We start from the raw sequence: 49,587 nt of genomic DNA on the forward strand, positions 1-49,587 counted from the left end.
CGCTGGCGCAGAAGGCCTGCACCGAAATGCGCGGCGCCGGCGCGATGTAATCGTCGATATGAACTGGTTCGTCTTGTTGTTGGGCGGTCATTTGCCTTAGTCGCTCAGCTTGGCCTTCTCGGTTTCAGGATAGGAGGTCGCGGTCGCCACGCCCTTGCGGTACTTGTCGAATGCGATCGAGCGGCGCGGCGTATAGGCAGCGGTCTCGGTGCGCGGCTGTACGAGGTCGGACGGATTTGCAACCATCGCCGCCAGGTTGCGCTGACTGGCGCAGCCGAAATTGTAGTACTCTTTGTTCTGGATGTAAGCGGGGTTGTCGAGCGATGGACCGAGATCGGCCGGCCACACCCCGCAAGGGCCGGCCACCGCCGCCATCTTGGGATAGCTCAGGCGGATGGTCGGGAGCGCGCGCGGATCATCGACGTGATAGGTCCGCTTGGTGATGGCGTGGCCGGGCACGCCCATCGATGCGAGCAGGCCGCGGATCTCCTGATAGACTCCCTCGGCCGCACGGGCATTCGGCGTATCGGCCGGGACATCGACGGCGATCGCACCGGTGCCCTCGCGGCGCCAATTGCGGGCCAGCCCCACGACGTCGTCGCGCTGCGTCTCGGTCAGGTTGCCGCGGGAATGACCGACGAACACGACGAGCGATTGCTCACCTTCGGTCACGGCGATCGGGTGGCGCTGCCGGTAGTCGTCCGGAACGGTCCCGGTCACGACTTCGGTGGTCGCCATGTTGCAGCCGCCGAGCGCGAAGGCCGTGACGACCAGGATGCCGCGCAGCGGCAGTGCCGCGGCGCGTCCGGTGAGTGCGTTGCGTGTCATCGTTCGATCCCCCAACCCTCAAGACCCGTGTCAGTCGATGATGAACCCGAAATTGGCCGGCGTGGCTCCGATCGGCTCGGCGCGGGCAGCAACGCCATAGATGCGATTGATGCGCGCCAGCAGTGCCGACTGGGAATCGGAGGCCGAGGCAAACCCGTCATCCGGACGCGACAGTTCCTTTTGCGCGACGGCGCGCACCACATACGGCGTCACGATGACCATGAGCTCGGTCTCGTTGTTGACGAAGTCCTGGCTTCTGAAGAGCTGGCCGAGGACCGGCAACTGATCCACGCCGGGCATACCGTTGATGGCCTGCTTGGTCTGCTCCTGGATCAAGCCGGCCATCGCGATTGAACCACCGGAGGGGACCTCCAGCGTGGTGTCCGCACGACGGGTCTTGATCGATGGAATTGTCGTTCCGCCCTGGCCGCCGGTCAGGGCGTTGTCCATCGAGACCTCGGATACCTCGGTCATCACCTTCAGGCTGATCCGTCCCTCGGACAGCACCACCGGCGTGAAGTTCAGCGAGATGCCGAACTTCTTGAAGCTGACCGTCTGCACGCAGTTTCCCATGGTGCCCGATGTCGTCGTCTGGCAGGTCACGCCGGTCGGAATTGGAAATTCGCCGCCCGACACGAAGGTCGCGGATTCACCGGAGATCGCCGTGAGATTTGGCTCCGCCAGGGTCCGCACCACGCCCGCGGTCTCCATCGCGCGCAACGTCGCGGTGACTGATGGCACACCGGCCTTGTTCAGGGCCGCGGCGGTCAGCGAGTTGCCGGAGACCAGCGGTCCGTTGTTGGCGGTGAACGGATTGCTGTTGTTGAAGACGACCGCGGCGGTGCCGTAGTTCATGCTGGCGCCGAGATCGATGCCGAGCTGCTTGACGATATTCCGCTGCACTTCGGCGACGGTCACTTTCAGCATGACCTGGTCACGGCCGCGCACCACGATCGAGTTGACGACCTTGTCGGCGCCGCCGACCAGCTTCGCGGCGACGTCGCCGGCCTGCTGGGCTTCGACCGGGCTAGACACCGATCCGGTCAGCACGACGCTGTCGCCGACACCCTCGATATTGACGCCCGGCAGCATCTGCTTGAGCGCGGCGCGCAGGCCGTTGAGGTCACGTTTGATCGCAATGTCGTAGGAGGCGACCTGCGCCCCGTCGGCATCGAAGAACACCACGTTGGTCTGACCGACCGCAGCGCCGATGATGTAGGCTCGCTGCGCCGAGCGGATCACTGCATTGGCGATCTTGGGGTCCGCAACGAGCACGTCTTTGGCTTCGCGGGGCAGGTCGACCACGACCGACTTGCCGACACCGAGCGAGACGAAGTGCGTCTTGACCGGGATGCTGTTGGTTACCAACACGTCCGCCGTCTTGTCGGGATCTGCCGCAATGGCCGGGGACAGGACAGGGATGACGATCAGCGCGGCGACCGCGGAGGATGATACTGAGCGGACCAGTGCGGTCCGCGCTCTTGATTGTCTTGCACCCGATATCATCTCGAAGCCCCCATCACTTCTGTGCCGTCTGAGAGCTGAGGACGCCGAAGCGAACCACACTGATGCTCTCGCCCCGCTTCGGGGCATGCTCGTTGGTCGAGGTCTCGACCGTATTGTCATTGGCGTCGGCGATGCTACGCAGCGCGAGCGACAGCGTGCCGCTTTGCCGGGCGCGGGCGAGCGTCTCGGCTTGCTCCGGCTTGAGCTCGAGGGTCGCGGTCTTGCCGACGAGGGAGTTGCTGCCGTCTTTCTCTTTCGGCGCCTGGTCGATCGCCAGCACGCGGACGTTGGACAGCAGGGTCTCGGTGACGACGACGTCAGCACCGAGACGATCGGGATTCTTGTCGCGCCTGGACAGGATCACGTCGACGCGGTCGCCCGGCAGGATGAAGCCGCCGGCGCCGGTCTCCGGCGTGATCTCGGTGGAGATCGCGCGCATGCCGGCCGGCAGGATCGCGGCCATGAAGCCGCTTCCGTTGGCCTTGACCAGCTTCTGCTCGCGGATCGGTTCGCCGTTGATGAAGGGAGCTCGTGCGATCGAGCCGATCACATCCTTCATCGCGTCAGCATTGGCGTCGCGGCGCATGAAGCCGTTGCTCGCGGTCTCTGCCGGCCAGCGCTGCCATTGCACGTCTTCGGGTTTGATCGACTGACCGAGGCCGATATCGGACTTGGCCACCAGCACCTCGACCGTCGGCATCTGCGCGACCGGAGCGACGGGCGCCGGCTTGTTATTGCCGCTGGTGCTCGCGAGATACGTGGCCGCGAGGCCTGCGACGCCGGCAATGGCCAGGACCACGATGCGTGCCGTCTTCATGTGATTAACTGAATGCCCTTACGCCAGGCGGTCGCGACCTTGCGGTGCTGACAGCCCTTCCCGGGAGCATGACTACGGCAGCAAAAGTGTAAGGGAACTTGCTAGCAGGCTTGGCTGATTAAGGGATTGGTGGGGATGGTGAACGGCTGGTTATCGGTACTGTCACACCCCCGCAAAAACCCGGAGCCGCTGGTGATCGACGCGCGCGATGTCGGTCACGATACGCGATGCCACGGCACGACAGCCGTGGTTAACATTGTCCTTGCGTTGCGCGTGTGCGGATCAGCGCGCGGCCCTCAGCGCTGCAAACCCGCGATCGAGATCGGCCTTGAGGTCATCGACATTCTCGAGGCCGATGTGCAGCCGCAACGTCGGTCCACCCGGCACCCATTTGGTCGCAGTGCGATACTCGCTGCAGTCGAACGGGATCGCGAGGCTCTCGAAGCCGCCCCATGAAAAGCCCATGCCGAACAGGGTCAGCGTGTTGAGCATCGTATCGACCGCCTGTTGCGGCACCGGCTTCAGGATGATGCTGAACAGGCCGGACGCGCCGGTGAAGTCGCGCTTCCAGATCGCATGGCCTGGATCGGTTTCGAGGGCAGGGTGCAGCACGCGTTCAACCTCGGGGCGTGCAGCAAGCCAGCGCGCCATATCGAGCCCGGAGCGGTGATGCTGTGCGAGCCGGACCGACAGCGTGCGCACGCCGCGCAGCGCGAGAAAGACATCGTCGGGTCCGGCGCAGACGCCGAGCAGGCGGATCGCCTCCGTGACCAGCGGCCAGGCCTTCGCATTCGCCGAGATGGTGCCGAACATGATATCGGAATGGCCGCCGATATATTTGGTGGCGGCCTGCATGCTGATGTCGGCGCCTTGCTCGAGCGAACGGTGATAGAGCGGGGTCGCCCAGGTGTTGTCGTCGATGACAAGCGCGCCGCGGGCATGGGCCACCGCTGCGATCGCAGGAAGGTCGGGCATCTCGAAGGATTGCGAGCCCGGCGCCTCGACCAGCACGGCACGGGTGTTGGGCTTGAACAACGCCTCGATACGGGCGCCGATCAACGGATCGAAATAAGTGGTCTCGACGCCGTAGCGCGCGAGCATACCGTTGCAGAAATTTCGCGTCGGCCGATAGGCATTGTCGCAGACCAGCAGATGATCGCCTGTCTTGAGCACCGCGAGCAAGGTGGTGGAGATCGCCGCCAATCCCGACGGCGCAAGCCCGACGCCGGCGCATTGCGGCCCCTCCAGCGCCATCAGCACGTCCTGCAACGCCTGCGTGGTCGGGGTGCCGTGACGGCCATAGGTGAATTCGGCGCGGTGGGCGTGGAGGTCCTCCGCGGTCGGGTAGAGCACGGTCGAACCATGGAAGACCGGCGGATTGACAAAGCCCTTTTGAGCCTTGGTGTCGCGGCCGGCCGTGACCAGGCGGGTTGCGGTGTGTTGCGGGTGGGCGGGCGTGGAGCCGTCGGAAGAGGTCATGGGATCGTCGCCGTAAGACTTTTTGCCGCAGCCGTACCGCGTCGGGACGACGGAGTTAGGCCGGGAGGTGTTACTAACAGGACGCGGAAGACATGCGTCAACCCCTTGACCCGGCTCGTCAGTCGCTATGTGATGCGGCGCAACTACCAGTCGCCGCACGTTGAGGGGCCTGCCGCGACCATCGATCCTGTTGCCTGACCGATTTGCACTCAAACTGCCGGTCGGATCAGCATTTTTTGCTGCAAAGGGATCATTGGGGTGGCCCGTGACGCCAAGCGATCAAAAAGCAACGTCCACCGGACGACCCTCTGAAAGGCCCCTGCCAATGAAACGCGTTCCCCTGGCTCTAACCCTTGCCGCTGCCGCCGCCCTGTCGGTCCAGGCCGCCTCGGCGCAAACCCTGAAGACGGTCACGGACCGGGGGATGCTGTCCTGCGGCGTCAGCGCGGGTCTGCCGGGCTTCTCGTCACCGGACGACAAGGGCAACTGGACCGGGATCGACGTCGACGTCTGCCGCGGGATCGCGGCCGCGATTTTCGATGACCCGACCAAGGTCAAGTTCGTGCCGCTGTCGGCCAAGGACCGCTTCACCGCGTTGCAGTCCGGCGAGATCGACGTGCTGTCGCGCAATACCACCTGGACGCTGTCGCGCGACACCTCGCTCGGCGCCAACTTCACCGGTGTGACCTATTATGACGGGCAGGGGTTCATGGTGAAGAAGTCGCTCAAGGTGAACTCGGCGCTCGAATTGAACAGTGCCTCGGTCTGCGTGCAGACCGGCACCACGACCGAGCAGAACCTCGCCGACTACTTCAAGGGCAACAACATGAAGTATGAGGTGATCGCGTTCGCCTCCGCCGACGAGACCGTGAAGGCCTATGAGAGCGGCCGCTGCGACGTGTTCACCTCGGACGTGTCCCAGCTCTATGCGATGCGGCTGAAGCTTGCCAACCCGGCTGATCACGTCGTGCTGCCCGAGATCATCTCCAAGGAGCCGCTCGGCCCGATGGTCCGTCACGGCGACGATCAGTGGTTCGATATCGTGAAGTGGGTGCTGTTCGCCCAGATCAACGCCGAGGAGATGGGCGTCACCCAGAAGAACGTCGACGAGATGGCCAAGTCGGACAAGCCCGACCTGAAGCGCGCCTTCGGCACGGACGGCAATCTCGGCGAACAACTCGGCCTGACCAAGGACTGGTTCGCCCGGATCATCAAGGCCGTCGGCAACTACGGCGAGATGTTCGATCGTAACGTCGGCGCGGGTTCGAAGCTGCAGATTGCGCGCGGTCTCAACCAGCTCTGGAATAAGGGCGGCATCCAGTACGCGCCTCCGATCCGCTGATCGCCGACGAAGCGGCCGTGGTGATGACCACCGAGCCCCGAAAACCACCGCCTCAATATGTCCTCCGCGTGAAGCGGGCGCTCGGCGGCCAGGCCGGCTGGACCGGTCTAGCCGTGCAAATCCTGTTTGCCGCGGTGCTGGCCTGGGTCACGTACGAAATCGTGGCCAACGCCCGGGCCAACCTCGAGACGCAGCGGATCGCCTCCGGTTTCGGATTCCTCAAGAACACGGCGGGCTTCGACGTCAGCCAGAACCTGATCTCGTACACGGGATCGGACACCTACACGCGGGTGTTTCTGGTCGGCCTCCTGAACACGTTGCTGGTCTCGGGGATCGGCATCGTGTTCGCCACCATCATCGGCTTCTCCATCGCGCTCTGCCGGCTGTCACCGAACTGGCTCGTGTCGCGGCTCGGCGAAATCTACGTCGAGATCGTGCGCAACCTGCCGCTGCTATTCCAGTTGCTGTTCTGGTACCTCGCCGTGCTGGCGGCGCTGCCGGGCCCGCGGCAGAGCATCAACCTGTTCAACGCCTTCTTCCTGTCCAATCGCGGTCTGGTGATTCCGCGGCCGATCGGCCAGGTGGGTCTCGATCCGTTTCTTGTGGCGGTCGCCATCGGTATCCTCGGGTCGCTGCTGCTGCGCGGCTACGCCCGGCGGGCGCTGTTCCAGCGCGGGCAGGCGATCCGGATCTGGCCTTATGTGCTTGGCCTGCTGATCGGGCTTCCGACCGTCACGATGCTGATCTTCGGCGTGCCGTTGACCTTCGAGCTGCCGCAACTGAAGGGCTTCAACTTCTCCGGCGGATCGCGTGTCATCCCTGAACTTGTTGCGCTCGTGGTCGCGCTGTCGACCTATACTGCGGCGTTCATCGCGGAGATCGTCCGAGCCGGCATCCTGTCGGTCCACAAGGGACAGATGGAAGCCGGCTCCTCGCTCGGCCTCTCGCGCGGCGACACCTTGCGGCTGATCGTGATGCCGCAGGCGATGCGCGTCATCGTTCCACCGCTGACCAATCAATACCTCAATCTGACCAAGAACTCGTCGCTCGCGGTCGCGATCGGCTATCCCGATCTGGTCTCGGTCTTCGCCGGCACGACTCTGAGCCAGACCGGCCAGGCGATCGAGATCATCGCCATCACGATGGGCGTCTATCTCGTGCTCTCGCTGATCACCAGCGCGGTCATGAGCGTGTATGGCTGGCGGATCAACCGGAGCCTCGGGGCATGACCGACATCACCGCGGCATCCTTCGTCCGGCAGGACCTCGTCCCCGAACGGCCGGCACCGGTGAAGACGACCGGCTCCATCGGCTTCGCACGCACGCGGCTGTTGAATTCGCCGACCAACATCCTGCTCACGATCCTGGCGGTGGCGCTGCTCTGGTACACGGTCATCCCCACGCTCAAATTCCTGCTGGTCGACGCGGTCTGGACCGGCAAGGGCCGCAATGCCTGCCTTGGGGAGAATGTCGGCGCCTGCTGGCCCTATATCCAGGCCAAGCTCACGCAGCTGATCTACGGCTTCTATCCGGCGGCCGAACGCTGGCGCGTCAACCTGACCTTCATCCTCGCGGCCGCATTGCTGCTGCCGCTGCTGGTTCCGCGCCTGCCGGCGAAGCGCGCGAATGCGGGCCTGTTCTTCTTCGCGTTCCCTGTGGTCGCGTTCTTCCTGCTGCGCGGCGGCGGCCTGACCGGCTTCGGCGTAAGCTGGATCGCCAGTCTTTTGCAGCTGTTCGACGACAGCATCGTCAATGCAGGGCAGGTCCTGGTCAATCTCAGCCAGAGCTCGGCGATCGGTCCATTGCTCTGGGGGATCGGCAAAGTCATTGTGCTGATCGGCGGCTTGATCGGCTGTGTGATCCTTCCGCTGAGCTGGCTGCGTGATCAGCTCCAGACGTCCGGCCAGCCGCTGTGGTTCGACTTCCTGGTCTGTGCGGCGATCGTGTCGCTGATCGTCTTTGTGCTCGGCGGCGGCATGCGGACTGGGCAGCGTGCGCTGGTCGCAAGCCTCCTGACCTTTGCCGGCATTGCCATCGTGATCAAGCTGATGGGGCTCGACCGCGGCGGACTTCCAATCGTCGACACGCGGCTGTGGGGCGGGCTGCTGGTGACGCTCGTGGTCTCGGTCACCGGCATCGTCACCTCGATGCCGATCGGGATTGCGCTCGCGCTCGGTCGCCGCTCGACCATTCCCCTGATCCGGATCTTCTCGATTGCCTTCATCGAATTCTGGCGCGGGGTACCGCTGATCACCGTCCTGTTCTTCGCGACATATATGCTGCCGCTGTTCCTGCCGGGCAATTTCAACGTCGACGGCCTGGTCCGCGCGCTGATCGGCATCGCGTTGTTCGCCGGTGCCTACCAGGCCGAGGTGGTGCGCGGAGGCCTGGCGGCGATCCCGCGCGGGCAAAGCGAGGCGGCGAGCGCGCTCGGCCTGTCCTGGTGGAAGACCACGTCGCTAATCGTGATGCCGCAGGCGTTGCGCCATGTCATTCCCGGTCTGGTCAACAGCTTCATCGCGCTGTTCAAGGATACCTCGCTGGTCTCGATCGTGGCGCTGTTCGACCTGCTCGGGTCGCTGCACGCCACGTTCTCCGACCCGACCTGGTCGACGCCGACCACGGCATTTACTGGCTTTGCCTTTGCGGGAATGATCTACTTCGTGTTCTGCTTCGGAATGTCGCGCTACTCGCTCTCGGTCGAAAACCGGCTCAACGCTCACCGCCGTCATTGAACAAGGTCACCATGTCCACAGATCCGATTGTCAGCATTTCCGGTCTCAACAAATGGTACGGCGATTTCCATGTGTTGCGTGACATCAACCTCGAGGTCGGCAGGGGCGAGCGCATCGTGATCTGCGGTCCGTCCGGTTCCGGCAAGTCGACCCTGATCCGCTGCATCAACGCGCTGGAGGAGTTCCAGGAGGGTGAGATCGTGGTCGACGGCATCGATCTCGGACCGAACCTGCGCCGCGTCGACGAGGTCCGCCGCGAGGTGGGCATGGTGTTCCAGAGCTTCAATCTGTTCCCGCATCTCACCGTGCTCGACAATTGCACGCTGGCGCCGATCTGGGTGCGCAACATCCCGAAGAAGGATGCCGAGGCGACCGCGATGAAGTTCCTTGAGCGGGTCAAGATCCCGCATCAGGCCAACAAGTTTCCTGGCCAGATGTCCGGCGGTCAGCAGCAGCGCGTTGCGATCGCCCGCGCGCTGAGCATGAATCCGAAGGTGATGCTGTTCGACGAGCCGACCTCGGCGCTCGACCCGGAAATGGTCAAGGAGGTGCTCGACACGATGGTGGACCTCGCCAGGGAGGGCATGACGATGCTGGTGGTGACCCACGAAATGGGCTTCGCCCGCGAGGTCGCCAACCGCGTCGTGTTCATGGACGCCGGCCAGATCATCGAGTCGAACACGCCGCAGGAATTCTTCGCCAACCCGCAGCACGCGCGATCGAAGTTGTTCCTGAGCCAGATCCTGCGGTGATTTTGCCGTCATTGCGAGCGAAGCGAAGCAATCCATCCTTCCGCATAGAAAGCATGGATTGCTTCGTCGCTTCAGGCGCAAAATTGCTTTGCAATTTTGTCGCGAGCTCCTCGCAATGACGTTTGCGAATGCTTGCGCACCCTCAGACCAACGGCAGCTTGATCGTGCTGCGCTTCTCCAGCCATTCCGGGACCGGCAGGTTCTTCGAGCGCATGAACTCCGGATTGAACAGCTTGGACTGGTAGCGATTGCCGGAGTCGCAGAGGATCGTGACTATGGTCTTGCCGGGGCCGAGCTGCTTGGCGAGCTGGATCGCGCCCGCGATGTTGATACCTGTCGAGCCGCCCAGGCACAGCCCCTCGTGCTGCAGGAGCTCGTAGATGGTTGTCACGGCCTCCTCGTCGGAAACCAGGAACGCGTCGTCGACCTTCGCCGTCTCGACGACCGGCGTCTTGCGTCCGAGCCCGATGCCTTCGGTGATCGAGTCGCCCGGCGTCGATTTGACCTGGCCATTCTTGAACAGTTCGTACATCGCAAATCCGTGCGGATCGGCGCATGCAGTCACGATGTCCTTGTTCTTTTCCTTCAGGTAGCGGCTGATGCCGGCGAGGGTGCCGCCGGTGCCGACCGAGCAGATAAAGCCGTCCAGCTTGCCGTTGGTCTGCTGCCAGATTTCCGGTCCCGTGGAGTCGTAATGCGCCTTGGGATTGTCGAGGTTATTCCATTGGTCGGCGAACAGCACGCCGTTCGGCTCCGTCTTGCGGAGTTGCTCGGCAAGACGCCGGCCGAGATGCTGATAGTTGTTCGGATTGGAGAAGGGCAGCTGCGGCGCCTCGACGAGTTCGGCGCCACACAACCGCAGCATGTCCTTCTTTTCCTGGCTTTGGGTCTCCGGAATGACGATCAGGGTGCGATAGCCACGCGCGCTCGCAACGACCGCCAGCCCGATGCCGGTATTGCCCGCGGTCGACTCGACGACAAGGCCGCCCGGCTTCAGGTCGCCGCGCTTCTCGGCCTCAAGAATCATCCCTTTGCCGGCGCGGTCCTTGACCGACTGGCCGGGATTCATGAACTCGGCCTTGCCCAGAATGGTGCAGCCGGTCAGCTCGGACGCACGCTCCAACTTGATGAGGGGGGTATTGCCGATCGCTTCGACGACGTCTTTGTTGAATGTCATGTCAGGATGATCTTTTGCCGGTCGATGTTTGCTCGGCGCGAACCTAGTGCGCTGATCGCAAAAGGGAAAGGCTTTTGCACTGCGGCGAAGAGGGCTCAATTTACCTCCATCCAGCCGGGGTCGCGTATGTCCCGCAAGGCGCGTAGAACGCGCTTTTGCGGCCACCGCAGCATCTGGCAGAATCTTCCTCAGGATCGCGCGTTTCGCGTGCGTTTGTGCGCAGAAGCCTCCGACGATCAATTCGCGATGATCGATCGCCCTGGCGCAGCATTTTAGGCATCGATGCGCGATCATTCCGCTTTGACGCAGACCGATTGTCCGCCGCTCCACATCGCCGTCTAGTTGGCGTACAGCGGTGCGATCCTTCGCTGCTAATGGCGCCGCGGTCGTCATAGCGACGTGGCGTGTGCCTTGCTGGCGCGACAGCGACTGTCGAGGCCGGCGAGTTGCGGATTCGGCGCAACAGGCCCCGAGAAATCCCCATGAATTCTTCGCAAGGATCGGGATGTCCGCGCGCAGCCCGGAGTGTGCGGCAATGCTGCAAAAACCGGGGAAAGTCGCAATTTCCGTGGTTCCGAATCGAGCCGCGTGCGACATCGCGTGGCCTTGCGAGGGCTGTCCGCCCCATCTTCGCAAGGGTAATATGGCAGCACGGCTCCATTGGAAGCATCACCCGTGAATATCCCGCAGACCATCGTCGCTCGCGTCATTCGTGCGCCACAGGCGAGGTCTGTGCGGAGCGGAGAATGGGTGTGACCCAGCCCGCTTCCGTGACGGTGCCTGGAGGCGGAGCAGGCCTCGTTGTCCGCTTGCGAGACCTTGCCGGGCGCTCGCTCGTCGCGCTCGGTCTTGTCGCAAGCTCCGCCGGCTGCATCCTGACCCAGGATATCCCGGATCCCGCGCTGGATATCCCGCGGGGCTACAAGGCCGTGCAGCAAGCCCGGGCCGGCGACGCACTGCCCACGCTCGACTGGTGGCGGGCCTTCCGCTCGACCGAGCTGACGCAGTTGATGGAGGAGGCCCAGGTCGTCAACCTGGACATCGCCGCGGCCGTGGCCCGATTCCGCCAGGCCGATGCGTTGGCGCGCCAGGCCGGCGCGGCGCTCTTGCCGAGCGTCTCCGTCGGCGGACAGGAAGCCTATTCGCGCACTTCGGGTTCCAGCGCAAGCGGCCTGTCCATCGGCGGCCGCGAGGTCGTCAACTACAGCACGTCGTTGAGCGCGAGCTACCAGCTCGACTTCTGGGGGCAGAACCGCGATGCCGCGCAGGCTGCGGAGGAGACCGCCGTTGCCAACCGATTCGATCGCGAGGTGACGGCGCTGACAACGCTGACGACGGTTGCCACCGCCTATTTCACGGTACTCGGCACCCAGGACCGCCTGCGCACCGCGCAACGCAATATTACCAGCGCCGAACGCATCCTCAATGCGATCAAGGATCGCTTCAAGGCCGGCACCGGCACTGACCTCGACGTCGCGCAGCAGGAGAGCGTGCTGGCCAACCAGCGCGCCCTGGTGCCGCCGCTGCGGCAAACGCTCGACCAGAACATCAACGCGCTTGCCGTGCTGGTATCGCGGCCGCCGGAAAGCGTGCGCATCTCTGGCGGCTCGCTCAACGCGGTCGCGATTCCGAAGGTCACGCCGGGCCTGCCGTCGGAATTGCTGACCCAGCGGCCTGATATCCGCAGACAGGAGGCCCAGCTTGCCTCGGCGACAGCGAATGTCGGCAGCGCACGCGCTCAATTCTACCCAAGCATCCAGCTGACCGGGCAGGGCGGCTATCAGAGCCAGGCGCTGGTGTCGCTATTCCAGCCGCATGCGGCCTTCTTCAACCTGGTCGGCAGCGCGACGCAGCCGATCTTCGACGGCGGCAGGATCCTCGGCAACTTCGAATACAGCAAGGCCAAGCAGGATGAATTGCTGCAGACCTACCGCAAGACGGTGGTCCAGGCTTTCACCGATGTCGACAACGCGCTGGTCGCGATCCGCGAGACCACGAAGAGGCTGCAGCTGCAGCGCGACGTGCTGTCGGCGTCGCGACGTGCCTTCGATCTGGCCGAGCAGCAGCTCAGGGCCGGCACCGCCGACATCGTAACTGTGCTAAACACGCAGCTGACCCTCTTTCAGGCTGAAGATGCCTACTCCCAGGCCCAACTGGCCCGGCTGCTGGCGATTGTGGGCCTGTATCAGGCGCTCGGGGGCGGCTGGGAGCCGAAGATGGAAAGACCGGTCGATGCTCTTTAAGCCCGACACTGGAGATGACGAGAAAACCACGGCGCCGCGCAAGCCGGGCCCGCTCTCGCGCGCGCTCAAGCGCATGGTGTCGCTGATCATCACGCTCGTGATTCTGGGCGGTCTCGGTTATCTCGGGTGGCTTGCGATTCAGCAAAAGCAGGGCGGCGGTGGCGGCCGCCGCGCGGGTATGCGGCCGGACTTGCCGGTCCCGGTGCTTGCAGCGACGCCGCGCGTGCAGGATGTGCCGGTCTATCTCGACGGCGTCGGCTCGGTGAAGGCGCTGAACACCGTGACCGTGCGCTCGCAGGTCGACGGCAAGCTCATCAAGGTGAATTTCGTCGAGGGCCAGGACGTCAAGAAGGACGACGTGCTTGGCGAGATCGATCCCGCGATCTACCAGGCGCAATACGACCAGGCGGTCGCCAAGAAGGCGCAGGACGAGGCGCTGCTCGCCAATCAGAGGCTCGACCTCGCACGCTACCAGCAACTCGCCGCCACCAATGCCGGCTCGAAGCAGCAGGCGGATACGCAGAAGGCGGTGGTGGCGCAGCAGGAGGCGCTGGTCAGGGCCGATCAGGCGGCGATCGAAAACGCGGCGGCGACGCTGAGCTACACCAAGATCATCGCGCCGATCTCGGGGCGCGCCGGCCTGCGCCAGGTTGACCAGGGCAATATCATCCACGCGTCCGACACCACCGGGCTCGTCATCCTGACCCAGCTGCAGCCGATTGCGGTATGGTTCAGCCTGCCGCAGCAGCAGATCACGCGGGTGAATGCGGCGGCGGCCAAGGGCGCGCTTGCCGTCGACGTGTTCGGCAATGACGGTGTCACCGTGATCGATACCGGCAAGCTGACCGGCATCGACAACCAGGTCGATCCAACCACCGGCACGCTGAAGCTGAAGGCCGAATTTCCCAATGCCAGTTACCAGCTCTGGCCCGGACAATTCGTCAATGTCCGCCTCAAGGTGGAGACGCTGGCGCAGGCGATCGTGGTGCCGACCTCGGCGGTGCAGCGCGGCCCGGCCGGCACGTTCAGCTATGTGATCGGCGCGGACAACGTCGTGACCGCGAAGCCGGTCACCGTGACGCAACAGAACGAGCACGACGCGGTCATCGCGAGCGGCCTGACCACGTCAGATCGCGTCGTGACGACCGGCTTCGCCAATCTCGCCGACGGTTCGAAGGTCCTCATCGGCAAGGACGGGCCGGCTCCAGCCGCCGATCTCGCGCCGCGCAAGCGAGGCCGCAATCCCGATGGCAAGGGTGGGGGCCAGGGGCAGGGCAAGAACGGCGAGCAGCACGGCGGCCGGCACCAGCACAGCGAGGGCGATCAGAAGGGGCAGACCGGACCGGCGCCGGCAGCAGGGGGCGAACAGTCAGGCGGCGCGGCGAAGTCGCAGCCATGAGCGTCTCCGAACCGTTTATCCGCCGGCCGATCGCGACCTCGCTGCTCGGCATTGCGCTGATGATTGGCGGCGCGCTCGGCTACTGGGCGCTGCCGGTCTCGGCGCTGCCGCAGGTCGACTTCCCGACTGTGCAGGTCACGACGCAACTGCCGGGCGCCAGCCCCGACGTGATCGCTTCGCTGATCACCGCGCCGCTCGAGCGGCAGCTCGGCCAGATCCCGTCGCTGTCGTCGATGAATTCGACGAGCTCGTTCGGCGTCAGCCAGATCTCGCTGCAGTTCGATCTCAACCGCGACATCGACGGCGCAACGCAGGACGTGCAGGCGGCGATCAATGCCGCGGCCGGCATTCTGCCGAAGACGCTGCCGTATCCACCCGTCTACGCCAAGGTGAACCCGGCGGACGCGCCGGTCATGACGCTGGCGCTGACCTCAGACACGATCTCGCTGCGGGCGATGAGCGATCTCGCCGACACCATCCTGGGCCAACGGCTGAGCCAGATTTCGGGCGTCGGCCGGGTCTCGATCCTCGGCGGGCTCAAACCCGCGGTGCGCGTGCAGGCCGATCTGGCGCGCCTTGCGGCCTACGGCATCGCGATGGAGGATTTGCGCAACGCGATCGCGGGCGCCAACGTGTCGGGGCCGAAGGGATCGCTCGACGGCGCCCAGCAATCCTACACCATCGCCGCCAACGATCAGATCGCCGCGGCCGACGCCTACAGGCCGGTCATCATCGCTTATCGCAATGGGGCGCCGGTCACGATCGGCGACGTCGCAGAGATCGTCGACGGGCTCGAGAACGACCGCACCGGTGGCTGGTACCAGGGCACGCCGGCGGTCATCATCGACATCCAGCGCCAGCCCGGCGCCAACGTCATCGACGTCGTCAAGCAGATCCGGACTGAAATTCCGCGGATGCAGCGGTCGATCCCGGCCGGCGTCAAATTGACTGTCGTGTCCGACCGCACGGTGACGATCCGGGCGTCTGTCCACGACGTGCAGTTCACGCTGATCCTGAGCGTGGTGCTGGTGACGCTGGTGGTGCTGCTGTTCCTGCGGTCGCTGCGCGCGACGCTGATCGCGGGCGTGGCGCTGCCGCTGTCCCTGATCACGAGCTTCGGCATCATGTATTTTGCCGGCTTCAGCCTCGACAATCTGTCGCTGATGGCGCTGACGATCGGAACCGGCTTCGTGGTCGACGACGCTATCGTCATGATCGAGAACATCGTCCGCCACATGGAAGAGGGCGAAACGGTGATGGAGGCGTCGCTGAAGGGCGCCAGCGAGATCGGCTTCACCGTGATCTCGCTGACAGTGTCGCTGATCGCCGTGTTCATCCCGCTGCTGTTCATGTCGGGCCTGGTCGGCCGCATGTTCCGCGAATTCGCGCTGACGCTGACGATCGCGGTCGTGACCTCGGCGGTGGTCTCGCTGACGCTGACCCCGATGATGTGCTCGCGGCTGCTCAAGAACATCCACGAGGAGGTCGCAGTTCGCGGGCTTGCCGCGGTCAGCCGCTTCATCGACTATATGGTGGAGCTCTACCGCCGCACGCTGCTGTGGGTGCTGCAGCGCCAGCGCGCGACGCTCGTGGCGACGTTCGCGACGATCGCACTGACGCTGCTCATGTATGTGATCGCGCCGAAGGGCTTTCTGCCGCTGCAGGACACCTCCTCGATCACGGCGGTGACGGAGGCCGGCCCCGACGTCTCGTTCGCGGAAATGCAGCGCCGGCAGACCGCGGCCTCCGACATGATCAAGGCCGATCCCGACGTGACCGGCGTCGTCTCGGTGATCGGCGCGGGCTCGGTCAATCCGACCACCAATGTCGGGCGTCTGGTGATGACGCTGAAACCGCGCGACCAGCGGCGCGGCGACGTCGCGGCGGTGATCGCGCGCCTCAAGCAGAAAGTGGCGACGATCCCCGGCATGACGGTCTACTTCCAGCCGGTGCAGGATGTGCAGATCTCGACCCAGTCGAGCCGCTCGCAATATCAGTACACGCTGACCGGTACCGACGCCGCCGAAGTGTCGGAATGGGCGCAGAAGCTGGTCGCCGAAATGCGGCGCGATCCGATCTTCCGCGACGTCTCGTCGGAGACGCAGGACGGCGGCTTGCGCGCGGCGCTCGACATCAACCGCCAGCGCGCCGGCCAGCTCGGCGTCAATCTGCAGGCCGTGACCGACACGCTCAACGACGCCTTCGCCCAGCGGCAGATCTCGACGATCTACGGCCAGGCCAACCAGTACCGCGTGGTGCTCGAGGCGCTGCCGATGTATCAGCGCGACCCGTCGATCCTGGACAAGCTCTATGTGCCCGGCACGAACGGCGCGCAGGTGCCGTTATCAGCGGTGGCGACACTGACGCGGACCACGGCGCCGCTGGCGATCTCGCACCAGGCGCAATTCCCGTCGGTCTCGCTCAGCTTCAACCTGGCGCCCGGGGAGGCGCTGGGCGACGCGGTCGCGGCGGTGAAGACGATCGAGACCCGGATCGGCATGCCCGGCAGCATCGTCGGCATCTATTCCGGCGACGCCGCCGAGTTCGCGCGATCGCTCGCGGGACAGCCCTGGCTGATCCTGGCTGCGATCATCACGATCTACATCGTGCTCGGCGTGCTCTATGAAAGCTACATCCATCCGATCACCATCCTGTCGACACTGCCGTCGGCCGGCGTCGGTGCCATCCTCGCGCTGATGCTGTGCGGACAGGATCTCTCCGTGATCGGCCTGATCGGCATCATCCTCCTGATGGGCATCGTCAAGAAGAACGCGATCATGATGATCGACTTTGCGCTGGAAGCCGAGCGGCACAAGGGCATGTCGTCCTATGACGCGATCGTGCAGGCCTGCCTGTTGCGCTTCCGCCCGATCATGATGACGACCTTGGCCGCGCTGTTCGGCGCGCTGCCACTCGCGATCGAAAGCGGCACCGGATCCGAGCTGCGCTTTCCGCTCGGCATCTCCATCATCGGCGGCCTCCTGCTCAGCCAGTTGCTGACACTCTACACCACGCCGGTAATCTATCTGGCGCTCGACCGGCTCAATCGCCGTATCGAGAAGGCGGTACCGGAGGCCGGTCCGCAGGGCCCGCCGGTCGCAGGCGCGACCGAGGGCATGCAGTGATGTCGATCTCGGACCCCTTCATCCGCAGGCCGGTGGGCACCACGCTGCTTGCGATCGGGCTGTTCCTGGTCGGCATCGTCGCCTACGAGTTCTTGCCGGTGTCTTCGGTTCCGAGCGTCGACTTTCCGATGATCCGAGTGCAGGCGACCCGGCCCGGCGCCGACCCGTCGGTGATGGCCGCGACCGTGGCGGCGCCGCTCGAGCGCAAGCTCGGCGAGATCGCCGGCATCGACCAGATCACCTCCACGAGCTCGCTGGGCTCGACCAGCATTCAGGTCCAGTTCTCGATCGGCCGCGACATCGATCGCGCTGCGCGCGACGTGCAGGCCGCGATCAATGCCTCGCTCGCCGATCTGCCGAGCGACCTACCGTCGCTGCCCAAATTCCGCAAGGCCAATCCGGCTGCGGCCCCCGTCTTCGTGCTGGCGCTGACCTCGAAGACGATCTCGACCAGTGCGATGTACGATGTCGCCGACACGGTGCTGGCGCAGCGCATCTCGCAGGTTCCGGGCGTGGGCGAGGTCACCGTCAGCGGCGCCGACCAGCCGGCGGTGCGCATCTCGCTCAACCCGGTGGCGCTGGCCAATGCCGGGATCGCGACCGACGATGTCCGCACCGCCATCGTCAACGCCAATCCGCTCGGCCCGGTCGGCATCTTCAACGGCGACCGGCAGAGCGAGACGCTCTCGATCAACAAGCAGATGCGCACGGCGGCCGAGTTCCGCGACATCATGATCAAGAGCTCGAATGGCAGCTTCGTGCGGCTCTCAGATGTCGCCGAGGTCGCGGACTCCGTCCGTAACGCCCGTTCGATCGCCTGGTTCAATAAGCAGCCCGCGGTCCTGATCCAGATCACAAAGCAGGGCGACGCCAACGTCATCGACACCGTCGATCGCGTCCGTGCGCTGATCCCCGAGCTGAGGCAGTGGATCCCGGCCGGCGTCGAAATCTCGACCCTGGTCGACCGGACCGGCACGATCCGGGCGAGCGTCCAGGACATGCAGCTCACGTTGCTTGCGACCGTGATGCTGGTGATGGTCGTGGTGTTCGTGTTCCTGCGCCGGGGCGTACCGACGATCGCCGCCGGCGTGTCGGTGCCGCTGGCGCTGGCCGGCACCTGCGGCGGCATGTGGCTCGCAGGCTTCTCGATCGACAATCTGTCGCTGATGGCGCTCGCGATCTCCGTCGGCTTCGTGGTCGACGACGCCATCGTGATGATCGAGAACATGTACCGCAATCTCGAGCAGGGCATGGCGCCGTTTCCGGCTGCGCTCGAGGGCGCCAAGCAGATCGGCTTCACGGTGCTGTCGATCTCGCTGTCGCTGATCGCAGCGTTCACGCCGCTGATCTTCATGGACGGGATCGTGGGCCGGCTGTTGCGCGAATTCTCGCTGACACTGACCTTTGCGATCGTGGTCTCGACCGTGGTGTCGCTCACGGTCACGCCGATGATCTGCGCACACTACATCAAGGAGACGACCTCCGACCACGCGACCTGGTACGACCGCGCGATCGAGGGCACGCTGTCGCGGGTTGTGGCGTTCTACACCTGGACGCTGCGCGTCGTGCTCGGTTACCCCTTCCTGACGCTGCTGGTGTTCTTCGCCACTATCGCGCTGACGGTGACGCTCTACATCAAGACGCCGAAGGGATATTTTCCCACCGACGACAGCGGCTTCGTGATCGGCTCGACCCGCGCCTCTCCCGATATCTCCTTCCAGGCGATGCTCGGGCTGCAGCAGCAGCTTGCGGATATCGTGATGGCCGACCCCGCGGTCGCCGGAATCGGGTCATCGGTCGGCGGCAGCACCTCGAACCGCGGCACCATGTTCATCAGCCTCAAGCCGCCGCAGGAGCGGGGCGGCCTGACGACCGAGCAGGTGATCGACCGGCTGCGCCGAAACCTGTTCATGGTGCCGGGCATCCGCCTGTTCATGTTCGCGGCGCAGGACATCCGCACCGGCGGTCGGCAGAGCGATTCCAACTATCAGTATACGCTGTCCTCGACCGACCTCGAGCTGCTGCAGAAATGGGCGCCGATCGTGGCCAAGCGGATGGAGACGGTGGAGGGCATCACCGACGTATCTTCCGACCGCGATCCGGGGGGACTGCAGCTCAATCTCGTGATCGACCGCAAGATCGCATCGAGCCTCGGTGTCCGCGTCCAGGACATCGACAATGCGCTCAACAATGCGTTCTCGCAGCGGCAGATCTCAATCGTCTATACCCAGCGCAACCAGTACATGGTGGTGTTGGAGATCAATCCGAAATTCCAGAGCGATCCCTCGAACCTCGAGCGCATCTACATTGCCGGCGCCAACGATGTGCAGGTCCCGCTGTCGGCCGTGGTGCATTACCAGCGGGGATTGTCGCCGCTGGCGGTCTATCATTCGGGCGGATTCCCCTCGACCACGGTGTCGTTCAACCTGTTGCCGGACGTGCCGATGGGGGTCGCGACCACGAACATCCAGCAGGCGGTCAACGAGCTGCACATGCCGGAGGGCATTCGAGGCAGCTTCGACGGCAACGCCGGCGACTTCAGGAAGACCAGCGGGCGGCAACCCCTTCTCATCCTCGGCGCGCTGATCGCGATGTATATCGTGCTCGGCGTGCTCTATGAGAGCTTGGCGCATCCGATCACGATCATCTCGACGTTACCCTCGGCGGGCCTCGGCGCCTTGCTGGCGCTGCAGGTCACGAATACGCCGCTGACCGTGATCGCCTTTGTCGGCATCATCCTGCTGATCGGCATCGTCAAGAAGAACGGCATCATGATGGTCGACTTCGCGCTGGAGGCCGAGCGCCATCAGGGACTGTCCTCGCGGGACGCGATCTTCGAAGCCTGCCGGGCGCGCTTCCGGCCCATCCTGATGACGACGATGGCGGCGCTGTTTGCAGGCATTCCGCTTGTCATAGCGGCCGGTCCGGGCACCGAGCTGCGCCGGCCGCTCGGCATTACCATCATCGGCGGCCTGTTCGTCTCCCAGATCCTGACGCTCTACACCACCCCCGTGATCTATCTGCTGATCGACCGGCTGCGGCAGCGCTCGGCGCCATCGGCTGTGCATGCGCCGGCGGAATAGGTTGAAATGCGCGATCTCTGGCGTATAGCGGACCTATGTCGGACCCCACCGAAACAAAGACTGATCTTGTTGCCGCACCGCTGGAGGACTGCCAGTGTTGCGGCAAGCCGTTGCCGCTGTGCATCTGCGACAGCGTCACGCCGATTGAGAGCCGCATCCAACTCCTGATCCTGCAGCATCCGCAGGAGCAGGACAGGGCGCTCGGCACTGCGCGGTTGACTGCGCTCCATTTCAAGAACGCGGTGGTGCGGATCGGGCTGTCCTGGGCGAGCCTTTCCAAGGCGCTCGGTCGGCCGGTGGCCGATCCTTCGCGCTGGGCGGTGCTCTATCTCGGCTCGGCCAAGGTCGAGGACCTCGATACCGATGCCGAGATCGTCGCCATCAACCGCAAGGGCGAGCTGGAGCCTGGCCAGCGCGGCATCCTCGCCGACATCGAGGGCATCGTGCTGCTCGACGGTACCTGGAGCCAGGCCAAGGCGCTGTGGTGGCGCAATGCCTGGATGCTGAAGTGCCAGCGGGTGATTCTCGGACCGAAACGGCCCTCGCGGTACGGCCAGTTGCGCCGGGAACCGCGGCGCGATGGCCTGTCCACGATCGAGGCGGCGGCGCTGCTGCTGGCGGGACTGGAGAAGCGGCAGGACATTGCGGAAACACTGACCGCCAGTTTCGAGCGGATGCTGGCGAAATTCCGCGAAGTTCAGGCCAAAATGCCGGAACTGGCACCGAAACCGAAGAAGCGGGACTACCGCAGGCGCAAGCGGAGCTAGGGCCTGCGGTTACGTCAACCAGGGCCAATTGGCCCGAAGGGGCGATTGCGGTCCGGCTCGGTTGCCTATCGGAGAGAGGCCGTATATGAGTGCGGCGCGTGGGGCCACGTGGCGGAGTGGTTACGCAACGGTCTGCAAAACCGTGTACACCAGTTCAATTCTGGTCGTGGCCTCCACCCATCTCCTCAATGATTTGCAATCGATAGCTGAGACGCTGCCTTAGCTGGCGGCGTACCAGCCTTCGGGAAACGGAATCAGCGGCCAGGGCGCCTGATTGTCATTGGCGGCGCGCGGCGGCGGCTGGATGCGGGGCAGGGACTGGGCCAAAAAAGCCTCCTCGGAACCAGGCGCGACGGCCGTTCGCACGGCGTCCAACAACAGATCAAATTCCACTTCGCTCATCGCGCTCTCCGGGGTTCGAGAGCGCCATGGTTGCAAAACTGTCTTGTGTCTGGATTGAGCGGATCGTTCGAATTTTAGCTAAAAAACGCCGACGTCCGGCCCGGTGAAATAAACTGCTGATAACTCCCGCCCGGAACTTAAGGTCCGTCAGCCTTGGACCTGCTGTGAGAGAAATCACATTCTCAAAAAATCTGTTCGCGCAATCCCGCCGATGCCGCCTCCGGCGAACAGCTCTAGGGAGACGCGACCATGAAGGCAAGCTGCGGATGATTGTCGGCGATCACAACTCGCGCCCGTCGTGGTGCAACTCGGCGAACACGGCGTGACAACCTCGTCCATCGCGAAGCGCTAGCGCGACCAATCGGCGGTGTTCGAGCAGCAAGACCGTACCATCAGGCCAGCTTGGCCAGATCGCGTGGCAGCATGGCTTTGAACAGCACCAGCATCTGCTGAGCCTGCTTCGGGGGCAGCGTGATGGGCATGATGCATGGTGGCGGCGATCAACGTCATGATCAGGTGAGAATACGCCGTGAGGGCGGCCGGCGGAGTGCCCGGCGCAATGCGCCTGATAGTGTCGGACAACAGGCCTGACAGGAAGGTCATGTCCTCGGCGTCGATTTTCTGCAGGGCGCGGTCGGCTCGCGTCGCCTGCCAGATGTTGCGCATCACCGGCTCGCGCATGAAAATGTCGTAGTAGCTATCGACGACGCGGCAGAGCGCCGGATGCACGTCGCGCACTGTTCTCACCGCAGAAAGGTCGCGGCGCACGCACGCGCGCCCGACGGAATTGTAGCGCTCGGCCAGCGTGCCGATGATCGCGGCCTTGTCCGGGAAGTATTGATAGAGCGAGCCGAACGCCACGCCGCTGCGTTCGACAATGTTGCTCACGCTCTACGTCGCCGGGATGTTCGTGATCCCAATCGTTTTCAACGTGCCGGTCAACGACCAGCTTGCGGCCACCGACCCCGCAACCAGTGCGGGCCGCACCTGTGTAGGCACGTTACCTGACCGAGTGGACATTCTGGAATCACGTGCGGACGGTTGCGTCGACCGCGGCGACGGCGCTGTTCGTTGCGGCCGTCGCCGCGAGATAAGAGGGGCCTCGCATCCAAGTCCGCTGGCGCCCGACTAGGAATCAGGGCGCCGCCGGGGCGCGGATCCTGAGCCTCCTCGAACGGCGCTGCGGGGGAGGCGGAGATCGCGTCCGGCCCCCTACGTGCCCGGGCAAACCCTTGCCACGCAGTCATTTTCCATATCCTGCTAAAGTTGCCCGGAAGCGCCATTTCGTTCTTTGCAAGGCCGAAAGGCTTTGTTATACGCTGCCCCCTCGCGAACAATTGGTTCGCCTATTCCTCGGTAGCTCAGCGGTAGAGCATTCGACTGTTAATCGAATGGTCGCTGGTTCGAATCCAGCCCGGGGAGCCAGTTTTTGGCCCCATCGACACGTCCCAATCGCCGTTCACAAGCCCGTGGCCTGTTACAGACAGGCAAGATTCGTCGTTAAATCGACTTAAAACTTGTCGATCTTTCCTCTCGCCGGCGTTTGAGAGGTGATTTTCATGTCCGATATCCTGATCGATCTGTCGTCTTCACAGCCGACGCTCGTTCCCAGCGATGTCCCCGATATCAGCGACGATGAATGCCTGCGCCGGCTGGCGAAAGCCGTCGAGGAGCATGATTCCGAACATCTCGACGAGGTGGCCCGCCTGATCAGCCGGCTCGCCGTCACCATCGAGTAAACGGATGCCGCACGGCGCCCTGCGGCACGGCCAGGCGCGCCAGCGCCATGTTGCGTTTTGGCGGAGCTTGTTTCAAAAGGTGGCCCTGTTCTAGCTCCCCCAGCGGCTACGCCGCGCGACTTGCAGGGTCCCGCCAATGTCCGGTTTTTCGGCCGCGCGCCAGTATATGGTCGATGGTCAGGTGCGTCCGAGCGACGTCACCGATGAGCGAATCCTCGATGCCATGCTCACGATCCCGCGCGAGGCCTTCGTGCCGGCTGACAAGCAGGCGCTGGCCTATCTCGACCTCGATCTCGACGTCGCCGAAAGCGGTGCCACCAAGCGCTACCTGATTCAGCCAGCGCTGCTCGCCAAGATGCTGCAGGCGGCCGACATCAAGAATAGCGATCGCGTGCTGGTCGTCGGCTGTGCGACCGGGTATGCCGCCGCGGTGGTGGCGCGCTTCGCCGCGCAGGTGAGCGCCACCGAGAGCGATCCCGCCCTCGCGGCGAAGGCGACCGCGGTGTTGACGCAGCTCGGCATCCAGAATGCCTCTGTGAAGTCCGCGGCTGCGGCCGATGGCGATTCCGACGGTGCGCCGTATGACGTCATCGTCCTCAATGGCGCCACCGAGATTATCCCGACCGGTCTCTATGCCCAGCTCAAGGAAGGTGGCCGGCTGGTTGGGGTCTTCGGCTTGACGCAGCCGCCCCGGGTCAATCTGGTGACTCACTACCACGACGATTTCGGACATCGCGAATTGTTCGACGGCACGGCCCCGGTTTTGCCTGGATTAGGACGGCTTCCCGCGTTCGTCTTCTAGGCGCCTCCAACCGTTACCGCGCTGCACACCTGATAAAATCCCGTTCGGAATCAGAAGTGTGGCCCGTTTGCCCCACGTGAAGAGTTTCCGCTGTGTTTCATTGCGGGGTGGTTCCGTTGCCCCTAGCTGCAGACTAAGGTGAGGCGGGACTCACTTCGTCTGAAGCGGCGCCCGGCTCGTGTGCAGGAGCTCGGCGACTACAAAATGAATGGAATTTCGGGGATGCATGGGGTGAAGGTTATCACCGCGGCTGCGATTGCGGTCCTTATGTTGGCTGAGATGGGCCCTGCGCCCGCATTGGCCGATACAATCGAGGCCGCATTGGTGCGGGCCTACCAGAACAATCCCCAGCTCAACGCGCAACGCGCGCAAGTGCGGTCGATCGACGAAAACGTGCCGCAGGCCCTCTCGGGCTATCGTCCGAGGGCCTCACTGACCGTGAGCGGCGGATATCAATATACCGACGAGCAATTGGGTCCGCACACCGATCCGATCCATGGCACCCAAAACCCAGCCAGTGTGGGCCTGACGGTGAACCAGTCCCTGTTCAATGCGCAGACCGCACCCAAGGTACGCGCCGCGGAAAGCCAGGTGTCATCGGCGCGCGAGGGCTTGCGCGTGCTGGAGCAGTCCGTGATGCTGCAGGCGGCGCAGATCTATATGGATTACCTTCGCGATGCCGCGATCGTCGAGGTCCAGCGCAGCAACACGCGCGTGCTCGAGCAGACGCTGAAGCAGACGCAGGACCGCTTCAATGTCGGTGAAGTGACGCGGACAGACGTCGCGCAGTCCGAGGCGCAACTCGCGGCCGGCAGGACCCAGCAGCTCCAGGCCGAATCGAATCTCACCACGACGCGATCGAACTTCCGTCGCATCATCGGCAACGAGCCGGAGAATTTGGCGCCGGGTTCGCCGGTTGATCGTTTCCTGCCGAAGACACTGGCAGCTGCCGTGGAATTGAGCCTGACCCAGAACCCGAACGTGACGTCGGCGATGTATGGTGTCGATATCAACTTCCTCCAGGTCAAGGTCAATGAGGGCGCGCTGTTTCCGACGGTTGGGCTGCAGGCGAATGTCACCCAGGGCTACCAACAGCAGTTGTCGGTGAACCGCGCCTTCAATGCGGCGGCATCGGTTAATGTGTCGGTGCCGATCTATCAGGGCGGTGCCGAGTATTCTTTGATCCGGCAGTCCAAGGAATCGCTTTCGCAGCAGCGCCAGGTTCTGGAGCAGACCCGGAACCAGGCTCGCGCCGACGTCGTCACCGCCTGGGGCCAGTTGGTCGCCGGCAAGGCCCAGGTGGCATCAGCACAATCGCAGGTAACGGCCTCGGAGATCGCGCTGAACGGCGTGCGCGAAGAAGCCAAGGCCGGCCAGCGCACCACGCTCGACGTGCTCAACGCACAGCAGGCTCTCGTGAACGCCCGCAACGCGCTGGTCACTGCACAGCACGATCGCGTCGTGGCCTCCTACAACGTGCTGAACGCGATCGGACGGCTGTCGCCGCAAGTGATGGGCCTCAAAACCAACGTCTATGACGCCAGCGTGCACTATCAGCAGGTGCGTGACAGCTGGGCCGGCGTTCGTACGCCCGACGGCCGCTAACCGCCACATCAACGTCGCCTGACGCGCCTAGTTTGTGGTTCTGAGTCAATCAGGACCACAAACAGGCGCGTTTGCTTGCAATCGATAAATGGCCTGACGTACCGTTTTGTCGGGCAGCAAGGCGATTCGCGGCACGGCCGATGGCATGACGCGACAGTGGGTGTCACGGGCGGCACGAGCCTGCGCGCAGCCTCTGGTGGGCTTGATCTGGGGACAAGTCGGGCGTGAGTGACGAAAATCTCAGCCTGCAAATTCGGAACCGGCGAATCCTCCTGGGCTTGATGTAAAATGGTTTCGATGTGGAGTCGGCGATGACGCAACCTGCAAAGGTCCAAGAGCCCTCGATGGAGGAGATTCTGGCGTCGATCCGTCGCATCATTGCCGACGACGAAGCGAAGCCAGGTGCTGCCGAGAAGCCTGCTGCTGTTGCTGCGCCGCCGGCGCCCAAGGTCGAGCCGCCACCACAGGCCAAGCCTGCCATGAAGAGCCCTCCGCCAGCAGCGGCCCCTGCCGCGAAGACTGCCCCGCCGACTCCGCCGACAGCAAAACCTGCACCGTCGCCGGCACCGGCAGCGAGCAACAGCCAGGACGATATCGATTCGCTTCTGGCCAGCCTCGACGAGGCGACGCCGCCAGCCGATATCAGGGCTTCGCAGCCCGATGGCGACGTGTTCGAACTCACCGACGACATGGCGCTGCCCGAACCCACGCCGGTTCCGGAAGCGGCCCCTTCGTTCCGGAAAGTCGAGCCGGAGGACGATGTCGAATTCGCGGACGCCTCCGCACGGATGCGAGCGCCGATCCATGAACCGGTTCGGGAGCCGCCGCCGATCGACACCGCTTCGATGCAGCCGATCATCTCCGGAAGCACGATGCGGGCGGTGGAATCCGCCTTCAATTCGCTGGCCAATACCGTGCTCAGCAACAATGCCCGGACGCTTGAGGATCTGGTCAAGGAAATGCTGCGGCCGATGCTGAAGGCGTGGCTGGACGATAATCTGCCCGGGCTCGTCGAGCGGATCGTCAAGGCCGAGATCGAGCGGGTGTCCCGCGGACGATAAGCCTGGCCGCAGGGCTTGCGGCCCTCATTCAGCCACCCAAACTTGCCCTAATCGCCGTTTCCGCCTGCCGGTCCGGTTGACTTGGCTCGTTCGGGCGGCTTTCTAGCCGTTTCCATGGTTCAAATCGCATTGTCATGATCGAGAAAAACTACCAGCCCGCCGATATCGAGCGCCGGATGTCCCAGATCTGGGAGGACAGCGGCGCGTTCAAGGCCGGACGGCCCGAGCGCACGGACGCCGCGCCTTTCACCATCGTGATCCCGCCGCCGAACGTGACCGGCTCGCTGCATATGGGGCACGCGCTCAACAACACGCTGCAGGACATCCTGTGCCGTTTCGAGCGGATGCGCGGCCGCGATGTGCTGTGGCAGCCCGGTACCGACCATGCCGGTATCGCGACCCAGATGGTGGTCGAACGCCAATTGATGGAACGGCAGGAGCCCGGCCGGCGCGACATGGGCCGCGCCAAGTTCCTCGAGCGGGTCTGGAAGTGGAAAGCCGAGAGCGGCGGCACCATCGTCAACCAGCTGAAGCGGCTTGGCGCATCCTGCGACTGGTCGCGCGAGCGCTTCACCATGGATGAGGGGCTGTCGCGCGCCGTCGTCAAGGTGTTCGTCGAGCTGCACCGCCAGGGGCTGATCTACAAGGACAAGCGTCTCGTCAACTGGGACCCGAAGCTGCTCACCGCGATCTCCGATCTCGAAGTGCAGCAGGTCGAGGTCAAGGGCAGCCTCTGGTACCTGCGCTATCCGATCGAGGGCCGCTCGTTCAGCCCCGAGGATCCCAAATCGTTCATCGTGGTCGCGACCACGCGTCCCGAGACAATGCTCGGCGACACCGCGGTTGCTGTGCATCCCGACGACGAGCGCTACACCGATCTCGTCGGCCAACACGTGATCCTGCCACTGGTCGGCCGCAAGATTCCGATCGTCGCTGACGACTATTCCGATCCGGAAAAGGGCTCGGGTGCCGTCAAGGTGACGCCGGCGCACGACTTCAACGACTTCGAGATCGGCAGGCGTCACGGCTTGCCGCAGATCAGCGTGCTCGACCAGGAGGGCTGCCTCAACCTGGTTGGCAACGAGGATTACCTGCGCGGCTTGCCCGAGGGCGCCGCGGAGTTTGCCGAGGAGTTTCACCACATCGAGCGCTTCGCCGCGCGCAAGAAGATCGTGACGCGGCTCGACGAGTTCGGATTCCTCGAGCGGATCGAGCCCAACACGCACATGGTGCCGCATGGCGACCGCTCCGGCGTCGTGATCGAGCCCTATCTGACCGACCAGTGGTACGTCGACGCCAAGACACTGGCGCAGCCGGCGATGGCGGCGGTGCGTTCGGGCGAAACCACCTTCGTGCCGAAGAACTGGGAAAAGACCTATTTCGAGTGGATGGAGAACATCCAGCCCTGGTGCATCTCGCGTCAGCTCTGGTGGGGTCACCAGATCCCGGCGTGGTACGGGCCCGACGGCAAGGTGTTCGTCGCCGAGACCGAGGAAGAGGCGGTCGGCAATGCACTCGGCTATTACGCCGAGCAGGAGGTCATCACGCCGGAGCAGGGTCGGGAGATGGCGCTCGACCCCGCCAAGCGCGAGGGCTTCATCACACGCGACGAAGACGTGCTCGACACCTGGTTCTCGTCGGCGCTGTGGCCGTTCTCGACGCTCGGCTGGCCTGACGATACGGTCGAGGTGAAGCGCTATTACCCGACCAGTACGCTCGTCACAGGGTTCGACATCATCTTCTTCTGGGTCGCCCGGATGATGATGATGGGCCTGCATTTCACGAAGCAGGCCCCGTTCTCGACCGTCTACATCCACCGTCTCGTTCTTGACGAGAAGGGCTCGAAGATGTCGAAGTCGAAGGGCAACGTCATCGACCCGCTCGGCGTGATCGACGAATACGGCGCCGACGCGCTCCGCTTCGCGCTGACCCGGGAAGCAGCGCAGGGCCATAACATCCGCCTGTCGCCGCACCTGGTCGAGACCAACCGCAATTTCGCGACCAAGTTCTGGAACGCCTGCCGCTTCGCCGAGATGAACGAGTGCGCGAAGGCGGACATTTTCGATCCGAAGGGCGCGAAGGAGACCTTGAACCGCTGGATCGCACATGAGACCTCGCGGGCCACCCGCGAGGTGACCGAAGCGATCCAGGGCTATCGCTTCAACGATGCCGCCGGCGCGATCTACCGCTTCGTGTGGAACGTGTTCTGCGACTGGTATCTCGAGCTCGCCAAGCCCGTGCTGATGGGCGAGGAGGGGGCGACGAAGACCGAGACCCGCGCCATGATCGCCTGGACGCGCGACGAGATCCTGAAGCTGCTGCATCCCTTCATGCCGTTCATCACTGAGGAGTTGTGGGCGGTGACGGCCAAGCGCGACGGCCTGCTGGTGCTCGAAGCCTGGCCGCGCAAGGCGACCGCCCTGAGCGGCGAAGAGCTGGCGTCGATGGCATTGGCAGGGCCGAATGGTGAGATCATTCCGCCCGTCATTGCGGCACTCGACGCTGACGACTTCAGCGATCCGGCGGCGGAAGCCGAGATCGGTTGGGTGGTCGACCTCGTCACCGCGATGCGCTCGGTCAAGGCGGAGATGAACATCCCGCCGTCGACGCTGACGCCGCTGGTGATTGTGACGACCTCCGGGGAGACACGGGACCGCGCGCAGCGTTGGAACGACACCATCAAGCGCCTTGCGCGGCTGTCGGATATTTCGTTCGCAGACACCGCGCCGGAAGGCGCTGTGCAGCTTCTCGTGCGCGGCGAAGTCGTCGCGCTGCCGCTGAAGGGCGTGATCGATCTGGCCGCCGAGCGCGCGCGACTTGAGAAGGAACTCGGCAAGGCCGACGCCGACATCAAGCGCGTCGATGCCAAGCTCGCCAACGAGAAATTCGTCGCCAATGCGCCGGAAGAACTCGTCGAGGAAGAAAAGGAAAAGCTCGAAGCCGCGCGGGAGCGCAGGGCAAAGATCCTCGATGCACTCGAGCGTCTCAAGAAGGCTTCATAACGGCGCGGATCAAGGCGATGCTGTATCACGTCTCGATCACGGTCTCCGACATCGCCGCCGCGACGATTGGCTCGGCTATGGCGAGCGGGCGCGGCCGGACTGTCCGGACCGCGTCTATCTCTCGATCAGCAAAAGTCCGAAGCCCGAGGAGGCGTTCGGCCGGCACTGGTGCTTCAAGGCGAACTCGCGCACCGAGGTCGGTGCGTTTTGGGACGCAGGCGTCGCCGCCGGCGACACGACGGTACGCCGGGGCTGCGTGATTATCATCCGTCCTACTTGCGGCGCTCCTGCGTGTCTGCCGCCTGGCCTTCGCCAAGCGGCCATTGGGGAGCGAAGCCTATCTGGAGACGGTCGGCTATCATCTCGTCGGACTGCCCGAGGTCTATGTCGCCAAGACCTACGGCAGCGAGCGCGAGGTGGTTGCCGTGATGGACGACGTCGGCGATGAACTCGCGCGGCGCGGGGTGGAGACGGTCCTCAGCGATCGCAAGGCGCGGCTCTCCCACGACTCGTCTTATCAGCCCGATGATTTCAAGTTCAATCCATATGGGATTGTGCACATCGATCGGCGCTGACTGGCCATCTGCATTTTACCGCGCAAACGGCTTGCTGAGGAATTTCGATCCCTTCACCCCGTAACGCCAGGGCAACTCGACCGCCTTGGTGATGCCGATTCGCACGCCGGTGACGATGTCAGGTGTTTCGGCGCGCGCATAGAGCGCGAGCGGCGGACGGTCGAGTGCCAATTCGCTCTCGGCGATCGTGATGCCGAGCGCCTCGCAGAGCTTGCCCGGCCCCGAGCACAGTGCGCGGACATCATCCAGTCCGCGCCGCCGGGCCATGGCGGCAATCCCGTGGGTCGGCTCCAGCGCGCGGATCAGCACGGCACTGGCCGTGCCGGCCCCCTCGCAGACGAAATTCACGCACCAATGGATGCCATAAGAGCGGTAGACGTAGGAGAAACCCGGCGGACCGAACATCACCTGGTTGCGCGGGGTGGGCCCGCGGTATGAGTGTGCTGCCGGCTCGCCCTGATGATAGGCCTCGACCTCGACGATGATGCCGCCGACGCCATTGACCAGGAACGTGGTGCCGATCAGGTCGGGTGCGACTTCATGGACGCTGCGGTCAAAGAAGCTGCGTTTCAGCTGCTTGCCGAGACGCGGCGCAGTCGCTCTGGTCGATTTGGGTTTTTGAGCCATTTTCAGCTGAGAATCGGGGCGGAACGGACCGAAAGACTGCCAATATATCGGGCGGTCTGCTAGGGTCGTGGGCCGGGTTGCGAGCCGCGCCAACACGGATTAGCTAAGGTCTCTCGCGACTTGCAGGCACCTATGGTCACTATCGTCGATACAATCTCAACCACGCCGGTCCGTCCGCGGCACCCCGAAAAGGTGAACCGGCCGGACGCCGTGTCGCCGCCGAAGCCGGACTGGATCCGCGTCCGCGCGCCGAACACGCGCGGCTATGCCGACACGCGCCGGATCGTCAAGGAGAACAGCCTCGTCACGGTGTGCGAAGAGGCGGGCTGCCCCAATATCGGCGAGTGCTGGGACAAGAAGCACGCCACCTTTATGATCATGGGGGACACCTGCACGCGGGCCTGTGCGTTCTGCAACGTCAAGACCGGCATGCCGGCCGCGCTCGAGGCCCACGAGCCCGACTACGTTGCGGAAGCGACCTTCAAGCTCGGCCTGACCCATGTGGTTGTAACCTCGGTCGACCGCGACGATCTCGCCGATGGCGGTGCCGAGCATTTTGCGCAAACGATCCGCGCGATCCGTGCCCGTTGCCCGACCACCACGATCGAGATCCTGACGCCGGATTTCCTGCGCAAGGACGGCGCGCTGGACCGCGTGGTCGCGGCCAAGCCCGATGTGTTCAATCACAATCTGGAAACCGTGCCGTCGCGTTACCTCACGGTTCGCCCCGGTGCGCGCTATTTCCATTCGATCCGGCTCCTGCAGCGGGTCAAGGAAATGGATCCGACCATCTTCACCAAGTCGGGCATCATGGTCGGCCTCGGCGAGGAGCGGCACGAGGTGTTGCAGGTGATGGACGACCTGCGTTCGGCCGAGGTCGATTTCCTGACTATCGGCCAGTACCTGCAGCCGACCCGCAAGCATCATGCCGTGATGCGCTACGTGACGCCGGACGAATTCGGCGGCTATGAGCGCGTCGCCTATACCAAGGGATTCCTGATGGTGTCGGCGAGCCCGCTGACGCGTTCGTCGCATCACGCCGGCGAGGATTTTGCGAAACTGCAAGCGGCGCGCGTGGCTCGCGGCCGCTAAATACTAGGCAGCGGTGACCATGCGTCATCGCGCTCCATCGTTTCATCGAGCACGATCTTTCCGGAAGTCCAGTGCCGGCTTTTCCGAATCGTGTTCCAGCCGTGGACTGACCAATGCAGCGCGTTCTGGTGATGGGATCGTCAGGGTCCGGCAAGTCGACGTTTGCGCGGCGGCTCTCCGACATCACCGGCATTCCATCCGTATCGATCGATGCGTTGTTCTGGAAACCGGGTTGGGTCGAGTCCGACGCGGAGGAATTCCAGCGCCGCATGACGGATGCGGCGCGTCAACCGCGCTGGATCATGGACGGGAACTACATGGGGAGCGGCGCGGGTGAATTGCGCCGCCAGCTCTCGGATACGATCATCTGGTTCGACCTGCCGCGGTCGACGTGCATGTTCGGTATCCTCAGGCGGATCGCCGGGAGCTATGGCAAGGTTCGCCCCGAGATGGCGGCCGGCTGTCCGGAGAAGATCGATCTCGAATTCTTTCGCTATGTCTGGACCTATCGCCAGCAGCAGCGGCCGAAAATGGTCGAGTTCTTCGCGGGTTTGCGTCCCGATCAGGCGCTGGTCTGCTTCACCGATCGGGAGCAGGCGGATGACTATCTGGAGGACCTCGCGCTGAAGCAAAATCGTGCGAGTATCCACTGATGCCCCGATTTTCCAGCAAGCGGCGGGTTCGCCACGCCGCACAGCAAATGTTCGATCTGGTCGCCGACGTCGAGCGCTATCCGGAATTCGTGCCGCTGTGCCATTCGTTGAAGATCCGCCAGCGCACCCCGAAGGACGACGGCACCGAGGTCGTGATCGCCGACATGACCGTCTCGTTCAAGCTGGTGCGCGAATCCTTCACCAGCAAGGTGACGCTGGACCGGCCCAATATGAAAATCCTGGTCGAATATTTGCGGGGCCCTTTCAGCAATCTCGAGAATCGTTGGACCTTCGAGGCGAAGTCCGAAACCGATTGCGACGTCGGATTCTTCCTGTCCTACGAGTTCAAGAGCCGGATGCTTGCGCTGCTGATGGGCTCGATGTTCGACGCCGCGTTTTCACGCTTCGCGGCCGCATTCGAGAAGCGGGCAGATCAGATCTATGGGAAACCGCAAGCTTCGACCTAATGGGCCGGCTCGCGCGTTTTCAATGTTGCGTATCCGCAGAAACGACAATGCCCGGCGCGAGGCCGGGCATGACAGAACCGTTACGGATTCTGCTTACGGGCAGGGGCGACGTCCGCCGCTGCTGGAGAGATAGGTCCCAGACGCCGGATCGTAGGAGCGGAAGCGCTGCGAGCAGTAGGCGTCGTTGTTGGCTTTCGCCTGGCTCGCGGCGATTGCGCCGCCGATGATCGCGCCGGCGGCGAGGCCGCCGATGATGGCCGCGCCGTTGCCGCCGTGCCGATGGCCATAATATCCGCCGCGATAACCGTAGCCGCCGCGATAGCCAGGACCGCCATGCCAGTGACGATACTGCACCTGCTGGACGGATGTCGGCTGATCCTGCAACGCTGCAGGCGCAAGTGGCGCGGCGAACGAGGGTACGACGGCCGAAAGCGTCATGGCCGCCGTCGTCGCAGCCACAAGCATGGTTCGCAGCTTCATTATTGTCTCCTTGTTGGGCTGGGAATCAAAGGCGAGGGTGATCGAGTGATAACAGCCGACGAGCTGCTTCGTTCCCGCTGAACGAGCGTCACCGGGTCGCAGTTGACACGCGGCAGGACGAGGCCTTGTGCACGTGACTCATTCCGCGCCGATCATCCGCGGGGTGATCGGCGACGTTTCGTGGCGTGACTTCGCGGTGAACGGGCAACCCGCGGCCGCAAACGGCTCACAGCCTCGCGGCGTGGCTTGGCGGTCTGCGGAGGACGCGCCAATTCCATCAGCATTCGCAAGGCTTCGACCACGGAGCGTTGACGCACTGCGCTGCGTCCGATCGCACCGAACCGTTGTTCGCGGTGAATGATGCGGCCGTCGCGCGCCGCAACGGCGAAATGCACCAGCCCCACCGGCTTGCCCGGCGTCGCGCCGCCTGGGCCTGCGATGCCGGTGATGGAAACTGCGAGATCGACGCCGGCCTTCTCCAGCGCGCCGATTGCCATCGCGGTCGCGGTTTCCTTGCTCACCGCGCCGAAGGTCTCGAGCGTTGCCGCCTTGACGCCGAGCATCGCCCGTTTGGCCTCGTTGGAATAGGTCACGAAACCGCGGTCGATCACGTCGGAGGAGCCGGGGATGTCGGTGAGCGCACCGGCAACGAGCCCGCCTGTGCAGGATTCGGCGGTCGCGACGGTCAGCTTGCGCATCCGGCACAGGTCGAGCAGCGAGCGGGAGAGGGCACGAGCGTCGCTGCCGCCCATGTTACGCGCTCCGGCCTTTGTCGTCCCAACCTTGATCGGTCCAGGGGAGGCGGATGGTGGCGCTCGCGGTTGCCGCGATGCCTTCCTCGCGACCGGTGAAGCCGAGTCGCTCGCTGGTGGTCGCCTTCACCGCCACGCGTGAGATGTGAACGCCGGAGATCTCCGCGATCCTCGCGCGCATGGTGTCGCGCAGCGGGCCGATCTTCGGGCGCTCGCAGATCAGCGTCACCTCGAGGTTGGCGATACGTCCGCCGCGCGCCGTGACGCGCTCGACCGCGTATTTGAGAAACTGGTCGGACGAGGCGCCCTTCCATTTGGCGTCGCTCGGTGGGAAGTGCGAACCGATATCGCCGTCAGCCAGGGCGCCGAGGATGGCGTCGACCAGCGCGTGCAGCCCGACATCGCCGTCGGAATGGGCGAGAAAGCCCTTGGTATGCGGCACGCGCACGCCGCAGATCATCAGGTGGTCGCCGTCGCCGAAGGCGTGGACGTCATAGCCGGTGCCGGTCCTGATGTCGCCGAGCTGGCTGGCCAGTCGCGCTTCCTCGCGGACGAAGTCTTCGGGCGTCGTGAGTTTCATGTTGGCAGGATCACCTTCAAAAGTCGCAACCGTCAATCCCGCCCACTCCGCGAGCGCGGCATCGTCGGTGAAATCGCTGCGGCCTTCACGCGCCGCGCGACGATGCGCTTCCAGTATCACGTCGAAACGAAAGGCTTGTGGCGTCTGCGCGATCCGCAAGCGTGCGCGCTCCGGCGTCGCCTCGACGTCGCCGGTGTCGCCGGTGAGCTTGATCGTGTCGGTCACGGGGACCACCGGGATCGCAGCACCGGTACGGCCCGCGGCCGCGATCGCGCGCGAGATCACGGCTGGAGTGACGAAGGCGCGCGCGGCGTCGTGGATCAGCACGATATCAGGCTTTTCCTTGGCCAGCGCCTCGAGCCCCGCATGCACGGAGGCCTGTCGGGTCGCGCCGCCGGGAGTGGGCGGCTGATGACGGAGGCCGGCGACGGCCTCGCGGAAAAGGGCGGCATCGTCGGGATTGACCACGGGCTGGACCGCAAACACGTCCGGATGCCCGGAGAAAGCCTCCATCGCGCGGTAGATCACGGTCTGTCCGCCGATGGTCCGGTATTGCTTCGGCCCGCCCGCGCCGGCGCGCAGTCCGCGTCCAGCTGCGACAAGGATGGCTGCGGTACGGTCAGGCTTCGGCATTTTGAACCAGTGACAGACGAATCAGGGATGAGGGAGACGCGACGGGGGCGCCGCGCACAGCCCTTAGCATGACCGCTGCGCAAAAACAGAGCGTTTCCAGATGACTGTGGGAAAAGCAGATTTTGTTGCAGTGCACTTGCGCAAATGGTGGAAGTGTCTAAACTGTAGGCAAGAAGCTTGACTGCACAAGATTTGTGCTCACAATATGCGATATCGGCTGCAATGGCGTGGTCGACGAAACGACGAGACGACCGTGACCGGCGTGCAAAGTGTCCCTCGTAACCCGTTGAAGATAGGCGACATTGCTGTCGCCAACCGGGTTCTCCTCGCGCCCATGTCCGGCATCACCGACGCGCCCTTCCGGCGACTCGCGGCCACGCTCGGTGCCGGATTGGTGGTCTCCGAGATGACCGCGAGCGACGATCTTGTGAACGGCAAGCCGATGTCCAAGCTGCGCTGCGAGGCAGCCGGGATCGGCCCGCATGTCGTACAGCTCGCGGGCTGCGAGACCCGCTGGATGGCGGAGGGCGCCCGTATCGCCGAGGCTGCCGGCGCCGACATTATCGACATCAACATGGGCTGCCCGGCCCGGCACGTGACCGGCGGCCAGTCCGGCTCGGCGCTGATGCGCGATCTCGATCACGCGGTCACGCTGATCGAGGCGACGATCGCAGCGGTCAAGGTCCCGGTGACGCTCAAGATGCGGCTCGGCTGGGACGATCGCTCGCTCAATGCGCCGGAACTGGCGCGCCGTGCGGAGGCCGCCGGCGTTCAGCTGATTACCGTGCATGGCCGTACCCGTTGCCAGTTCTACAAGGGCGAGGCTGACTGGAGCGCCGTGCGCGCCGTAAAGGACGCCGTCACGATCCCGCTGGTGGTCAACGGCGACATCACCTCGTTCGACAAGGCCACCGCTGCGCTCGACATGTCGGGTGCCGATGCGGTCATGATCGGCCGCGGTGCGCAGGGCCAGCCCTGGCTGCCGGGCCAGATCGGCCGCCGGCTGGAAACCGGCGTCGCCGAGGCTGTGCCATCGCTCGCCGAGCAGCTCGCGCATGTCCGCGCGCTCTATGACGAGGTCTGCAGCCATTACGGCATGCGCATCGGGTTGAAGCATGCCCGCAAGCATCTCGGCTGGGCGCTCGAGACGGCGGCAGCCTGCAGCCGCGCGCCGGCCGCGACGCTGAAAGCATGGCGGCAAAGGATCCTGACCTCAGACGAACCGTCCAGCGTGCATCGGTCGCTCGAAGATGCCTATGACGATTTTGCCTGGAGTGCTGCCGCATGACGTCAGCCATGGAACAGCGCCGGCCCGTGCCCACCGATGGCGAGGCGATCCTGAACGCACTGCCCAATCCGGTGCTGCTGGTGGCGCCGGACGGACGGATTGTCGACGCCAATATCGCCGCCGAATCCTTCTTTGAGATATCGACGCAGTTCTTGCGCCGGCAGTCGTTGAAGGAGCTGGTGCCATTCGGCAGCCCGCTGCTCGCGCTGATCGAGCAGGTGCGGACGAGTGGTTCGCCGGTGAACGAATACAAGGTCGATCTGGGCACGCCGCGCATCGGCGGTGATCGCCAGGTCGACCTGCACGTCGCACCGTTGACCGAACGGCCCGGCCACATCGTGGTGATGCTGCAGGAGCGCACCATTGCCGACAAGATGGATCGTCAGCTCACCCATCGGAGCGCGGCGCGCTCGGTGATCGCGCTGGCCGCGATGCTCGCGCATGAGATCAAGAACCCGCTGTCGGGCATTCGCGGCGCCGCGCAACTGCTGGAGCAGCAGGCATCCTCCGAGGACCGGCTGCTGACGCGGTTGATCTGCGACGAGGCCGACCGGATCGTCACGCTGGTCGATCGCATGGAAGTGTTCGGCGACGACCGGCCGGTGGCGCGAGGCCCGGTCAACATCCATTCCGTGCTCGACCACGTCAAGCGGCTGGCGCAATCGGGCTTTGCCCGCAATGTCCGCTTCATCGAGGACTATGATCCGTCGCTGCCGCCGGTGCTGGCCAATCAGGATCAACTGATCCAGGTGTTCCTCAATCTGGTGAAGAACGCGGCCGAAGCGGTCGCCGATCTCGGAAGCGATGCGGAGATCCAGCTCACCACGGCGTTCCGTCCAGGCGTACGGCTATCGGTGCCGGGCAAGAAATCGCGGGTCTCGCTGCCGCTCGAATTCTGCGTCAAGGACAACGGAAGCGGCGTGCCGGAAGACCTGCTGCCGAACCTGTTCGATCCCTTCGTCACCACAAAGCAGACCGGGAGCGGGCTGGGCCTCGCGCTGGTCGCCAAGATCATCGGTGATCACGGCGGCATCATCGAATGCGAGTCGCAGCCGCGAAAAACCACGTTCCGTGTGCTGATGCCGATGTACAGCGCCGCCAAACAACACGACCAAAGCAACCGCGATGACGTTCCGGGTACGCCGTCGCCTGCCTCTCAGGATATACGATGAGGAACAGCAATGCCCGCAGGTAGCATACTTGTCGCTGACGACGACACCGCAATCCGGACCGTCCTGAACCAGGCGCTGTCACGCGCCGGTTATGAGGTACGCCTCACCGGCAACGCCGCCACGCTGTGGCGCTGGGTCAGCCAGGGCGAGGGCGATCTTGTCATCACCGACGTGGTGATGCCCGACGAGAACGCGTTCGATCTGCTGCCGCGGATCAAGAAGATGCGGCCGAACCTGCCGGTCATCGTGATGAGCGCGCAGAACACCTTCATGACCGCGATCCGCGCCTCGGAACGCGGGGCCTACGAGTACCTGCCGAAGCCGTTCGATCTGAAGGAGCTCATCACGATCGTCGGCCGCGCGCTCGCCGAGCCGAAGGAACGGGTGTCGAGCGCCGCCGACGATTCCGAGTTCGATTCGATCCCGCTGGTCGGCCGTTCGCCGGCGATGCAGGAGATCTACCGCGTGCTGGCGCGGCTGATGCAGACCGACCTCACGGTGATGATTTCCGGCGAGTCAGGCACCGGCAAGGAGCTGGTTGCCCGGGCGCTGCACGACTACGGCCGTCGCCGCAACGGGCCGTTCGTTGCGGTCAACATGGCGGCGATCCCGCGCGACCTGATCGAATCCGAATTGTTCGGCCATGAACGCGGTGCATTCACCGGTGCCAACACCCGCGCTTCCGGCCGCTTCGAGCAGGCCGAGGGCGGCACCCTGTTCCTCGACGAAATCGGCGACATGCCGATGGAGGCCCAGACCCGCCTGCTGCGCGTGCTGCAGCAGGGCGAATACACCACGGTCGGCGGCAGGACCCCGATCAAGACCGACGTGCGTATCGTCGCCGCCTCGAACAAGGATCTGCGTATCCTGATCCAGCAGGGCCTGTTCCGGGAGGACCTGTTCTTCCGCCTCAATGTCGTGCCGCTGCGGCTGCCGCCGCTGCGCGAGCGCATCGAGGACCTGCCCGATCTCATCAGGCACTTCTTCTCGCTCGCCGAAAAGGACGGGCTCCCGCCCAAGAAGCTCGACGCCCAGGCGCTGGAGCGGCTCAAGCAGCACCGCTGGCCGGGCAACGTCCGCGAGCTCGAAAACCTCGCCCGTCGGCTGGCCGCCCTCTATCCGCAGGACGTCATCACCTCGTCCGTCATCGACGGCGAGCTTGCACCGCCCGCCGTTGCCTCGGGCGGCAATGCGACCGTCGGTGTCGATAATCTCGGCGGGGCGGTCGAGGCGTACCTGTCTTCGCACTTCTCCGGTTTCCCGAACGGGGTACCGCCGCCGGGCCTCTATCACCGCATTCTCAAGGAGATCGAGGTGCCGTTGCTGACGGCAGCGTTGGCGGCCACCCGCGGCAACCAGATCCGGGCTGCCGACCTGCTCGGGCTGAACCGCAATACGCTGCGGAAGAAGATCCGCGACCTGGATATCCAGGTCTATCGCAGCGGAGGCTAGGCCTCCGCGGTCACGGGAAACCCGGAAGGAACCAAAACCGGAGATTTTCCGGGCCGGCGCCCCGGCTTGGTGGGCGGCTCTCGCCTGCCGGTATCGCCTACGGCGTCGGTGCCGCTTGTGGACCCTGATCAACATTCAATTAACGCCGCGGAAATGTCGCAATTCGGCAACATTGTGATATGATTGCATCAGTTCGCAATTCCCGCGGGCGCAAGCAGTCACTTCAATTGCCGGTATGACCAGCGCAGAGACCACGGCTTCAACGCTAGACACGTCACGCCCAGAGCAGAAGGGCTTTCCCCTGCGGAGATGGCTTGCGCCATTTGCGGCGGTCACGGCATTGCTGTCGGCGTCCCTGACCTTCGTGGTGCTGAGCGGGCTGACCCCGATCCAGCCAACCAAGCACGTCGTCTACTCATTCCTGCTGATCAATACCGCCATCATCCTGCTCCTGGTCGGAATCATCGTCCCGGAGGTCTGGAAGGTGTTCCAGGCCCGCCGACGGGGCCGGGCGGCGGCACGGCTGCATGTCCAGATCGTCAGCCTGTTCTCGGTCATCGCGGTGCTGCCGGCGGTGCTGGTCGCCATCATCGCCAACGTGACCCTGGACCGCGGCCTCGACCGGCTGTTTTCGGGGCCGACCCGGGAAGCGATCCAGAACTCGCTCAGCGTCGCCCGCGCCTACACCTACGAGCACGCCCAGCTGATCAATGGCGACATCCTGTCGATGGCCAACGATCTGTCCAGCGCGCGGCCGCTCTATGACCAGGACCGGCAGACCTTCCAGCAATTCCTCACGGTGGGCGCGGCGGCCCGCAACCTGACCGGGGCGATGCTGCTCGACAAGGACGGCAACGAACTGGCGAAGGCCGAGACCGGGATCACGAAATCCTTCGTGACCCCGCCGAAGGATCTGCTCGACAGCGTCACCGACAGCAAGCCGGAGATATCGGTCTTCCCGGAGGAGAACTACGTCGCAGCCGTAGTTCGCCTGCGGGGTTTTACCGACACCTTCCTCTATGTCGCGCGGCTGCTCGATCCGCGCGTCATCAGCCAGCTGAAGCAGACGCAGGCGAGTGTCGCCGAATATGCCCAGACCGAGTCGCGCCGGCTTGGTATCCAGGTGACGTTCGCGCTGATGTTCGCCGTGATTGCGCTGACTATTCTGATGGCCTCGGTCCTGATCGGACTTAATTTCGCCAACTGGCTGGTCGAGCCGATCCGCAACATCATGAGTGCGGCAAACCAGGTTTCGACGGGCGATCTGCATGTGCAGGTCCCGGTGGTCAAATCCGAGGGCGATCTCGCCCAGCTTGGACAGACCTTCAACAAGATGACGCAGGAGCTGCGCACCCAGCGTGACGAGCTGGTCAGCGCGAGCGAGCTGATCGACAGCCGCCGCCGCTTCATCGAGGCGGTGCTGTCCTCGGCGAGCGCCGGTATCATCGGCGTCGACGCGTCCGGTAGCGTCGGCATCCTCAACCGCTCGGCCGAGAAGCTGATCGGGCACGCCGAATCCGAGACGCTGGATCATCCGCTGTCGGACGTGCTGCCCGAGCTCGACGAGATGATGAAGACCGCGCGGGAGGGCACCCAGCGCCTGGTGCAGGGCCAGATCACGATCAATCGCGACGGCCACGAGCGCAATCTTTCGGTGCGGATCTCGGCCGAGATGACCAGCCACTCGCGCGACAGCTACATCATCACGCTCGACGACATCACCGAGCTGGTGTCGGCGCAGCGCACCTCCGCCTGGGGCGACGTCGCCCGGCGCATCGCCCACGAGATCAAGAATCCGCTGACCCCGATCCAGCTCTCCGCCGAGCGCATCCGCCGGAAATTCGGCAAGACCATCACCGAAGAGAAAGACAAGTCGATCTTCGAGCAGTGCACCGACACCATCGTGCGCCAGGTCGACGACATCAGGCGCATGGTCGACGAGTTCTCGCGATTCGCGCGGATGCCGAAGCCGGTGATGGAGGGCGAGGACGTCGCCGACGTGGTGCGCCAGGCGGTGTTCCTGATGAAGGTCGCTCATCCCGACCTCGACATCGAGGCCGACATCAAGCAGTCGCCGCTGCCTGCGCAGTTCGATCGCCGGCTGATCTCGCAGGCGTTGACCAACATCATCAAGAACGCAACCGAAGCAATCGAGCAGGTCCCGCCCGAGGAGCTCGGCAAGGGCCGGATCGACGTCGTCGCGCAGCGCGAGAACGAGGACATCATCATCGACGTCGTCGACAACGGCATCGGGCTGCCCAAGGTCGCTCGCGCCCGGCTGCTGGAGCCCTATGTCACGACGCGGGCAAAGGGCACCGGCCTCGGGCTCGCGATCGTGGGCCGTGTCCTGGAAGACCATGGCGGCCGTATCGAGCTCAAGGATGCATCGGACTTCCGCGAGGGCCAGCGGGGGGCCTGGATGCGCCTGCGCTTTGCCGTATCGGGCCAGGCGGCCAAGCCCGAAATCAGGGAGCAAGGCCCGGATGTAAAACCGGAATCGGCCGGACAGAAACTTGAAAAAAATCCGCCGGAGGAGGCGACCAGCGCCCCGGCAGAAGCGACCAACAATGAACCAAAAATCAAAGCCGCGACGGGCGACTGACAAGACAGGTGTATCTCATGGCTAGCGACATTCTGATTGTCGATGACGAGGCTGATATTCGCGACCTTGTTGCGGGCATCCTGGACGACGAGGGATTTTCCACCCGCACCGCGCGTGACAGCGACTCGGCACTGACCGAGATCACCAACCGCCGGCCGCATCTGGTCTTTCTCGACATCTGGCTGCAGGGCTCCAAGCTCGACGGCCTGCAGCTGCTCGAGCAGATCAAGAAGGACAATGCCGATCTGCCGGTGGTGATGATCTCCGGCCACGGCAACATCGAAACCGCCGTGGCCGCGATCAAGCGCGGCGCCTATGACTTCATCGAGAAGCCCTTCAAGTCGGACCGGCTGATCCTGGTGGCGACCCGGGCGCTGGAGACCTCGCGGCTGAGGCGCGAGGTGAAGGAATTGAAGCAACTGGCTCCGGCAGCGAGCGTTCTCACCGGCCGCTCGGCATGCATGAACCAGCTCCGCCAGACCATTGATCGCGCCGCCAAGGCCAACAGCCGCATCCTGATCGTCGGACCTGCGGGCGCAGGCAAGGAGCTCGCCGCCCGCACGCTGCACAACGCATCGGGGCGCGCCGAGGGGCCGTTCGTGGTCATCAATGCCGCCGCGATCACGCCTGAGCGGATGGAGGTCGAGCTGTTCGGCGTCGAGGGATCGAACGGCGAACAGCAGCGCAAGGCCGGCGCGCTCGAAGAGGCGCATGGCGGCACGCTGTTCATCGACGAGATCGCCGACATGCCGCGCGAGACCCAGAACAAGATCCTGCGCGTGCTGGTCGACCAGACCTTCCAGCGCCAGGGCGGCACTGCCAAGGTCCATGTCGACGTCCGCATCATCTCGTCCACCGCACGCAATCTGGAGGAGGAGATCGCGGCCGGCCGCTTCCGCGAGGATCTCTATCACCGCCTGTCCGTGGTGCCGATACGCGTTCCGCCGCTGTCCGAGCGGCGCGAGGACATTCCCGAATTGATCGACTACTTCATGGACCAGATCTCGGCCACGACAGGCCTGCCGAAGCGGCAGATCGGGCAGGACGCGATGGCGGTGCTGCAATCGCATGTCTGGCCAGGCAACGTCCGCCAGCTCCGCAACAACGTGGAGCGCGTGATGATTCTCGCCGGCGGTGGACCGGAGGCGATCATCACCGCCGACATGCTGCCGCAGGACGTCGGCTCGATGGTGCCGGCGATGCCGAACTCCAACAATGGTGAGCACATCATGGGCCTGCCGTTGCGGGAGGCGCGGGAGGTGTTCGAGCGGGACTACCTGATCGCCCAGATCAGCCGTTTTTCCGGCAACATCTCGCGCACCGCGGAGTTCGTCGGCATGGAGCGGTCGGCGCTGCATCGCAAGCTGAAGGCGCTGGGGGTCGGCTGACCGCCAGGTTACAGACCGAATCCGCTGGACGATCGCCGGGCGCGGTCGGTGTAAGGGCTGGTTATCAAGTGGCTTTGCAGGGCTTGGGACGGTTGTCGCGGGGCTTAAATCGGATAGCTCGCCGAGCGTGTCTTGGTGCGACTTATCCACCTACTTGAGAATATTTGTCTCTTTTCACGGGCTTTCTTAGAATTGCCACCGTGTTCCTACGGAGTGACGCGCGAACCGGCTTGCCTAAAAAGCGCGCGTAGCCTCTAATCGTACCGCTATGCCTGCCGGAGGGGGATCTCAGGACGGGTGAGCAGCCGGGGAGGCTCCGTCAGAGAGCAACAACCGGTTCAATAAAAAAGAAGCACAAGCTTGCGGGATAAAAACAAATGGCGGCAGACCGCGCACAAAATCTACAAGACACCTTCCTTAATCACGTTCGTAAAACCAAAACGCCACTGACGATATTTCTGGTCAACGGAGTGAAGCTGCAGGGGATTGTCACGTGGTTCGACAATTTTTGCCTGCTGCTGCGGCGCGATGGTCATTCGCAACTCGTCTATAAGCACGCGATCTCGACCATTATGCCTGGAGCTCCGATCCAGTTGTTCGAAGGCGGTGAGGACGCACCGGCTTGAGAGTGAACTGATTGGAACCCTTCAATCGTGAAGGGGGCGCCGACCGGACCAAGTCTAGGCCCGGGTCGGCGGGGGACAGCAACACCGGGCGGGTGATCGTCATCGGCCCGTATCTGCGCGCGCGCCGCGGCGACGGTGACGGGCAATCGGATGCGTCTGTCCGCGACTATGAGGCGCGGATCGAGGAAGCGGCAGGTCTTGCGCGCGCCATCGATCTCGCCGTCGTGGAGTCCGTCGTCGCTGTTATCAGCCAGATTCGTCCCGCGACCTATCTCGGCAAGGGCAAGGTCGAGGAGTTCACCGGTCTCATCGCCGGCAACGCGATCGAGCTCGTGGTGATGGATTGCGCGCTGTCGCCGATTCAGCAGCGCAACCTGGAGAAGGCCTGGAGCACGAAGGTGCTCGACCGCACCGGCCTGATCCTCGAAATCTTCGGCCGCCGTGCCAAGACGAAAGAGGGCGCGCTGCAGGTCGAGCTCGCGCATCTCAATTATCAGCGCAGCCGTCTGGTGCGGTCCTGGACCCACCTCGAGCGCCAACGCGGCGGGTTCGGCTTCATGGGCGGTCCCGGCGAAACCCAGATCGAGGCCGACCGTCGCCTGATCAGCGAGCGCATCACCAAGCTCGAAGGCGAATTGAAGAAGGTACAGGCGACGCGGCGGCTGCATCGCGCCGGGCGCCAGCGCGTGCCGTACCGCGTGGTCGCGCTGGTCGGCTACACCAATGCCGGCAAGTCGACGCTGTTCAATCGCCTGACCCGGTCAGACGTGCAGGCCGCGGACATGCTGTTCGCGACGCTGGACCCGACCTTGCGCGCACTCAACCTGCCGCATGGCGGCAAGGCGATGCTGTCGGATACGGTCGGCTTCATCTCCAACCTGCCGACCCAGCTCGTGGCAGCATTCCGCGCCACGCTGGAGGAAGTGCTTGAGGCCGACATCATCCTGCACGTTCGTGACATCTCCCACGAAGACGCCGAAGCGCAGGAGCGCGATGTCGAGGCCGTGCTGCGTCAGCTCGGGATCGATCCCGATGCCGATGGCGGCCAGCGCATCATCGAGGTCTGGAACAAGGTCGACCGTTTCGATCCCGATGAGCGAGAGAACCTGCGCAACATCGCTGCGCGCCGGCCGCCGGAGCGGCCGTGCTTCCTGGTCTCCGCCGCCTCAGGCGAGAGGATCGACGAGCTGCTCTCCGCGATCGAGGACCGGCTCGCGGCCAAGCGCATGACGCTGCACCTGTCGATCGATGCCTCCGACGGTGCCGGCATCAGCTGGCTGCATCGTAACGCCGAGGTGCTGAACAAGGAGCTGCGCGGCGAACGCTTCGACATGACGGTGCGGGTCGACGAGACCAAGCGCGACATCGTGATGTCACGGTTCGACGCGGTGCCGAGCGGCGCGTAACGCTCCTCCGCACGTTCGGCAGGGGCTCGGGCCTCCGCGGAACGCAGCTTGCGACCATCTGCCGCACTTTCTGTTTGAAATTCCCATCGCCTTGGTTCATTGCGCTGCTGGACGCAAAGCCGAGGGCGATTGATGCAGAATTCCAGCGAAGCCGTGGAGCGCATGACGCGCGCCAGCCCGAACGGGGATCTCGCCCATGAGCGGGCGCCGGAAATCGTCGAGGCGCTCAATGCCCAGGAACCGGCGGATGCCGCAAGGATGCTGCGATCGCTGCCGGCCGAGAAGGCGGTCGAGGTGCTGGACTTGCCCGGGCTCGACAACACCTGCGAGATCATTGCCGAGTTGCCCACCGACACCGCAGTCGCACTGCTGTCCGGCGTCTCGGACGACCGGGCCGCCGACATCTTCAAGGAGCTGATCGAGCCGCTCCGAACCACGCTGCTGAACCGGCTCAATCCGGACACCAGGGCGACCATCTCGGCGCTGCTGGCCTATCCGGAACGCAGTGCCGGCAGCATCATGACCACCGAATTCGTGAGCGTGCCGTCGACCTGGACCATCGCCGAGGTCCTGCATCACATCCGGATGGTCGAGCGCACCCGCGAGACCGTCTACTCGATCTTCGTGGTCGATCCGATCAAGAAGACCTTGATCCAGGCGGTCTCGTTGCGCCGCCTGATCTCCGCCGATCCCCACGCCGGCGTCCTGAGCGCAGCACCTGCGCGCCGGCCGCTGATGATCTCGCCGGAAGCCGACCGTATGGAAGCGGCCCGGCTGATCTCGCGCTACGATCTCCTGGCGGTTGCGGTCGTCGATGGTCCGGGGCACATCCTCGGCATCGTCACGGTCGACGACGTGATCGACACCATCGTCGAGGAATCCACCGAGGACGCCCAGAAGTTCGGCGGCATGGAAGCGCTTGACGAGCCCTATTTGCGGATCAGCTTTCTCGAGATGATCAAGAAGCGCGGCGGTTGGCTGTGCGCACTGTTCCTCTCCGAAATGCTCACCGCCAGCGCGATGCAGACGTTCCAGAATGAGTTGGAGAAGGCGATCGTGCTGACGCTGTTCATACCCCTGATCATGAGCTCGGGCGGTAATTCCGGGTCACAGGCGACATCGCTCCTGATCCGTGCGCTGGCACTGCACGAGTTGCGCCTGCGCGATTGGTGGCGCGTCGCCTTGCGCGAGCTGCCGACCGGTATTGCGCTTGGCGCCATCCTGGGCGTGATCGGCATAGCGCGAATCACCGTGTGGCAGACGCTCGGATTCTTCGACTATGGGCCGCATTGGGAGCTGGTGGCCGTGACCGTGGGTATGGCCCTGATCGGCATTGTCACGTTCGGATCGCTGGCGGGATCGATGCTGCCGTTCGTGTTGAAGCGGATCGGCTTTGATCCGGCGAGCGCGTCGGCTCCGTTTGTCGCGACGCTGGTCGACGTCACCGGCCTCGTGATCTATTTCGGCGTCGCTGCCGTCATTCTCCGTGGCACGCTGCTGTGAGGTGAGGGGGCGCATCTGCGTATCTTGGCGCTGCCGCGTCCACATATTCGCAGTCGTCCCTGCGAAAGCAGGGGCCCATAACCACCGGCCGTGGTTGTTGAGGTCGATCGCAGTTATCGCAACTGCGCTTTGGCGGTGAATTGCGCGCGGGACTGACGTCGTCGGCCTACCGATGGATCACGCGGTATGGGTCCCTGCTTTCGCAGGGACGACAGCTTTTTTCGCCTCGTTCCACAGTGCGTCCATTTCCTGCAATGACGCCTCGCCGAGCGAACGGCCGCGCGCGACGAGGGCCTTCTCGATATAGGCGAACCGCCGTTCGAACTTGGCGTTGGTGCCGCGGAGCGCCGTCTCGGGATCGGCGTCGACGTGGCGCGCCAGGTTGACGAGCGCGAACATCAGATCGCCGGTCTCTGCCGCAAGCTCCTCCTTGTCGTTGCGGTCGAGCGCAGCCTCGATCTCGTCGGCCTCCTCGCGGATCTTGGCGAGCACGGCGCGCGGGTCGTTCCAGTCGAAGCCGACGGTGGAGGCCTTGCGCTGCAATTCCATCGCGCGCGTCAGCGCGGGGAGGCCGGCCTTCACGCTCGCCAGCAACGAGCTGTGCGCGGTGTCGTCCGGCGGCCGACGCGCGGCGCGCTCGGCCTTCTCTTCGGCCTTGATGCGCTCCCAGGCGCTCTTGACGCCGGCCGGCTGGATGTTGCCGTCCTTGTCGGCAAAGACATGCGGATGACGGCGGATCATCTTTTTCGTGATCGCCTCGACCACGTCGCCGAACGCGAAGGCCTGCTGCTCCTCCGCCATCTGCGCGTGATAGACGACCTGGAGCAGGAGATCGCCGAGCTCGTCGCGAAGATCCTCGAAATCACCGCGCGTGATGGCGTCGGCCACCTCATAGGCTTCCTCGATCGTGTAGGGGGCGATGGTCGAAAAATCCTGCTCGAGGTCCCACGGGCAGCCGGTCACCGGCGTGCGCAGCGCGGCCATGATCTCGATCAGGCGGGAAATGTCGCGGGAAGGGGTCATGGGGCACCGGACTTTGAGGGCAGTGGCTTTATGCCAAAACGTCGTCAGTGATCCCAGCAAAACGCGCCGAAATCGCGATGCTGTCCACCGATTGGCCGGGCGACCGAGGACTGGATTTTCCTGGGGCGACGCGTTTTCTTCACACGAACCGGTGCCCACTTCGCTCGAAAACGCTATAAGCCCGTTCCATGAACGACCAGATCAATCCAGACACGGCGCTGGTGCTGTTTTCCGGCGGCCAGGATTCCACCACATGCCTCGCCTGGGCCCTGTCGCGCTTTGCCCGGGTCGAAATGCTCGGCTTCACCTATGGCCAGCGCCACGCCATCGAACTCGAATGCCGCGATCGCCTGCTTGATGGCATCAAGGCGCTGCGGCCGGACTGGGCCGCCAGGCTCGGCGACAGCCATACGCTCGCGATCCCGACGCTGTCGGAGATTTCTGATACCGCGCTGACCCGCGACGTCGCAATTGAAATGGGGGCGGACGGGCTGCCCAACACCTTCGTGCCGGGCCGCAACCTGGTGTTCCTCACCTTCGCGGCGGCGCTCGCCTACCGCCGCGGCATCCGCCACGTCATCGGCGGCATGTGCGAGACCGATTACTCCGGCTACCCGGATTGCCGCAACGACACCATCAAGGCGTTGCAGTCGGCCCTCAACCTCGGCATGGCCAAGAACTTCGAGCTGCACACGCCGCTGATGTGGCTCGACAAGGCGGCGACCTGGCGGCTTGCAGATGAGCTCGGCGGGGCAGGGCTGGTCGACCTGATCAGGGAGCACTCCCACACCTGCTATCTCGGCGAACGCGGCGCGCTGCACGATTGGGGCTATGGCTGCGGCGAATGCCCGGCCTGCACGCTGCGGGCGAAGGGCTGGCGGGAATATGCGGCGCAGCACGTCAATCACTGAGTTGCCCGACGGCGCAAGGTGGCGTCCTGGAAGTGGTTGGAATTGGTGTGGCGCGTCTGCGGGTTCATTGAAGGTATCTGATCATGCGACGAGGTCAATTGGCTGATCATCGGGTTTGGTGTCGAGCGTCCGCCAGCCATCGACTTTGCGCAGATTGATCTGGCCCGAGGCGAGCAAGGCCCAAAACAACATGGCGGCGGTGTCTGCCGATGGCAGCACGCTCTGTGTCTTGATCCGGCGTTTGAACTCCTCGTGCAGACGTTCAATAGCATTGGTGGTGCGCACGCTCTTCCACTGGCTCGGCGGCAAACGTGCGAAGGTGAACAGCCGCTCGCCAGCCTCCTCCAGGCTGTCGGCCACGGCGCGATGTTTGAGCCGCCATTTGCGGATGAAGGCCCTGCGCCGGGTGGCGATCTGCTCGGGGGTCGTGGCATAGATCATGCCGTTGTAATCGGCGGTGATCTCCTCATGCAGGCGCTCGGGTGCGTGCGCCA

At 64.3% G+C, this 49,587-nt stretch carries 41 protein-coding genes and 2 tRNA genes (1 of these 43 only partly in view); 29 read left to right on the forward strand and 14 right to left on the reverse strand.

What is annotated here, in order from left to right:
- From AS156_RS21095 to metC, 5 genes are all read right to left on the reverse strand, one after another.
- Positions 1 to 91, reverse strand: partial view of a CpaE/TadZ family protein gene (locus tag AS156_RS21095; protein WP_066508235.1) — the start only. Its footprint begins 1,181 nt before the window's first position; 91 of the gene's 1,272 nt are visible here — the first part of the coding sequence; it begins with the start codon at positions 89 to 91; its stop codon lies off the left edge, out of view.
- A gap of 5 nt (positions 92 to 96) precedes the next feature.
- Entirely contained in the window at positions 97 to 828 is a 732-nt protein-coding gene (locus AS156_RS21100; RefSeq protein ID WP_066508237.1) for a CpaD family pilus assembly protein, read from the reverse strand.
- A 30-nt stretch (positions 829 to 858) separates the two neighbouring features.
- Positions 859 to 2,334, reverse strand: a complete 1,476-nt coding sequence (locus tag AS156_RS21105) for a type II and III secretion system protein family protein (RefSeq protein WP_082747663.1) — start codon at positions 2,332 to 2,334, stop codon at positions 859 to 861.
- 13 nt (positions 2,335 to 2,347) lie between these two features.
- Complete coding sequence (gene cpaB / locus AS156_RS21110) at positions 2,348 to 3,151, reverse strand: Flp pilus assembly protein CpaB (protein WP_066508241.1); 804 nt, start codon at positions 3,149 to 3,151, stop codon at positions 2,348 to 2,350.
- 282 nt (positions 3,152 to 3,433) lie between these two features.
- Positions 3,434 to 4,630 carry a cystathionine beta-lyase gene (gene metC / locus AS156_RS21115; RefSeq protein ID WP_066508250.1) on the reverse strand — a complete coding sequence of 399 codons (1,197 nt, stop codon included), beginning with the start codon at positions 4,628 to 4,630 and terminating at the stop codon, positions 3,434 to 3,436.
- A 325-nt stretch (positions 4,631 to 4,955) separates the two neighbouring features.
- Between metC and AS156_RS21120 the strand changes: the two genes are divergently transcribed.
- The 4 genes from AS156_RS21120 to AS156_RS21135 are packed head-to-tail and all read left to right on the forward strand — an operon-like array spanning position 4,956 to position 9,458.
- On the forward strand, positions 4,956 to 5,972 hold the full coding sequence (locus AS156_RS21120) for an amino acid ABC transporter substrate-binding protein (protein WP_066508251.1): 1,017 nt from the start codon (positions 4,956 to 4,958) through the stop codon (positions 5,970 to 5,972).
- Between the two features lie 23 nt (positions 5,973 to 5,995).
- Positions 5,996 to 7,201, forward strand: a complete 1,206-nt coding sequence (locus AS156_RS21125; protein ID WP_066508252.1) for an amino acid ABC transporter permease — start codon at positions 5,996 to 5,998, stop codon at positions 7,199 to 7,201.
- Positions 7,198 to 8,706, forward strand: coding sequence for an amino acid ABC transporter permease (locus AS156_RS21130; RefSeq protein WP_066508253.1), 1,509 nt, complete (start codon positions 7,198 to 7,200; stop codon positions 8,704 to 8,706). Before AS156_RS21125 ends, AS156_RS21130 begins: the two co-directional genes overlap by 4 nt.
- Positions 8,707 to 8,717: 11 nt before the next feature.
- Positions 8,718 to 9,458: an amino acid ABC transporter ATP-binding protein gene (locus AS156_RS21135; RefSeq protein ID WP_066508357.1), complete on the forward strand. Its 741-nt coding sequence runs from the start codon at positions 8,718 to 8,720 to the stop codon at positions 9,456 to 9,458.
- Positions 9,459 to 9,600: 142 nt separating this feature from the next.
- Here AS156_RS21135 and AS156_RS21140 read toward each other — a convergent pair whose 3' ends face one another.
- Positions 9,601 to 10,635 (reverse strand): cysteine synthase A, encoded by a 1,035-nt coding sequence (locus tag AS156_RS21140; RefSeq protein WP_066508255.1) that lies wholly within the window; start codon positions 10,633 to 10,635, stop codon positions 9,601 to 9,603.
- Positions 10,636 to 11,381: 746 nt separating this feature from the next.
- On the opposite strand from AS156_RS21140, the gene AS156_RS21145 reads away from it, so the two are divergent.
- The 6 genes from AS156_RS21145 (at position 11,382) to AS156_RS21170 (ending at position 21,428) form a co-directional block, all read left to right on the forward strand.
- The gene (locus AS156_RS21145; RefSeq protein ID WP_136626353.1) at positions 11,382 to 12,878 is read left to right on the forward strand and encodes an efflux transporter outer membrane subunit; all 1,497 of its coding nucleotides are present in this window, start codon (positions 11,382 to 11,384) and stop codon (positions 12,876 to 12,878) included.
- The gene (locus tag AS156_RS21150; protein ID WP_066508257.1) at positions 12,868 to 14,277 is read left to right on the forward strand and encodes an efflux RND transporter periplasmic adaptor subunit; all 1,410 of its coding nucleotides are present in this window, start codon (positions 12,868 to 12,870) and stop codon (positions 14,275 to 14,277) included. Before AS156_RS21145 ends, AS156_RS21150 begins: the two co-directional genes overlap by 11 nt.
- Complete coding sequence (locus tag AS156_RS21155; RefSeq protein ID WP_066508260.1) at positions 14,274 to 17,402, forward strand: efflux RND transporter permease subunit; 3,129 nt, start codon at positions 14,274 to 14,276, stop codon at positions 17,400 to 17,402. The genes AS156_RS21150 and AS156_RS21155 overlap by 4 nt, the downstream gene beginning before the upstream one ends.
- The gene (locus tag AS156_RS21160; protein WP_066508264.1) at positions 17,399 to 20,485 is read left to right on the forward strand and encodes an efflux RND transporter permease subunit; all 3,087 of its coding nucleotides are present in this window, start codon (positions 17,399 to 17,401) and stop codon (positions 20,483 to 20,485) included. The genes AS156_RS21155 and AS156_RS21160 overlap by 4 nt, the downstream gene beginning before the upstream one ends.
- 35 nt (positions 20,486 to 20,520) lie before the next feature.
- Entirely contained in the window at positions 20,521 to 21,252 is a 732-nt protein-coding gene (locus tag AS156_RS21165) for a tRNA-uridine aminocarboxypropyltransferase (RefSeq protein WP_066508265.1), read from the forward strand.
- 102 nt (positions 21,253 to 21,354) lie between these two features.
- Positions 21,355 to 21,428: transfer RNA gene (locus tag AS156_RS21170), tRNA-Cys, on the forward strand.
- Between the two features lie 43 nt (positions 21,429 to 21,471).
- Here the strand turns inward: AS156_RS21170 and AS156_RS21175 are convergent.
- Both AS156_RS21175 and AS156_RS21180 read right to left on the reverse strand, forming a co-directional pair.
- Positions 21,472 to 21,654: a hypothetical protein gene (locus AS156_RS21175; RefSeq protein ID WP_066508266.1), complete on the reverse strand. Its 183-nt coding sequence runs from the start codon at positions 21,652 to 21,654 to the stop codon at positions 21,472 to 21,474.
- A gap of 348 nt (positions 21,655 to 22,002) precedes the next feature.
- The gene (locus AS156_RS21180) at positions 22,003 to 22,542 is read right to left on the reverse strand and encodes a TetR family transcriptional regulator (protein ID WP_245312995.1); all 540 of its coding nucleotides are present in this window, start codon (positions 22,540 to 22,542) and stop codon (positions 22,003 to 22,005) included.
- A 462-nt stretch (positions 22,543 to 23,004) separates the two neighbouring features.
- On the opposite strand from AS156_RS21180, the gene AS156_RS21185 reads away from it, so the two are divergent.
- From AS156_RS21185 to AS156_RS43425, 7 genes are all read left to right on the forward strand, one after another.
- A tRNA-Asn gene (locus AS156_RS21185) sits at positions 23,005 to 23,079 on the forward strand.
- A 134-nt stretch (positions 23,080 to 23,213) separates the two neighbouring features.
- Positions 23,214 to 23,393 carry a hypothetical protein gene (locus AS156_RS21190; RefSeq protein ID WP_066508267.1) on the forward strand — a complete coding sequence of 60 codons (180 nt, stop codon included), beginning with the start codon at positions 23,214 to 23,216 and terminating at the stop codon, positions 23,391 to 23,393.
- A gap of 136 nt (positions 23,394 to 23,529) precedes the next feature.
- A complete protein-coding gene (locus AS156_RS21195) occupies positions 23,530 to 24,195 on the forward strand; it encodes a protein-L-isoaspartate O-methyltransferase family protein (RefSeq protein ID WP_066508268.1) in 666 nt (221 codons plus the stop codon).
- Between the two features lie 222 nt (positions 24,196 to 24,417).
- A complete protein-coding gene (locus AS156_RS21200; RefSeq protein WP_066508271.1) occupies positions 24,418 to 25,800 on the forward strand; it encodes a TolC family outer membrane protein in 1,383 nt (460 codons plus the stop codon).
- A gap of 311 nt (positions 25,801 to 26,111) precedes the next feature.
- Positions 26,112 to 26,861 carry a PopZ family protein gene (locus tag AS156_RS21205; protein WP_066508359.1) on the forward strand — a complete coding sequence of 250 codons (750 nt, stop codon included), beginning with the start codon at positions 26,112 to 26,114 and terminating at the stop codon, positions 26,859 to 26,861.
- Between the two features lie 134 nt (positions 26,862 to 26,995).
- Positions 26,996 to 29,863, forward strand: coding sequence for a valine--tRNA ligase (locus tag AS156_RS21210; RefSeq protein WP_066508273.1), 2,868 nt, complete (start codon positions 26,996 to 26,998; stop codon positions 29,861 to 29,863).
- 323 nt (positions 29,864 to 30,186) lie between these two features.
- Positions 30,187 to 30,438: a hypothetical protein gene (locus AS156_RS43425; protein WP_066508275.1), complete on the forward strand. Its 252-nt coding sequence runs from the start codon at positions 30,187 to 30,189 to the stop codon at positions 30,436 to 30,438.
- A gap of 15 nt (positions 30,439 to 30,453) precedes the next feature.
- On the opposite strand, the gene AS156_RS21220 is transcribed toward AS156_RS43425, so the two are convergent.
- Complete coding sequence (locus tag AS156_RS21220) at positions 30,454 to 31,065, reverse strand: DNA-3-methyladenine glycosylase (RefSeq protein ID WP_066508277.1); 612 nt, start codon at positions 31,063 to 31,065, stop codon at positions 30,454 to 30,456.
- Between the two features lie 132 nt (positions 31,066 to 31,197).
- Here AS156_RS21220 and lipA point away from each other — a divergent pair, with 132 nt between their 5' ends.
- The 3 genes from lipA to AS156_RS21235 all read left to right on the forward strand — a co-directional run bounded on the left by lipA (position 31,198) and on the right by AS156_RS21235 (position 33,277).
- Positions 31,198 to 32,157 (forward strand): lipoyl synthase, encoded by a 960-nt coding sequence (lipA, locus tag AS156_RS21225; RefSeq protein WP_066508279.1) that lies wholly within the window; start codon positions 31,198 to 31,200, stop codon positions 32,155 to 32,157.
- Between the two features lie 113 nt (positions 32,158 to 32,270).
- A complete protein-coding gene (locus AS156_RS21230; protein WP_066508281.1) occupies positions 32,271 to 32,810 on the forward strand; it encodes a P-loop NTPase family protein in 540 nt (179 codons plus the stop codon).
- The gene (locus AS156_RS21235; RefSeq protein WP_066508283.1) at positions 32,810 to 33,277 is read left to right on the forward strand and encodes a type II toxin-antitoxin system RatA family toxin; all 468 of its coding nucleotides are present in this window, start codon (positions 32,810 to 32,812) and stop codon (positions 33,275 to 33,277) included. The genes AS156_RS21230 and AS156_RS21235 overlap by 1 nt, the downstream gene beginning before the upstream one ends.
- 93 nt (positions 33,278 to 33,370) lie before the next feature.
- Here AS156_RS21235 and AS156_RS21240 read toward each other — a convergent pair whose 3' ends face one another.
- The 3 genes from AS156_RS21240 to AS156_RS21250 all read right to left on the reverse strand — a co-directional run bounded on the left by AS156_RS21240 (position 33,371) and on the right by AS156_RS21250 (position 35,722).
- Positions 33,371 to 33,760 (reverse strand): BA14K family protein, encoded by a 390-nt coding sequence (locus tag AS156_RS21240; protein ID WP_066508288.1) that lies wholly within the window; start codon positions 33,758 to 33,760, stop codon positions 33,371 to 33,373.
- Between the two features lie 149 nt (positions 33,761 to 33,909).
- Positions 33,910 to 34,509, reverse strand: a complete 600-nt coding sequence (locus AS156_RS21245) for a CinA family protein (protein WP_066508289.1) — start codon at positions 34,507 to 34,509, stop codon at positions 33,910 to 33,912.
- Position 34,510: 1 nt separating this feature from the next.
- Positions 34,511 to 35,722 (reverse strand): bifunctional 2-C-methyl-D-erythritol 4-phosphate cytidylyltransferase/2-C-methyl-D-erythritol 2,4-cyclodiphosphate synthase, encoded by a 1,212-nt coding sequence (locus tag AS156_RS21250; protein WP_066508290.1) that lies wholly within the window; start codon positions 35,720 to 35,722, stop codon positions 34,511 to 34,513.
- 286 nt (positions 35,723 to 36,008) lie between these two features.
- Between AS156_RS21250 and dusB the strand changes: the two genes are divergently transcribed.
- The 8 genes from dusB to mgtE all read left to right on the forward strand — a co-directional run bounded on the left by dusB (position 36,009) and on the right by mgtE (position 47,159).
- Positions 36,009 to 37,010 (forward strand): tRNA dihydrouridine synthase DusB, encoded by a 1,002-nt coding sequence (gene dusB, locus AS156_RS21255; protein ID WP_082747667.1) that lies wholly within the window; start codon positions 36,009 to 36,011, stop codon positions 37,008 to 37,010.
- On the forward strand, positions 37,007 to 38,182 hold the full coding sequence (locus tag AS156_RS21260; RefSeq protein ID WP_066508292.1) for a two-component system sensor histidine kinase NtrB: 1,176 nt from the start codon (positions 37,007 to 37,009) through the stop codon (positions 38,180 to 38,182). Before dusB ends, AS156_RS21260 begins: the two co-directional genes overlap by 4 nt.
- A 9-nt stretch (positions 38,183 to 38,191) precedes the next feature.
- Positions 38,192 to 39,634: a nitrogen regulation protein NR(I) gene (ntrC, locus tag AS156_RS21265; RefSeq protein ID WP_066508297.1), complete on the forward strand. Its 1,443-nt coding sequence runs from the start codon at positions 38,192 to 38,194 to the stop codon at positions 39,632 to 39,634.
- 235 nt (positions 39,635 to 39,869) lie between these two features.
- Positions 39,870 to 42,236, forward strand: coding sequence for a sensor histidine kinase NtrY-like (locus AS156_RS21270; RefSeq protein WP_066508298.1), 2,367 nt, complete (start codon positions 39,870 to 39,872; stop codon positions 42,234 to 42,236).
- 17 nt (positions 42,237 to 42,253) lie between these two features.
- A complete protein-coding gene (gene ntrX / locus AS156_RS21275) occupies positions 42,254 to 43,624 on the forward strand; it encodes a nitrogen assimilation response regulator NtrX (RefSeq protein ID WP_066508364.1) in 1,371 nt (456 codons plus the stop codon).
- Positions 43,625 to 44,001: 377 nt separating this feature from the next.
- Positions 44,002 to 44,250, forward strand: a complete 249-nt coding sequence (gene hfq / locus AS156_RS21280) for an RNA chaperone Hfq (RefSeq protein WP_006020546.1) — start codon at positions 44,002 to 44,004, stop codon at positions 44,248 to 44,250.
- A gap of 11 nt (positions 44,251 to 44,261) precedes the next feature.
- Positions 44,262 to 45,656, forward strand: a complete 1,395-nt coding sequence (hflX, locus tag AS156_RS21285; RefSeq protein WP_066508299.1) for a GTPase HflX — start codon at positions 44,262 to 44,264, stop codon at positions 45,654 to 45,656.
- A gap of 132 nt (positions 45,657 to 45,788) precedes the next feature.
- Complete coding sequence (mgtE, locus tag AS156_RS21290) at positions 45,789 to 47,159, forward strand: magnesium transporter (protein WP_066508300.1); 1,371 nt, start codon at positions 45,789 to 45,791, stop codon at positions 47,157 to 47,159.
- A 177-nt stretch (positions 47,160 to 47,336) separates the two neighbouring features.
- Here the strand turns inward: mgtE and mazG are convergent, their stop codons facing one another.
- A complete protein-coding gene (gene mazG, locus AS156_RS21295; protein ID WP_066508301.1) occupies positions 47,337 to 48,182 on the reverse strand; it encodes a nucleoside triphosphate pyrophosphohydrolase in 846 nt (281 codons plus the stop codon).
- A 188-nt stretch (positions 48,183 to 48,370) separates the two neighbouring features.
- Here mazG and queC point away from each other — a divergent pair, with 188 nt between their 5' ends.
- Positions 48,371 to 49,093 carry a 7-cyano-7-deazaguanine synthase QueC gene (gene queC, locus AS156_RS21300; protein WP_066508306.1) on the forward strand — a complete coding sequence of 241 codons (723 nt, stop codon included), beginning with the start codon at positions 48,371 to 48,373 and terminating at the stop codon, positions 49,091 to 49,093.
- An 81-nt stretch (positions 49,094 to 49,174) separates the two neighbouring features.
- Here queC and AS156_RS21305 read toward each other — a convergent pair.
- On the reverse strand, positions 49,175 to 49,587 hold a 413-nt coding region (locus AS156_RS21305), incomplete at its 5' end, for a transposase (protein WP_201456007.1).

The sequence above is a fragment of the Bradyrhizobium macuxiense genome (assembly GCF_001542415.1).
Classification (GTDB): domain Bacteria; phylum Pseudomonadota; class Alphaproteobacteria; order Rhizobiales; family Xanthobacteraceae; genus Bradyrhizobium; species Bradyrhizobium macuxiense.

What these genes read in the sequence shown, in the direction of transcription:
- AS156_RS21135 (WP_066508357.1), top strand. Translation starts at nt 8,718, where the DNA reads ATGTCCACAGATCCGATTGTCAGCATTTCCGGTCTCAACAAATGGTAC.
- AS156_RS21175 (WP_066508266.1), bottom strand. Translation starts at nt 21,654, where the DNA reads ATGAGCGAAGTGGAATTTGATCTGTTGTTGGACGCCGTGCGAACGGCC.
- AS156_RS21235 (WP_066508283.1), top strand. Translation starts at nt 32,810, where the DNA reads ATGCCCCGATTTTCCAGCAAGCGGCGGGTTCGCCACGCCGCACAGCAA.
- AS156_RS21145 (WP_136626353.1), top strand. Translation starts at nt 11,382, where the DNA reads ATGGGTGTGACCCAGCCCGCTTCCGTGACGGTGCCTGGAGGCGGAGCA.
- mgtE (WP_066508300.1), top strand. Translation starts at nt 45,789, where the DNA reads ATGCAGAATTCCAGCGAAGCCGTGGAGCGCATGACGCGCGCCAGCCCG.
- AS156_RS21125 (WP_066508252.1), top strand. Translation starts at nt 5,996, where the DNA reads ATGACCACCGAGCCCCGAAAACCACCGCCTCAATATGTCCTCCGCGTG.
- lipA (WP_066508279.1), top strand. Translation starts at nt 31,198, where the DNA reads ATGGTCACTATCGTCGATACAATCTCAACCACGCCGGTCCGTCCGCGG.
- AS156_RS21195 (WP_066508268.1), top strand. Translation starts at nt 23,530, where the DNA reads ATGTCCGGTTTTTCGGCCGCGCGCCAGTATATGGTCGATGGTCAGGTG.
- AS156_RS21245 (WP_066508289.1), bottom strand. Translation starts at nt 34,509, where the DNA reads ATGGGCGGCAGCGACGCTCGTGCCCTCTCCCGCTCGCTGCTCGACCTG.
- AS156_RS21205 (WP_066508359.1), top strand. Translation starts at nt 26,112, where the DNA reads ATGACGCAACCTGCAAAGGTCCAAGAGCCCTCGATGGAGGAGATTCTG.
- AS156_RS21120 (WP_066508251.1), top strand. Translation starts at nt 4,956, where the DNA reads ATGAAACGCGTTCCCCTGGCTCTAACCCTTGCCGCTGCCGCCGCCCTG.
- AS156_RS21190 (WP_066508267.1), top strand. Translation starts at nt 23,214, where the DNA reads ATGTCCGATATCCTGATCGATCTGTCGTCTTCACAGCCGACGCTCGTT.
- AS156_RS21270 (WP_066508298.1), top strand. Translation starts at nt 39,870, where the DNA reads ATGACCAGCGCAGAGACCACGGCTTCAACGCTAGACACGTCACGCCCA.
- AS156_RS21130 (WP_066508253.1), top strand. Translation starts at nt 7,198, where the DNA reads ATGACCGACATCACCGCGGCATCCTTCGTCCGGCAGGACCTCGTCCCC.
- AS156_RS21200 (WP_066508271.1), top strand. Translation starts at nt 24,418, where the DNA reads ATGCATGGGGTGAAGGTTATCACCGCGGCTGCGATTGCGGTCCTTATG.
- AS156_RS21165 (WP_066508265.1), top strand. Translation starts at nt 20,521, where the DNA reads ATGTCGGACCCCACCGAAACAAAGACTGATCTTGTTGCCGCACCGCTG.
- AS156_RS21260 (WP_066508292.1), top strand. Translation starts at nt 37,007, where the DNA reads ATGACGTCAGCCATGGAACAGCGCCGGCCCGTGCCCACCGATGGCGAG.
- metC (WP_066508250.1), bottom strand. Translation starts at nt 4,630, where the DNA reads ATGACCTCTTCCGACGGCTCCACGCCCGCCCACCCGCAACACACCGCA.
- ntrX (WP_066508364.1), top strand. Translation starts at nt 42,254, where the DNA reads ATGGCTAGCGACATTCTGATTGTCGATGACGAGGCTGATATTCGCGAC.
- AS156_RS21100 (WP_066508237.1), bottom strand. Translation starts at nt 828, where the DNA reads ATGACACGCAACGCACTCACCGGACGCGCCGCGGCACTGCCGCTGCGC.
- AS156_RS21105 (WP_082747663.1), bottom strand. Translation starts at nt 2,334, where the DNA reads ATGATATCGGGTGCAAGACAATCAAGAGCGCGGACCGCACTGGTCCGC.
- AS156_RS21230 (WP_066508281.1), top strand. Translation starts at nt 32,271, where the DNA reads ATGCAGCGCGTTCTGGTGATGGGATCGTCAGGGTCCGGCAAGTCGACG.
- AS156_RS21150 (WP_066508257.1), top strand. Translation starts at nt 12,868, where the DNA reads ATGCTCTTTAAGCCCGACACTGGAGATGACGAGAAAACCACGGCGCCG.
- AS156_RS21155 (WP_066508260.1), top strand. Translation starts at nt 14,274, where the DNA reads ATGAGCGTCTCCGAACCGTTTATCCGCCGGCCGATCGCGACCTCGCTG.
- mazG (WP_066508301.1), bottom strand. Translation starts at nt 48,182, where the DNA reads ATGACCCCTTCCCGCGACATTTCCCGCCTGATCGAGATCATGGCCGCG.
- hfq (WP_006020546.1), top strand. Translation starts at nt 44,002, where the DNA reads ATGGCGGCAGACCGCGCACAAAATCTACAAGACACCTTCCTTAATCAC.
- AS156_RS21220 (WP_066508277.1), bottom strand. Translation starts at nt 31,065, where the DNA reads ATGGCTCAAAAACCCAAATCGACCAGAGCGACTGCGCCGCGTCTCGGC.
- cpaB (WP_066508241.1), bottom strand. Translation starts at nt 3,151, where the DNA reads ATGAAGACGGCACGCATCGTGGTCCTGGCCATTGCCGGCGTCGCAGGC.
- AS156_RS21250 (WP_066508290.1), bottom strand. Translation starts at nt 35,722, where the DNA reads ATGCCGAAGCCTGACCGTACCGCAGCCATCCTTGTCGCAGCTGGACGC.
- AS156_RS21210 (WP_066508273.1), top strand. Translation starts at nt 26,996, where the DNA reads ATGATCGAGAAAAACTACCAGCCCGCCGATATCGAGCGCCGGATGTCC.
- queC (WP_066508306.1), top strand. Translation starts at nt 48,371, where the DNA reads ATGAACGACCAGATCAATCCAGACACGGCGCTGGTGCTGTTTTCCGGC.
- AS156_RS21140 (WP_066508255.1), bottom strand. Translation starts at nt 10,635, where the DNA reads ATGACATTCAACAAAGACGTCGTCGAAGCGATCGGCAATACCCCCCTC.
- ntrC (WP_066508297.1), top strand. Translation starts at nt 38,192, where the DNA reads ATGCCCGCAGGTAGCATACTTGTCGCTGACGACGACACCGCAATCCGG.